This window comes from Dysgonomonas sp. 521 (genome assembly GCF_010501055.1).
Lineage (GTDB): Bacteria > Bacteroidota > Bacteroidia > Bacteroidales > Dysgonomonadaceae > Dysgonomonas.
Genome location: NZ_QVMO01000008.1, coordinates 57,672 through 99,412, shown reverse-complemented (window position 1 = coordinate 99,412; position 41,741 = coordinate 57,672). Strand labels below are relative to the sequence as shown.

Sequence of the window (41,741 nt, the reverse complement as noted above, 5' to 3'; positions counted from 1 at the left end):
CATACCTATATAAAAAAGAAAAGGTTGTCATCGCGACAACCAATCTTCATTGTTAACCTTAAATCTAATACCATGAAAAACACAGTACAAAGATAGTATTTTTTATGTTATAAAACATATTTTCGCCATTTTTCTTTAGATATTTAACATATTTTAACTCAATCGTCACTCTCCGGTAATTCTTTTTGGGCCTTAACTCCCAGTTCTTTTAGCATTTCAGCCTGACGTATCAAATTACCGTTCCCTTCTTTTAGTTGAGAAAACGCTTTATTATAAGCTTTCTGAGAGCGTTCTATATTCTTACCTACATCCTGCAACGTTTCTACAAAGCCCGCGAATTTATCATAAAGAGTCGCACCACGCTTAGCTATCTCAATCGCATTCCGGCTTTGATATTCCCGTTTCCACAAATCAGCAACTACTTTCAGAGAGGCTATCAGGTTTGTAGGGCTTATCAGCAAAATACGCTTACGATAGGCATAGTCCCACAATGAGGAATCCAGCTGCATTGCCAGAATATATGCCGGCTCGTTGGGTACAAACATCATTACAAAATCAAGCGAATCGATAAAGTCCTGATACGATTTTTGGCTTAGCTCGTCCACATGCTGCTTTATTGACGTCACATGTTCTTTTTCAGCAACAGACTTCATATCATCAGTCTCAGCTTCCACATATTTCACATAAGCGCTCAATGAGACTTTAGAGTCGATAATAATCTTACGTCCGCCCGGATAGACCACAACCACATCCGGTTGCATATATTTTTGCTGTTCATTCTGTACACGGACACCGTTCTCATCTGTGATAAATTCCTGTGTAAAATATTCTTCTCCTTTTTTCAATCCCGACTTTTCCAGAATCGATTCCAGGATCATTTCCCCCCAGTTGCCCTGTATCTTGTTATTACCCTTCAGCGCTTTTGTCAGATTGTTGGCATCCTCACTAATCTGATTATTCAGGGCAACTAGGTCCTTTATGCGTTCTTCCAGTGAAAAGCGCTGCTTGGATTCTTTATCATACGTTTCCTCTACCTTTGCCTTAAACTCTACCAGTTTCTCGTTCAGAGGCTTCAAAATGGCTTCCATATTCGCCCTGTTGACGTCTGTAAAACGCAGCGTCTTTTCTTCGAGTATCTGATTGGCCAATACCTGAAAATCCTTATTCAACTGGTTACGGGTATCCAAAAGCTCTTCCTGCTGCATCCGCAATTGCTCTTCTCTGGACTGAAGGAGGGCTTTCGTTTCTGCAATTTCCTTTACATTATCTACTTGCACTTTCTGCAAGGATTCTTTATCTATTGACAAACGGCTGATTTCATTCTTAAGTTCCGATTCCCTCTGCCTGCTACTTCGCTGGATAAAAATGATGACAATGACAGCCAGAACCAGTATTACTCCGGCATAAACTAATTCCATATAGATTTGTTTTAAAAGAGACGGAAAGTTATTCAAAATATCACCTTTAACAAAATTTGCCTGAAAAAACTTGTGAACATCCCTACTCAAAGATACTTTTGTCTGATAAATTTCAGAATGAAGATATTGCATAGTAAACATTTTCCGCCAAAAGATTTTGGAGCAATCAACCTCTTCGGGCTTATTATTGTCCGAAAAGACTATGGCAACCTAAGTGATGCGGAGAAGAATCATGAACTTATACATACACGGCAAATGCTTGAAATGTTGGTCATATTCTTCTATTTGAGCTACTTCGTAGAATGGGTTATCCGCCTGTGCCAGTATCAAAACCGGTTCGAAGCATACATGAATATCTCATACGAAAGAGAGGCATACTGCAATATGCATGATTTATCATATCTAAAAAACAGGAAGCTATTTGCTTTCAGAAAATATTATAAAGAAGGGGCATAAAATGAAGCAGCTGATATATTTTTTATACATCATCGCAATGGGAATATCTTGCGCTCAAAGTCAAAATAAAACAGAACAAGAGAATATGAAGTATAATAAGCTTACTCCCGATGAAGAACGGGTTATAATACATAAAGGCACCGAGGCTCCGTATACTGGTGAATATACGAATAATAAACGAGCCGGCACCTACATTTGCAGAAGATGCGACACTCCGCTTTACCGTTCGTCAGACAAATTTGATTCACATTGTGGATGGCCGTCTTTCGATGATGAAATAAAAGATGCGATAAAACGCGTACCCGATGCAGATGGCAGGCGTACAGAGATAATCTGCTCAAATTGCGGCGCACATCTGGGTCATGTATTCCTTAACGAAGGATTTACCAACAAAGAAACAAGGCATTGTGTTAATTCAATTTCATTAAAATTTATACTGGAAGAAAATAAAATGATTAAAAAAGCTTATTTTGCCTCAGGCTGTTTCTGGGGTACAGAATATTATTTCATGAAAGCCAATGGGGTTGAACATACTGCTGTCGGCTTTATGGGAGGGCATGTAGACCATCCAAGTTACGAACAGGTATGCCAGAAAAACACAGGGCATTTGGAAACCACAGAAGTGGAATACGATACTTCCAAAACATCATATGACGATTTAGTGCGGTTATTCTTCGAAACGCATGATTTTACTCAGACAGACGGTCAAGGCCCTGATATCGGCCCTCAATACCTTTCGTGCATATTCTATGCGGATAATTCGGAAAAGGAAATAGCGGAAAAGTATATTAAAATACTGGAAAATAAAGGGTATAAAGTTGCTACTATGCTAAAGCCTTTATCTACATTCTGGAAAGCCGAAGACTATCATCAACAATATTATAAGCATAAGGGTACAAGTCCCTATTGCCATGTATATAAGAAAATATTCGACTAAGTAAATGTATTTTAATTAATTAAGAAAATAAGCTATAATTTGGATACATTAAATTATTATATTAAATGTATTCATGTTATTTTTGTGCCTTAACTAAAATCAAATAAGTATTTTAAAACCAAATTACAATTTTATGCTTAAAACAGTCTTATCTATTTCCGGAAAGCCCGGACTTTACAAATTAATATCAAACAGCAAAAACATGGTTATTGTAGAGTCTCTAGTAGATAATAAGAAAATTCCGATTCATGCACGCGACAAAGTTGTCTCATTGGGAGATATATCTATATATACCGAAACAGATGATGTACCTCTAAAAGACATCCTCATTTCTATTAAGAACAAAGAAAACGGGAGTAAGGCATCTATTAATCCAAATGCAAAACCTGAGGAACTAAAGAAATATTTTCTGGAGATACTACCAGACTTTGACAAGGATCGCGTATATCCTACAGATATAAAGAAGATAATCAATTGGTACAATACTCTAACTGAGGCCGCCTTCGATTATGAGAAAGAAGATGAAACAGATAAAGAGGCAGAAGAAGCCGATAAAGCAGAGTAAATTTAATAGATAATTAAATAAATCAAGCACAATAAAAAAAGCTGAACTTTCTGGAAGTTCAGCTTTTTTTATTGTGCTTTAAAAATTCAGCTTAATTTATTAATATTAAGAGTGTTTTAAAAAAAGAGTGGAGATGGATCTCCACCCTTATTTTATTTGATTTTGTCGGCTGAATTATTCAGCGAAGAAGATTGCAACACGGTTCCATGCATTTTCTGCATATGGTTGTTCTGTATCACCTTTCCACTCAACTTTAACGCGGTTGCTGTTGATGTTGTATTTGTTGATCAACGCATTAGCAACATTTTTAGCACGTTTTTCAGAAAGTTTCATGTTGATAGAAGCTGTACCAGTTTTCTTATCAGCATAACCTACAATCTTAACATTTTTGCTAGGATTATCTTGTAGATATTTAGCTGTGTTGTAGATGCTAACTTCTTGGTTTTTGTCAATAACTGCACTACCTAAACGGAAGAATACTACGTTAGAAACAAATGTTTTAGAACCTGCATCAACTGGTTGCTTAACTTCTGGACACTTAGGACAATCTGGGCAATTAGCTTTTTCTGGTTGTCTGTTTCTCAAAGCGTCATTTTCCTGACGAAGCTTGTTGATTTGGCCATTCAGATCATCTAGAAGACCTTGATCCATTAACAACGCTTCAGAGAAATCAGTTTTCTTACCAATTTTGAATACCAAGCTAGCAGAAGCACCTACTAAACCATCATAAGAATCAGCACCACCATGATTAAATGCTTCTTTAAGCAACATTGCAGAAAGATCAATATCCAAAGCTATTCTGTCAGTGATTCTAAATTTGTTGATGATACCACCATTGATAGTGAAATTTCTTTGTTTTCCACCTGGATGAGTTGCACCATTCATTTTGTAATCCCAGCCAATAGCTCCACCAATACCTACATACGGAATAAGGCTATATAATCTTGTTTCGCTATATTTTCCTAGATAGTTTGTCACATCCCACATTACATCAGCCTCAACAGCGAAATACTTGTTGTGAAGCATATTGGTTGCATTATTGAAGAAATTGTGCAAGGAACCTCCTTGGAATTTCAAACGACCTCCAATGTAAGGGTTAAACCATTTACCAACCTGAACAGTAGGAGCAACAGTCAAACGATTCAAGAAATCAGCATCGCTGTTGTCATCACCAATAACCATATTAGCACCAGCACCGACACCGATAAACCAGTTATCCCAAAAACCGTTACGCGCAAAAGTTGCATTACGACCTTCCTTTGTGCTAAATCCGCTTGTTTGAGCAAATGTAGAAACAGCCGCAAAAACTAAAACTAAAAGTAAACTTACTTTTTTCATAATCAATCTTTTAAATTATAATTAAACACTCTCTTATATTCAAATTTTATTTATATTCAGTATACCAATTATACATCATCCGCAGGCCATCCTCTATTTCGACTTTATGTCTCCAGCCTAAAGAATTCAGTTTTGATACATCTGATAATTTTCGCATTGTACCATCGGGCTTATCTGTATTGAACCATAAATTACCGGAGAATCCTACTAGTCGTTTTACAAGGTTTGCAACATCTTTTATAGAAATCTCAACCCCCGTACCAATATTAATGTGTGTATTCCTAATCTCTTTATCCTCTATAACACTAGCTAAGTCTAAAAAGTTTACTGATTCCATCACAAAAACTGTTGCATCTCCCATTTCCTGGCTCCACAGAAACTCTCTCATTGGTCTTCCAGATCCCCACAATTCAACCTGGACAGTATTTTCTTCCGTTTTCCTTACTCCGTATTTACCTAGTATATCTAATATCTGGGATTCTGATGATTTACCAGATATACCTTCTATAGGACGAATATCTAAATCCTTTCTGATAATATCCCAAGCATTTTCTTCCAGACATTTTCCTAAATGGATTTTCCGGAGTATAGCCGGCAAGACATGAGATGTCTCCAGATTAAAATTATCATTTGGGCCATATAAATTTGTTGGCATTACTGCTATAAAATTAGTTCCGTACTGGATATTATAGCTTTCGCACATCTTCAATCCTGCTATCTTAGCAATAGCGTATGGCTCATTTGTATATTCCAAAGGACCTGTCAATAAAGCATCTTCGCTCATTGGCTGCGGCGCCTCTTTTGGATAAATACAAGAACTGCCCAAAAATACTAATTTTTTCACTTTATTCACATATGATTGATGAATAACATTATTCTGAATCATCAAATTTTCATATATGAATTGTCCCCGGTATGTATTATTGGCTATTATACCACCTACCTTGGCCGCTGCCAGGAATACGTATTCCGGTTTTTCTTTTGCAAAAAACTCTGCTACTGCTGTCTGATCTACAAGATTCAACTCAGAGTGAGTCCTTAATACAAAATTTGTATAACCTTTATTTTTAAGACATCGAAGAATCGCGGAACCGACCAAACCTCTGTGGCCAGCTACATATATTTTAGCGTTCTTTTCTATCATTAACAAATATCTCCTTACTCAAAATAATTAAAAATCCGATAACCTCCATTTTTGAGGTATTCTTCCTTTTTCATTAACTCAACATCATGGATAACCATGTCCTGACAAAGCCCCTTAAGATCGTATGTAGGCTCCCAGCCTAACTTTGTTCTGGCTTTTGTATTATCGCCAATAAGAATTTCAACTTCTGTCGGGCGATAATAAGCAGGGTCAACTCCCACAACTGACTGCCCTATCCTTTTCTTAAAATCGTCGAGATGCTCAACCCCGACAACACGAGAAAACTCATCGTCATTGACATTTACAATATAGCCTTTCTCTTGTTCATTTTCGCCTTTAAAGTCAACTTCTACTCCGACCTCGGCAAATGACATTTTAATGAACTCCCGGATGGTAGTCGTTACTCCTGTTGAGATAACATAATCATCCGGAGTATCTTGCTGCAAAATAAGGTACATTGCCTTAATATAGTCCTTAGCATGTCCCCAATCCCGCTTACTGGATAAATTACCCATATAAACCTTATCCTGCAATCCTAATACAATACGCGCCACCGCACGTGTTACTTTCCGGGTCACAAAGGTCTCTCCCCTCAATGGAGATTCATGATTAAATAAGATACCATTGCTGGCGTGCATACCATAGGCTTCTCTATAATTCACCGTAATCCAATATGCATATAATTTTGCCACTGCATACGGACTTCTGGGATAAAACGGAGTAGTCTCCTTCTGTGGTATCTCCTGCACCAAGCCATACAGTTCTGAAGTTGACGCTTGATATATTCTTGTTTTATCTGTCAAGTTCAAAAGCCGAACAGCTTCCAATACACGAAGAGTACCTATTCCATCAGCATTGGCTGTATATTCAGGCGTATCGAAACTAACCTTTACATGACTCATAGCCGCAAGGTTATAAATTTCATCGGGCTTTACATCACCTATTATGCGCGTCAGATTCATGCTATCTGTCATATCTCCATAATGAAGTATCATATTCCTGTTTTCATCATGAGGATCTTGATATAAATGATCTATACGGTCTGTATTGAACAACGATGATCTTCTTTTTAAACCATGTACCGTATATCCTTTTTTTATCAAATATTCAGACAGATAAGCTCCATCTTGTCCTGTAACGCCTGTGATGAGTGCTATTTTACTCATAAATTCACTTAATAAAATTCTTTATTAAGACTAATGTTAGTTATTTTTATAATTATACAACTTGATTCATCCCTACCCCAACCGTTTTTACCGATCAGTTCAAAAAGACGAGTTCAAGCCACAAAGATATATTTTTTTTAACTAAAACAAACAAAAAAGTCTTTATTTTAGTATTTATTCCTTCATTTTTCTTCGATGCTATTTATATTAGGCTCTAACTCCGATACTTGTGCAAAACGCTTAACAATATATCCTTCTTTATCAAGCAGAAAAAATACAGGTGTACCCATTATTCCAAAATTTATGAAGTTTTTGCCTGAAAAGCCATTGAAGTCGCAAAGCTTATCTTCCCAAGGATATTCTTTTTGCTCTTGTTCGAAAGCCAACTTATCGCTTCCGCCCGAAATGGAAATTATCCGGACTCCCCTATCTTTTAATTCTGTATACTTTTTTATCAATTGTTTTATTTGAACATGGCAGTTCTCACAGCCAGGATTATAGAAAACAAGTAAATTATATTTGCTGGCACCCTGCTGCAAAGATTTGGCCAGGCCTTCGATCTCCGGCGCTTTTATCCCTTCACGCGCTTTGGCCAGGGCAAATGCCAAATATATTTTGCCCTGGGGCACAGGGATCCTCCCTGAACTTTCTACATAGGGTATTATTATATTGAATGCATCATCCCACCCGTACTGTTCTGTAATTGTAATCAGATTATCCACAAGATGGACAAAGACCTCTTCGGATTTTATATTTTCCAGTATTTGAACCATATTCTCTCCCAGTGCCTGTTGCCCTCCGTACAATCTCAATAAACCATCTACTACCTCGTACCACAAACCACTGGTATAGAGCAATTCCAAATCAAGATTATTTGTAGCATAATTACGAATATTCGTCTTTTCCATCAGGTTAGGTATCATCTGTGAGTTGATTTTCCTCAGCGACTGGCTATACCTTATCATATCTACAAAACGGGAAGCATATAAGGTAGAATCGGGAACAGGCATCACCTGATCCTGTATTATCGAATATAAATATGTATTTTCGGGCGAACCCTTAAATACATATTTATTGCCGTTATCCTGCTCCACGGCAAATGACTCATGGTTTATAATCATATTAAAAGGTGCGGCCCCTCCTGTCTGCAACGAGCCTATACCTGTATAATCCCTATATTTATCCGGTATCAGAATAGTCGTTTGTCCTGTAGCGGAGAATACCCCTTTCTGGATAGTATCCTGCCTGATACCTTTGTTCAGTAGAAACGCATACCCTTCATTTGCCTGTGAAGGCAGCTGTATTTCAATCTTTTGGGCGTTTGTGATATATGGGATAAAAACAATTAGTAATAAAAGATTTTTAATAGAAAAAAAATGTATCTGTTTCATCATAAATAATTATAATAATGGTGAGAATAACCGCATTACGGATTCTTTAAATTTCTCGACACGGGATCTTTTGTCCCAGTCCTCCTGCATCAATAAAGAAGATTGCTCCATATCTTTAAAAAATATTTCCCGGGCTTTCCGGCATGTATCTTCATTATAAATAAAAGCGTCTATTTCGAAATTATGTTCAAAACTACGCATATCCATATTGGCAGAACCGGTAATTGTAAGGGAATTGTCTACCGTCATCAGCTTGGAATGAAGAAAACCGGCCTCAAAGAAATAGACGCTTACCTTCGCCTCCAATACTTCATTCAGAAAAGACATTGACGCGATGTGTACAAATGTGGTATCCGAATCGCGCGGAAGCATCAGGCGTACATCTACACCGCGCATGGCTGCCATCTGTATTACCTGCAACAACGAATCGGTAGGTATAAAGTAGGGGGTCTGTATATATACGCTTTCTTTGGCATTGGATATAGCCTGCAATATGCCCAGATGAATATCCTTGAAACGGCCGACCGGCCCGCTTGTGACCAATTGTATCATATTACACCCCTTATTCTCCAATACCGGGTAGTATGTATCCGAGGCAAGAAACTCTTTCCGTGACGAATACCAGTCTATCAGGAAAGAGGTTTGCAGGCCTGCTACCGCCTTGCCCTCTATCTTGATGTGGCTATCGCGCCATATACCTGTTCCCAGACCATTAATATAGCGGTCGGCGACATTCATGCCTCCTACAAATCCTACTTTGCCGTCTATGATTACAATCTTCCTGTGATTCCGGTAATTAACCCTGCTCGTCAGGAACTTAAACGCTACTTTGAGGAAAGGCTGCACCTCAACCCCCTTAGCCTGCATATCTTGAAAAAAGCTACGCTTGGCTTTCCATGAGCCTACATCATCGTAAATAAGACGTACTTCGACGCCCTCCGCTGCTTTACGCACTAGGATATCCCGGGTCTTGCTGCCGATTTCATCATCCAGAAAGATATAGTATTGGATATGGATATGTTTTTCCGCTTTTTCCAGTTCTTCAAACAACGCTGCGAATTTTTCCGGGCCCGAAGAGTAAAAGGTAACATCGCTTCCGCCATACAAGGGGGTGCCTTTCAATCTGTTCAGCAGGTTTACCAATCCTTTATACTCTACCGGAGGATTTAATGTCTCAAGTAATTCGCGCCTCCCGATCGAACGCCGGTTGAGCTTTTTATACATCTTGTGGGAAATAAGGCGCTGCTTACGGTTGTCTTCCCCAAAGAAATAATAAATAATAAGCCCTACTAATGGTAACAGCAATAGGATCAGCACCCATGAAATCGTTTTCAAAGGATTCCTGTTTTCCGAGATTACAACTACCATCGTACCCAAAGCGGTAACAACATAAAGTATCTGGAAAAGTAGAATAAGATGGTCGGTTGCCTGTGCTGCTGCTTCCATTCAGTAATATATTAGGCCGCAAACCTGTTTGTTATTTAATATAAGTTCAAAATTATAAGTACATGACAAAAAAATAGATTATTATGGCTCAACCCCTCGCCCTGTGGGCACTCCCCTTCTGCGAGGGGAGAGTCGCAAAACGAAGACAGATGCCGTTTGATCCGTCAGGCACTCTTCCCTTTTGATAAAGGGAAGTACCCGAAGGGGGAAGGGTTAGAATGATAGTATATATTTTTTGTCATGTACTTAGCTCAAAGTTATAATAAAATTTAATCCAAATATTTTCCGATTAAAAAATAATCTGGTAAATTAATTTCTACCTAGCGATTCGTTCTTAACCGAAGGATGAAAAAGGCCAAGTTATTTTTACATGTTACTAACCTAATCCAATTTCACTCACCCAGCCTGTGAAGTAAATCTTCCCTTAAAACTACTCTATCCCACGAATAGGTCTTATCGGCATCCTGAATATATTCTACAATCTCAAGGGCTCTGTACAAGTCGCCCCTATCTTTCTGCTCCGAGATATCATACCTGAGCATCAACGCTTTCGCGTATTGCTCCAGCAATTCGCCATCGCTGATCTTTTCTACCAGCATGGGAAGATTTTCTGAACCGGAAACATCAAAGTTTTCAGAAAAGAATACGAAGCATTCTTGCAGCAATGATTGCCTTTCGGCATCGCCCAATTGTGCATCTCCACTGACCACTTGCTGTAATTTCTTAAAGAATTCGTCTATCAGCCGCTGTAAATAATCTTTTTTCCGCTGTTGCAACATTTATATTTTCTCCTTCCTGTTTATCAGGTAACAAATAAACCCTCCTATAGTGTAACAGACGATATCTCCCCAGCTAAACGAAGTGCCTATTATAGTACGCATAAACCTGTTATCCTGCATACCTAGTATTTCTACCAGCCCGAAATACTGCCCTATCTCTATCATATAAGCAAAAAGGACTACTCCTATTGCCAGATATAACGGCTCGACCCGGATAAATGACCTGACAAAATAATATATCAGGATAACGACCAGTATATCCCCGCCATAAGGACGGATGAAAGCGTCATCTACAAATTTAGCAATTAGTACTTCTACAAAAAAAATAATAAGGGAAATAACGAAAGATTTCTTATCAAACCTCCATTTCATACTATTAAATTAAGCACTCCTCCCGGCCTCCCCAAAGGGGGAGCAGCAGGCGAAGCCGTATAGATGTTATTGTTTATTCATATTTAATTGCCCTCTTGTACACTCCTCCCCTTAGTGGAGGCTGGGAGGGGTATCTAACTCACTTCCTGTATTTCTCAGCTATATCTTCGTCCATCATGCTCAGGTAAGACTTGTACCGGCTTTCGCTTATATAATGTTTTTCGACAGCCTCCCTGACTGCGCAGCCCGGCTCGTTTATATGGATGCAGTTATTGAACCGGCAATCCTTAGAGAACCTGAATATATCGGGGAAAAAGTGGAAGATCTCATTTTTTTCCATATCCACTGTCCCGAACCCCTTTATCCCGGGGGTATCGATAATAAATCCTCCTTGCGGCAATTCTATCATTTCCGAGAAAGTCGTCGTATGCATCCCTTTCCCGTGATAATCGGAGATTGCTCCGGTCTTAAGTTCCGCATCAGGTATCAGTGCATTGATCAGGGTAGACTTCCCTACTCCCGAATGGCCTGAGAACAAAGTAATTTTTCCGGTTATTCTTTCTTTTAACGTTTCTAATCCGGAGTTTTGTAAAGCTGAAATTTTGATGCCGGGATACCCTATATGATCGTACAGGGCAATCAGGGCATCCATATATTCCGATTCTTCCTCTGTGTAAATATCCGTCTTATTGAATATCAGGTTTACCGGCACACGGTATGCTTCTGCCGAAGCCAGAAAACGATCTATAAAGACGGTGGACGTTACCGGATGATTAACGGTAACGATAAGGAAACACAAGTCGAGGTTGGCAGCGATAATATGAGACTGCTTCGACAGGTTGGACGATCGGCGGATAATGTAATTCTTACGGTCTTCTATTTCTGCAATCAGGGCTGTGCCTTCATTGTTCACAACGATGGCTACCCTGTCTCCTACCGCAATAGGATTGGTGCTGCGTATGCCTTTGAGGCGAAAGTTACCTTTTACCTTACATTCGATATCTTTGCCCTCATCGGTACGAACCAGATACCAGCTACCTGTATTTTTTATTACGAGACCTGTCATTTGTGAATTAGCATATTAGCAAATTCGGAAATTAGCAGATGTTTTTATTCTACCATTTGCTAATTCCCGAATTCTCAAATCTGCTAATTGGTATTATACTGTCAATATTTCTTTTTCTTTCAATGCAAAAACATCATCTATCTTCTTGATATACTTATCATGAAGTTTCTGCATATCATTTTCGGCATCTTTCGCCACATCTTCCGCTACACCTTCTTTCACCGATTTTTTGAAAGCGTCGATCGCGTCACGGCGTGCATTGCGCACACTCACTTTGGCTTCTTCGGCCTCTTGCTTTGCCTGTTTCACCAGAGCCTTGCGGCGTTCCTCTGTCAATGGAGGTATAGATAAACGGATTACCTCGCCGTTGTTGTCGGGAGTAATACCTACATCAGAGTTCAAAATCGCTTTTTCAACCTCTTTCAGCATCTGTTTTTCCCACGGCTGAACAATAATAGTTCTGGCATCAGGGGTATTAATAGCCGCTACGCCGCTCAGCGGGGTAAGTGTTCCATAGTAATCCAACTTTATACCGTCAAGGATATGCGGATTCGCTTTTCCGGCACGGATACGGGATAAAGTTTCATCTAAAAATTCAACAGAAGACTGCATTTTGACTTCTGCTTTCTGTTCGATTTGTTTTAGGTCTGCTGCCATAGCATTAATATTTAGTTATGAGTATGAATATGAGTTATAACACCCCTCCCTACCTCCCCAAATGGGAGGAGTGGGCAAAGCCCGGTAAAAGTGTGTTTTAGTTATGAATCATGAATTATAAGTTATGAGTTATTAACTGCTAACTGTTGACTGCTAACTGTCTACTTTGTTTCTCGGCAATTGCGTTAAGCCTATAATAAACTGGGCTATACCCGCCAGTATAAGCAGCGATGTAACCACAGTATGCGCCGTAATAGTGATAAAGGCTCCCAGCGCGCAAACCAGGCACCCCAGAAAGATATTCCTTTTGGCTGTCTTCATATTATCCCTGTTTACGGTGTCTATTATATCATTCAGTATGATATAAGCATCCTCTTCGTTCAGGCCTTTCTCTATAAGGAATATCTTGACACTCTCAGGGTTTTCCCTTTTGCGGATCATATACATAGCCTGATTATACAACTGATCCTCAACCATTACATTGTCTGTATTATGCATGTACATAAGTACCTATTTTTTCGCCTTTCATCAATTTCTCCAGGTTACCCGGAGTATCCATATCGAAAACCACGATAGGGAGATTATTTTCTTTACACATGACAGTCGCCGTCATATCCATTACTTTCAGCCCGCGTTTATACACTTCGTCATACGAAATAGAATCGAACTTGGTGGCTGTAGGGTCTTTTTCGGGGTCTGCCGTATAAACGCCGTCGACGCGCGTACCCTTTAGCATCGCATCCGCTTCTATTTCTATACCCCTCAGTGAAGAACCCGTGTCGGTCGTAAAAAACGGATTGCCTGTACCGCAGGATAGTATGACAACCTCTCCGCTTTGCATGGCTTCTATGGCTTTCCATTTACTGTATATCTCGCCTATAGGCTCCATACGGATAGCTGTCAGCACCCGTGCTTTCTGCCTGATAGCTACCAGCGCAGAACTAAGGGCCAGGCTGTTGATTACGGTGGCGAGCATCCCCATCTGGTCGCCCTTCACACGGTCGAAACCTTCCGATGCCCCGCTCAGCCCGCGGAAAATATTTCCTCCTCCTATTACAATACTTATCTGTACTCCCATGTCGGCAACAGCCTTTATCTGGGTGGCATATTCATTCAGGCGGTTGACGTCTATGCCGTATTGCTGCTCTCCCATGAGGGATTCTCCGCTCAGCTTAAGGAGAATTCGATTATATTTTACCATAACTGTTTCAATATTGGTGCAAATCTAGTACAATTTTATGAAATTAGAAAAGCTTGGTTTATATGTTAGATTTTATTAATGAATCACAATAAGATTTTTCTCTTTGATTTCAATGAAGGACAAATGAATAAAATTATCTTATTATGACAGGGTCTTTGACTTGCTGATAAAGATAGTAAAGTAACAATGAAAAGTATCAAAAAGCTGTCACATTTGACTACGCTTCGCTTCGTCGATTTTGACTCCGTCTATTTTCAATTCAATTGTCACTTTTTATATATAAACACCTGATTTAAAACACCTTACAACACAACATCCCTTCACACTTTTACTACAAGTCCCGCTTTGCTAAACTTGCGCCAAGAAATGGTAAGCCCTGCCCGCGCAGACTTGCAGTTTGTGCGTTACGAAGCAATAATTACTCTTCGAGTAAGACACGGACAAAATGTCCGCACCAACAGAGAGGTTTTCGAAATCATGAAAAAAAGTAACATAAAAAACAAAGTGAAAAGCTGTCACTTTTGTCACTTTTTGCTTATAAACAATGCGAATCAGGGGTTTATAAATTTCATTAGTCGTTTTACATACGCTTCGCTCGTGTGAACGTTGTTTGTCGTGACTCGGCATAACATGAATTTTTAATTCAGTTCTGCCCTCGCTACTTAAAACGTTCTTTTATTTTTTGCATAAAGGCTATCCTAGGCTAAATACTTTAGCCGTAGCTCCCTGCTGCCGCGCCCTCCCGGGCTTGCCCCTTCTTTTGGCATTGCCCAAAAGAAGGCAAAAGGCTAGTGCTTTGTCCCTCGGCGACCCACCAACGGCTTGCCGGCTAAACGGGACGAAACTCGCCTGCGGCTCGGACAACATCCCGTTTCACGCCGCCTGCACCGGGTGGGTACCCCGCCTGCGGAACGTATGCACGGANCCTGCGGCTCGGACAACATCCCGTTTCACGCCGCCTGCACCGGGTGGGTACCCCGCCTGCGGAACAGATGCACGGAGTCGCGACGCAATGTCAAGACAGAGGATAGACCCCAATGTCATTAAGTTTAGCTTTTTTTCTCTTTGTCATGCTGAAGGACGAAGCATCCCGTGTAGGCAAAGTGCTTTTAAGAAAAGAGATCCTTCACTATCGTTCAGGATGACAGGGTATAAGATTTCTTTATTGATGACATTGGGATAAATCCTGCTCGTCAGGCGTCAGCCAGCGCCATTAGCAAGCGTACGGGGTACCCACCCGGTGCAGGCGGCGTAGAATGAAGTGCGGGCGCTTTTAAGCATCATCTGCCAATTATTGCAATGATGAATCTTTCATCACTTCATTCAGCCGGCAAGCCGATGGTGGGTCGTACGGCGAAGCGGGGCGCAATGCTTTTTTGCTTACTTTTGGAGCTTTGGCCAAAAGTAAGGCAAGCAATCTGTGATTGCGCGCAGAATAAAAAATAAAAGAACACATAATTTAAACAAAACGAAATACTGATTCACATCATTAGCTAATAACATTTTACCAAAACGACTCTCTTGCTTTTTTATACATAATTGTTACCAAAAAATTAAAAGGTAAAATGCTTTATGGAAAAACGGCTAAGATGACATCTATATATAAAAGTATATACTATGGCACAAAAAGCGACAGTTATAAAACTTGCAATGCTAGCAGCCGTCAGCTCCCTGTTATCATGCGAGACCGGTCAGAGTAAAGAATTTGTCCCTGTAACGGGTTTTGATATTCCGAAGTTAACGTTCCCTGTCAAAGATACCATTCCGCCGAAGCCTACAGTCAAATTCGTACCTCCGGTAATCATCGATGACACTGCATACCCCGAGGAAACCTTGCGCCCCTCCTACCCCATAGAGCCGAAAGGGCCGGAGCAAAAAGAGCCTTATATGGTGGTTGAAGTGATGCCGGAATTTGACGGAGGCACAGAAGCTATGATGAAATATATCCGGGAAAACCTGAAATATCCCCAGACTACAGATGCTCAGGGGCGGGTAGTACTGCGATTTACCGTAACAAAGACAGGCGACATAGAAGACATACGCGTACTCAGGAGTTTAGCTACTGAATTTGACAATGAAGCCATACGGGTAATCCAATCGATGCCCAAATGGATACCGGGAAAGCAAAACGGGGTGAATGTAGATGTATATTACACATTGCCTGTCTCTTTCCGGCTTATGTGACAGAAAGATAAAAATGAAGAAAAAAGTACAGAATTCATTAGAGTTTATATTCAATAAAAGAGTAAGATGCATATTTTTAGGAGTTTTAGTTGCCACGACTTTCAAGTCGTGGATAATAATACAGATAGAAAACGACTTTAGTCAAAACATTTTGGCTAAAGCCATTATCTGATTAGACTATTATCCTCCAGCTAAAGCAGGAGGCAATTAAATCACAGAGAATAAACCATATATAATCTTATTGAATATAAACTCTATTATAAGTAATGATAAATACGTTCCATTACTTACTTGATTTTAAAACAGGGCAATTCGGAAAAATCTCTACGTAACCGGAAATGAAACCGACAGCTTCCAAATCAGGTTTTGACACGATTAAACCGATGATAATGGTAAAGGAATACTATCGCAAGTTCTGAAAAAACACTATCTTTGTCCCATTCGTAAAGGATATAACGATATGAAAAATCTATGGCTTGTTATTCTAATTTTATTATTTACCATGTGTAGCAATAAACCGAAAGAACCGATAGTAGTTATACAAACCAGTTATGGCAACATCAAGGTTAAATTATATAATGAAACGCCGGGACACCGGGACAATTTCCTGAAACTAGCGGAAGAAGGTTTTTATAAGAACCTCACTTTTCACAGGGTGATACAGGACTTTATGATACAGGGAGGCGACCCTAAAACCAGAAATGTCTCCGACACAACTGCACTGGAAGAGGACAAAACGCTGGGAGACACCATTGCCGCCGAAATAAAATTCCCCCAGCTATTTCATAAACGGGGAGCGCTTGCGGCAGCCCGTTGGGGAGACGCGGAAAATCCGACAAAAGCATCGGACGCTTCACAGTTTTATATCGTAACCGGCGAATTATGTTCGGACAATAAACTATCCGAAATAGAGAAACAGCGTTACGAGCGGCTAAAACAGAGGATATATAAAGACATACAATCGACAAACCTCGACACGCTAAAAGCCTTGCTGAAAAGCGGGGACAGCGCTTCGGCATCGGCAATGCGCGCAGATTGGCTGAAGCAGGCTGAGGAGCAGGCTAAAGGCAGAGAATCCGAGATTCTGTATACCGACAAGCAACGCGAATTCTACACCACAAGAGGAGGCACGCCGTTTCTCGACAATGAATATACTGTCTTTGGCGAAGTACTGGAAGGGATGGACGTTGTAGATAAAATACAGCGTGTGAGGACGAACGAAAAGGATAAGCCACTGAAAAGCGTATTTATGAATGTGGTGGTTATGGAAAAATAAAACAGATGAAACAAAGCAATATATTTATACTAAACAACGATATCCCCAAGGAAAATGCCGGAGAAGGTGTTACACGCCGGATGCTGGGATATGACGAAAATATCATGCTGGTAAAGGTCAGCTTCGAATCGGGAGCCATCGGTGCGGTACACCACCACCCGCATGTGCAGGCATCTTATATAGAGAGCGGTAAATTTGAGGTCACAATAGACGGGGAAAAGCAACTGCTGGAAAAAGGAGATGGGTTCTTCGTTCCGTCAAACAGCCCTCACGGCGTGGTTTGCATCGAAGAAGGCGCTATAATAGACACATTTACACCTGCCAGAAAAGATTTTTTATAACTTTTGACAATAATGAATAAAACAGATGATAAGGCGTGGAAAGTATTGAATAGTGAATACCTTTCGCGTGAACCTTGGTTTACCGTACGCAAAGACCATGTACAGTTACCGAATGGCAACCAGATACAAAACTATTATGTATATGAATATCCTGACTGGGTATGCACAATAGCCATTACGAAGGAAAATCAATTTGTGATGGTACGCCAATACAGGCACGGGTTGAAGTGTACAGCTCTGGAACTGTGTGCAGGTGTATGTGAAGCAGAAGACGCGTCGCCCGAAATATCCGCCCGCAGGGAACTGCTCGAAGAAACAGGCTTCGGAAACGGAAAATGGGAACTATTGATGACAACATCCGCTAACCCGGGAACACATACCAATACCACGTATTGCTTTCTGGCAACCGATGTAGAGAAAATATCGGAACAGCATCTGGAGTCGACAGAAGATATTTCTGTGCATTTCCTGTCCATCGATGAACTGAAAGCATTATTATACAATGACGGGATAAGGCAATCGATGCATGCCGCCGCCCTTTGGAAGTATTTGGCAACGAATGATCTTGTCTAGTGATTTATATCTAATTTTAAATAAATATCCAAATTATATCTAATGGGTATCTTGTCTACCCCCCTTCGCTTCGCTCGAGTGTGTGTCGAAAATAAAAAAGAGTAATTGCTATTACTTTTTAGCACGCAACACACTTGCAATCAAATAGATACCACTCTATGATTCTGTATCAAATACGGAGTAGCAATGCAACACCGAGGACTCCGAAAGCGATGATTCTGGTCATGCGTCAGCCAGCGCCATTAGCAAGTGTACGGGGTACCCACCCGGTGCAGGCGGCGTAGAATGAAGTGCGGGCGCGTTTAAGCAAACTCTCCCAACCTGTAGCATGATGAGGCTTTCATCACTTCATTCAGCCGGCAAACCGATGGTGGGTCGTACGGCGAAGCGAGGCGCAATGCCTTTTTGCTTACTTTTGCGGCTTTGGGCAAAAGTAAGGCAAAGAATCGGAGGGCTGGTATAACGCAGTGAAGGCAGACAGACGATTCTGCGCAGAAATATTACAGAAATCTCAGATACAATATACAGCCCGAAGTATTATGAAAGCTTAAAACTCCAGTTTATCCTTATAGTTACGGGAATTAGGATGTGGCACTCCAAATACTTTCGTGGAAATGGAATCTATTTCCACTTTCCATATCCGCACATTGTTAACGGCGGGGTCTGAATAGGTAAAACTCCGGCTGGAATAGTGCTTCATTATGATATCAAGGGCTTTTACCTTCTCCTGAAAATCTTCTTCGAAAACAACCTTGCCTCGACAAATAACGCTGGCTCCCTTCATGCGGTAACTACAGGCCACTTCCTTGTTCTGGTAAGTCAGTGTGGATTCGGTACAGAAGGTAATACATACATTCGGATTGATATTCAGGGCTTCTATACTGCTGCCTTGCTGAGCAGAATGCAGATATATAATGTCGTCCTGATAACCGAAGTTCATGGGGATAACATAAGGTAGGCCTTCTTTGTCGGTCATACCGACATAGCAAATCGTATTTTTGGCGATAATATCCTCTATCAGGTGGCGTTCTTCGATGGTAACTGTTATCATAATGGTTATCTCTATTTCGTTCAGGACAAATATACAATAAAAAAGAACTGCACCCGATTGCGAATGCAGTTCTTTCTATATTTTTTGTACCAAAAGCTACTTGTTTTTCAGCAGGCCATTGTACAACTTTTCGTCCTTGATTATCTCATACGCTTTTTTAAAGATCTCACTGTCTTCGTTAAACACCTTTACCATCGCTTCGGTATCATAGACATCACGTCCGATGTACGCTTTTATCTGGCGCTTGAGGGTTTCTTTCGACTTTTCATAGCCTTTTTCGTCAAATTCGATTTTCTCATCTTTAGCTGCCGCTATCAGCTTATCCATTATCTGGTCCGAAACAGCAAATTTCTTGTAGAAATCATCCGATGTAGGGTATTCTTTCAGGATATCTTCCCGATGGTTGTCAACCTCATTATAAGCTATACGCAAGGTTACATCCTTATTCCATACTTTCTTGTAATACTCCGAGGCAAAGGTCGTATCGGCAGGAACAAAATAGTCCGGCATGATGCCGCCGCCACCATATACGGTACGATGATTGAGCAATGTCGTATATTTCAATGAGTCAGGGAAGTGAATGCTATCGGCATGCATCATCTCGCCCTTATTATACCGTTCTATTACATCCAGATTGTAGGAAGTCAAATCCCCTTTTGTATATGGCTTTTGTATAGAACGTCCGGTCGGCGTATAATAACGCGCTACGGTAAGCCTCATCATCGACTCGTCCGACAAGGGTATCTGCCGTTGAACAAGCCCTTTACCAAAGCTACGGCGTCCGACAATAACCCCTCTGTCCCAGTCCTGTACGGCGCCCGAAAGTATTTCACTGGCCGAAGCCGAACCTTCGTTTATAAGGATTACGAGGCGGCCTTTCTCAAATGAACCTTTCGATGTGGAGACTTCATCCCTCCTCGGCTGACGGAGCCCTTCGGTATATACAATGAGCTTCCCGCTGTCGAGGAAGTCGTCCGAAATATCAATAGCGGGAGTCATATATCCTCCTCCGTTATATTCCAGGTCGAGTATCAGGTTAGCCATCCCCTGCGTTTTCAGTTTATGCAACGCTTTCCTAAACTCATCGGTCGTTGTCGCTCCAAAGCGTATGATACGGATATATCCGGTACTCTTATCCACCATATAACTGGCATCGATACTATAAATAGGAATTTTATCGCGGACGATCTTAAAGTTCAGCAAATCAGGTATTCCTCGACGCTGCACCTTTATATTTACCGCGGTTCCCTTAGGGCCTTTAAGACGAGATGTAATATCTCTTGTCGATTTCTTTACTCCGGCAATGAGCGTATCATTCACATACAGGATCTTATCTCCGGCTCTAAGCCCTACTTTTTCGGAAGGGCCTCCGGGTAACGCCTCAATGACATACAATGTATCTGTCAACAGATTGAAGGATATACCTATACCGTCAAAGTTACCCTCCAAGGGTTCATTCATATCTCTTACTTCATCGGCACTGATATATGTAGAATGGGGGTCGAGTTTTTCCAAAAGGGATTTTACGGCATCTTCTGCCAATTTGGCATCGTCCACATTATCCACATACATGTTTTCTATGATAGCGATAGCTGTCGCAACCTTCTTCGAACCCTCACTCATCTTAAATTGGGCGGAGGCGGTAGCGGCAAGCATAAAAAAACACAGAGTTGATATAATAACTCTTTTCATAATTTATATTTCAAGATTTCAAAATTCCATGATTTCAAGATTCAGAATATTCGAAACCTTAAAATCATCCTTACTCATTAAAGATCGAGGCTCATGCCTTTGGGTATAAACTGGCTGACATCGTGTCCGAAACGTAATAATTCACGGACGATGGTAGAACTGATATGTGTAAGTTCCGGTTCTGTGAATAATATAAAAGTTTCTATACCCGCTATATTCCGGTTCATATCGGCTATTGTCTTTTCATATTCAAAGTCGTTGACCGAACGTATCCCCCTGACAATGAAAGCAGCATCCACTTCTTTGGCGTAGTCTACCGTAAGTTTGTCGTAGGCCTTTACAGAAACACGGTTATCGTCCCTGTATAAAGACTCTATCATCTCAATCCGTTTCTCGAGGGGGAAATAACTCTTCTTGGCATCATTTATCCCAATAGCAATAACGATCTCATCCACTAATTCGAGAGATCGTTTTACTAATGAATAATGTCCTATGGTAAAGGGATCGAATGTCCCCGGAAATATAGCTTTTTTCTTCATTCTCTAGTTTGCCATATCGGAGATGAACTTGATCCGCACCAAACGAATTTCGTCCTCTGAATATTCTCCAAGTTCTTTAATGGCTTCTTCGAGGTCATCCGATTCAGCTTCCTGAAAATATTGGAAAATATCATCCAAATGGTCTTCGTCAATTACTTCGCGAAGGAAATAGTCTATATTGATCTTCGTACCTGAATACACAATTGCTTCTACTTCGTTCAGCAATTCGGTAAAATCAATGCCTTTCGATTCTGCCAGGTCGTCCAACGCTACTTTACGGTCGATGGCCTGTACGATGGCTACTTTCAGTTTAGACTTGTTGGCTACAGTCCTTACCCGTAAATCTTCAGGTCTTTCTATTTCGTTTTCTTCAACGTGTTTCTTTATTATTTCAAGGAATTCGGTACCATACCGCTTAGCTTTACCAGCTCCTACACCCGGAATATTTTGCAATTCCTCCATTGTGATGGGATAAATGGTAGCCATAGCTTCTAACGACGGGTCCTGGAAAATTACATAAGGCGGAACATTATTATTCTTAGCCATCTTCTTACGTAGATCCTTCATGATAGAGAACAGGACAGGATCGACAGCCGAACCGCCACCGCCACCTTTTACTACTACATCATCTATATTATCATCATCGTCCAGATCTTCTTCATCTGCTGTCGTGATTTTAAATGATGACGGCTTCTTCAGGAAGTCTTTTCCTTTTTTGGTAACTTTCAGTAAGCCGTAATTCTCAATATCTTTATCAAAATAGCCGGCAATTAAAGCCTGCCGGATAACAGCATTCCAAGTTTCCTCATCGGAATCGTCGCCAGAACCGAATACATCCAGATCCTGATGCCCGTATGTTTCAATTTCGGAAGTCTCTTTACCTCTCAGAATATTGATAACATAATCTGTTTTAAATTTTTCTTTTAATGCAATTACAGCTTCTATAGCCGTCAATAATAAATCTTTAGCTTCCACTTGTTTTTTAGGATTTACACAATTGTCACAATTCCCACAATTTCTATTTTTATATTCTTCTCCAAAATAATGGAGTAGCACCTTTTTCCTGCACAATGCAGTCTCGGCGTATGCTGCTGTCTCCAAAAGGAGCTGCTTACCTATCTCTTGTTCGGCTACAGGTTTACCCTGCATAAATTTTTCCAGTTTCTGTAAGTCCTTGAAGGAGTAAAACGCGATGCATTTCCCTTCTCCGCCATCGCGGCCGGCACGCCCTGTCTCCTGATAATATCCTTCGAGACTTTTTGGCATATCGTAGTGAATCACATATCGTACGTCAGGCTTGTCTATCCCCATACCAAATGCAATAGTTGCCACTATTACATTTACCTGCTCCATCAGGAAGGCGTCCTGATTCGTGGAGCGTGTACCGGCATCCAGCCCGGCATGGTATGGCAACGCATTTATATTGTTAGTCTGCAATATTTCGGCAAACTCTTCTACTTTTTTCCGGCTCAGACAATATATAATACCGGATTTTGTTCCCTGAGATTTGATGTATTTTATAATATCCCTGTCTACGTTATTCGTCTTTGCTCGAACTTCATAATACAGGTTCTCGCGGTTGAATGACGCCTTGAAGACATCGGCTTCTACCATTCCCAGGTTTTTCTGTATATCCATCTGCACTTTGGGCGTTGCGGTTGCCGTAAGGGCGATGATAGGATGTTTACCTATTTCGCCTACAATAGGGCGTATACGCCTGTATTCAGGGCGGAAGTCGTGCCCCCATTCCGAGATACAGTGTGCTTCGTCTATTGCATAAAACGAAATCTTTATCTGGCGCAGGAATTCAATATTTTCCTCTTTTGTCAGGGATTCGGGAGCGACATACAGCAATTTTGTCTTGCCCGACAGTATATCACTCTTTACCTGTTCTATCGCGGCTTTGTTTAGCGACGAATTTATGAAATGTGCCACACCGTCATCTTCGCTAAAATTACGCATGGCATCCACCTGATTTTTCATCAGGGCAATGAGCGGTGAAATAATAACAGCCGTCCCTTCCATCAACAGTGCCGGAAGCTGATAGCAAAGTGACTTTCCTCCACCTGTCGGCATCAACACAAATGAGTCTCTCCCATCCAGCAGGTTTTGTATAATCGCTTTCTGGTTACCCTTGAAGTTGTCAAAGCCAAAATGCTTCTTCAAAGCACTCGTCAGTATATCTTCTTTCTTTGGCATATAAAAATAGGCTATTAATTATTACGAAGATAAATCCCCTAGTTTAATTCTCCAATATAAAATAGGCTATTTTTTGTCAAAAAAACAAACTTTATTGTGAATTTTTTAGTTTTATCATTTGCGAACTCTCCAGTTGCTCTACGGCATACTCTTTGGTGATGTGGAGTTCGGCTTGTTTGGTTGAAGGAATATTGAACATGGCATCCATCATTATAGTTTCTACGATGGATCTTAATCCTCTTGCTCCCAGCTTATATTCTATTGCTTTATCTACTATATATTCATATACATCCTCGTCAAAGGTAAGGGTTACCCCATCCATTTTGAACAGTTTGACATATTGTTTGATTATCGAGTTTTTCGGTTCGGCCAGGATCCTGCGCAAAGCACTTCTGTCCAGAGCATCCAGATAGGTCAGTATCGGCAGGCGGCCTATTATCTCAGGTATCAATCCATAAGACTTCAAATCCTGAGGGGCTACATATTGTAAGAGGTTTTCCCTGTCTACCCTGGCATTACTTTTAGAAGAGGCATAACCTACGACCATCGTGTTCAGCCGTTGGGCTATCTTACGTTCGATGCCATCAAACGCGCCACCGCATACAAACAGGATGTTTTTCGTATCCACGGCTATCATTTTCTGGTCGGGGTGCTTACGCCCTCCCTGAGGCGGCACATTGACAATGGAGCCTTCGAGCAGTTTCAGCAAGCCCTGCTGTACCCCTTCTCCGCTTACGTCGCGGGTTATAGAAGGATTATCGCTCTTGCGGGCAATCTTATCTATTTCATCTATAAATACAATACCTCTCTCTGCTGCTGCCACGTCATAATCCGAAGCCTGCAACAGGCGGGTCAATATGCTTTCTATATCCTCTCCCACATAGCCGGCTTCTGTCAATACGGTTGCATCAACAATGGCGAAAGGCACATGCAGCAGCTTGGCTATCGTACGGGCTAACAGCGTTTTGCCTGTACCGGTAGGCCCTACCAGAATGATGTTTGATTTTTCTATCTCTATATCATCATCCTTGCCTTGCAGTATGCGTTTGTAATGGTTATATACGGCCACAGCCAGATAACGTTTTGCGTTATCCTGACCTATAATATATCCGTCAAGGTATTCTTTTATTGTCTTAGGATCGGGTAACTGTGTTTTATCAATCCCGAGCGAAGATTTGCTCTTCGCTTCGAGACTTTCTTTTACTATCTGATATGCCTGTTCGGCACAACTATCGCAAATATCAGCCGACATACCGGAGATAAGCATATTTACTTCCTTATCACTCCGTCCGCAAAAACTGCAATAGCTGTTGGTATCTTTTTTCGCCATATATATTATTTCGGAATTTCAATATCCCAGGTTTCATGTTTCAAGATTAAAACAAAGCAATCTTGAGATTTTGAAACCTGAAATCTTAAAACCTCATTTATTTATTCTTCATCAATACATCATCCACCATACCATATTCTTTTGCTTCGGCGGAAGTCATCCAGTAATCACGGTCTGAGTCTTGTGCCACTTTGTCAAAAGGCTGCCCCGAATGGTCGGATATAATCGTGTAAAGTTCTTTTTTTACTTTTCCGATTTCACGGGCTGTGATTTCTATATCGGATGCTTGTCCCTGAGCTCCTCCCAGCGGCTGATGAATCATCACGCGCGAGTGTTTAAGGGCAAAGCGTTTTCCTTTCTCTCCTGCCACAAGCAATACGGCTGCCATAGACGCCGCTATACCTGTACAGATGGTAGATACATTACTGTTTATAAACTGCATGGTATCGTAAATACCATAACCGGCATATACCGACCCGCCGGGAGAGTTTATATATATGGATATATCTTTTCCCGAATCGGCAGAATCGAGATACAGCAATTGCGCCTGAATTACATTGGCTGTATAATCGTCAATCTGGGTTCCCAAGAAGATAATCCTGTCCATCATAAGACGGGAGAAAACATCCATTTGAGCCACGTTCAACTGGCGCTCTTCGATAATGGTAGGGGATATATAGCTGCTGGTTATATCTACATATTTATCCAGCGCCAATCCGTTTAAGCCTAGATGCTTAGTTGCATATTTTTTAAATTCGTTGTTCATAACATTCCTTTTTTTTTAATTCAATAATGTTTCCATTATCATAAAAGCAATTATCATGCCACTTGTACAGGCATAAAAAAGAGGCTAATGAATAAGCCTCTTTTGCCAAACAAAGTTATAAATAAAAAACTGAATAGGCGAAATAATATTTATATAAAAGAAACGGGTAGAAAGATTTTTATTTTTTCTACCCGTATTCATTTGATATATTTTTATTTACGCTTCTTTTTCTGCATCCGCGCCTTCTTCTTTTTCGAAGAATTTACGGAATTCATCCAAAGATATAGTTTTTTCTTCCACTCCCAGTTTTGTTTTCAGAGTGTCGATGATTTTGTTTTCCATCGCACGGTCGAACAGGTTACGCGCATTGTCCTTGTTCTTCAACATGTCATTTGCGTAGTTTTCAACCATCTCGTCAGGGAGGTTCATCATGCCATATTGTGCAAACTGTGCTCTTGCCGCCTGCATGGCAATGGTTTTCATATCATCGTTATCTATCTTGATCTCGTAGTCTTTTGCCAGTTGTTCTTTTATCAAATGGAATTTCAGGTCAGCCAGAATTTTCGGATAATCCTCTTCTACCGATTCTGCTGTGCGTTCTTCACCCGAAGCTACCAGCCATCTTTTAAGGAAAGCGTCGGGAAACTGCAAGTCTCCGGTTTTCTTTTCCAGTAATTCTTTTGCATCAAGCAGGAATTTATAATCGCTATCCGGTGCAAACTGGTCGGCAATAGTTTCTTTTACTTTTGCTTTGAAGTCTGCTTCTGTGGTTACTGTACCCGCGCCAAATATTTTATCGAATAATTCCTGATCTAACGCGGCTTCCTGATAGCGTGTAACTTCTGTTATCGCAAACTGAAACTCAGGAGCAATGGCTTCAACTGCGTTTTTATCGATATGGAGCATAGACGCTATTTCTGTCTCGTTACCGTCATAGGCTTTACCCGGATTGAATACGATTACATCGCCAGCCTTAGAGCCTACAAATTTAGCCTGCTCTGCCTCATCTTTCATATACGATGGCATTAGAATACCGGCTTCGACAAAGATTCCTCCCTCTTTTACTTTACCATCTTCAAGTTCTGAGATTGTACCCCTGATAAGGTCTGTTTCTTTAGCGTCTTCTTCTACCTTCTCATATTTGCCATAGTTGGCTGTGTAAGAAGCTATTTGCTTATCCACCATTTCTTCATCTACGGCGATAGCGTAATACGGCACTTTATCTTTTTTGGTCAATGACAATTTAATTTCCGGGGCTAGTGCCAGATCGAAAAAGAAATCATAATCTCCCTCAACAGAAAAATCGATTGGCTGTTGCTTTTCTTGGTTAGGAAGCGGCTCGCCCAATACGTTTAAATTATTTTCCTGAATATAGTTATATAGATTTTCTCCTACTATTTTGTTTATTTCTTCTGCCAATACAGATTTACCATACATTTTCTTCACCATACCCATAGGTACAGTTCCGGGACGGAATCCGGGGATATTTGCTTTCTTACGGAATGTTTTCAGCGCGTTATCAAGCTTTTCCTGATAGTCTGCTTTAGCTACAGTAATTTGCAGAATTGCATTAACGCTATCTACATTTGTCAGAGATACGTTCATCTTAACGAGTTTATTTAGTTATTGTTACAAATTTCAATCGAAATGCGAAAAGCTAATCACTAGCTCCACTTTTTTAGTGGTGCAAAAATAGTCTTATTATTGTAATATTCAAAGCGAAATAAAAAAGATTATCTGTTTAATTTATTAGAAACTGTTTGGATTATATCGAAAAAAGGCTAAATGAGTTATTTGTATTTCTTTGCCAGCCTCTGTTTGGCTCTTTCAAGCATCTTTTTCTATTGCTTTAGCGGGCTACCTGAGCTGAGTGAAATAAAAAATTAGCCGGAAACAAGCTAAAAATTTGAACGAATAAAATTTAAACAGACTCTAAGATACTTTCGATAATTCAGCAGGGTATGAACTATTTATTTATCTTTGCATGATATTTATTTAATACTCTTTTTTAATGAAAAAAATCACATTATTAGTTTTATTTGCTCTTGCTATTTTACTAGCATCCTGCAATGGTAATTCCTATACGATAGATGGGAAATTCTCGGATAACTCATTCGATGGCAAAACAGTATTTCTTCAAAAAATAGATAGTCTGGATTCTGAAACAATGACCGTCATAGACTCCGTTGCCGTAAAAGATGGTAAATTCATGCTGAAAGGTACTACTGATGAGCCTATCATGGGATTCATATCGGTAGGTAAGCTGGAAGATGCCGAACAGGGGACACCTGTGGGTACACTGATACTGGAACCGGGAAATATAAATATAACTTTCGACAAAACGAACATCACTCTTGGTGGAACTGCCAAAAATGATGAATTCAACAATATACACGCCGTGATGAACAAACTCACAAGCTTAATCTCCGGCATTACTCCGCAAGACGCTAACAATCCGGCCCTGAGAGTGCAGGTAGACAGCCTGCAAAACCAGTTGCAGACAGCGACCTTCAACTTTTCGAAGGAAAATATTACAAATAAAGCCGGAGAGTTCCTATTCTATTCTTCAGCTAAATCGTTCACCAAAGATCAGCTAAAAGAGCTGATTAACTCAAGCGACAGTACTTTCCGCAACAGAAACGAAATACAGGCGTTACTTAAAGAACTGGACAGGGTAAAGCCTGAAATAGGAAACCCATATAGCGACGCTCAGTTAATGAATAAGGAAGGCGCTCCTGTTTCTTTATCGGAATATGTAGGCAAAAACAAACTTGTATTGATCGACTTCTGGGCATCATGGTGCCAACCGTGTATAGCCGAGATGCCAAACCTGACAAAGACTTATGCCCAGTATAAGCCAAAAGGACTGGAAATCATCGGTGTATCAGTTGATGATGATAAAAACAAGTGGCTTGGCGCAGTACAAACTTATAAGATGAGTTGGGTACAGTTGGCTGATGTAACCACTATGGCATCCCAGTTGTATGGGGTACAGTCTATTCCTCATACTGTGCTGGTTGACGCAAATGGTACGGTAATAGCCAAAAACCTCAGAGGAAAAGAGTTGGATGATAAAATAGCCGAAATCTTGAAATAATTTTCTCACGATAAACAATAGGGGTTCATATTTGTTTTAACTTTTAAAGTGTACTTTACTTTAAATGCAATTTATAATTTAATATATTAACTACTATATTTTTACCGAAAATGAAGAAAATTATTTTATTCCTAATGGCAGTAGCGGTACTTGCTACTTCCTGCGGAGAAAAAGACGCTTTTACTATCAATGGTAAATTACCTGATGGCACATACAACGGACAACAGGTATATCTGAAAACATTAGATGAAAACTGGAAAGACTTAGTTGCCATCGACACCGTAAATGTGGTAGACGGCGAATTTGTATTCAAAGGTTTGTCTAAAGAAGGTGCTATCCTGCACTTTATTTCGTTAGACGATGCCCCTGACTATATGAGCAAACCTATACCAGTAGTGGTAGAGCCGGGACATATCGAAGTAAGCCTTGACAGTATTTCTACAGTAAAAGGTACCCCTTCTAACAATGCTTACCAGGCTTTTGCCGGCAAGACAAATGTAATAAACGCTGAAATAAAAGCCATAGCGCAGAAATCGAAACAAGATACAGCGAATGTAGCATTGCAGGCAGACCTGAAAAAACAATATAAGAATAAGAACAACCAGCTGACTAAAGAAACTTTTGACTTTATCAAAGGAAACATACAAAGCCAGATGGGTACGTACTTCCTGACAAAGAATTACTATCGTTTCTCGGCAGAACAACTTAAAGAACTGGTTCCGTCTATCAAACCGGAGTACAAATCAATAGCCAGGATACAGAAGATAGAAGCTGTGGCACAGGCTCTTAACGCTACATCGACAGGCAAAGTATTTATCGACATAAAAGGTAAAACACCTGAAGACAAAGACGCAGCCCTGGCTGATTATGCAGGAAAAGACAAGTATGTATTGGTTGACTTCTGGGCTTCGTGGTGCCCTCCATGCCGCGAGGAAATGCCAAAACTAGTAGAACTATATAAAGAATATAAGGACAAAGGGCTGGAAATTGTAGGTATCTCCCTTGATAAAACAAATGCAGACTGGGTAAACGGTATCAAAATACTGAACATCACATGGCCGCAAATATCAGACCTTAAATTCTGGGATAGCGAAGGCGCTGCCATCTACGGCATTTCTTCCATTCCTCATCTGATGTTGTTAGACAAAGATGGTAAGATTCTGGCTAGAGGTATTGACGCTGACGAAGCTAAAGCCAAAATAGCAGAACTATTGAAATAACGGATATATCCCTCTATAATGGATAGCCTGATTTTTAACAAATCAGGCTATTTTTGTTTATTTGTATTTTATCCAGCCGGAATTATACTTAACTTAGCCTGCCTGAATCTATAGATAGAAACATAAATATGGAAAAAGTAAACTTAACATTCTACACCGTAATCGGAGATTCTTCCCGCATTACAGAAATGCTGAAAGATAGTTTCAGCAATGTAACCAACAACATCATTGCAGATGGGTACAAGACGACCCTGATACTACAAGACGATAGCAAAATAGAACTCAATCTCTCGGACACGAAAGGTAACCCCGGCTTTATAGAAAGTCATATTCAGGGGATGGCCAACTACTTCTCGCAAGTAGAAACTGCCAATGGCGAATTAAAAAAGAATGTAGTAAGGCAGATACAGGTATTTAACTGCGTAATGGGTATTATTCTCGAAGTGGATGATAACAACGAGAGGACAAACTTTATACTTGGATGCTTCTACGATCTGGCCGCGAAACTGAACGGATTCCTGCTTTATCCGAATATGCATATATATAATGGTAAAGGAGAACTGGTATTTTCCATCAAGGGCGAATCGCAACTAGATTCTTTTATTCCGATAGCAAATTCAGACCTTCTCGATGCTGACAGGCCGAAAGACACGGAGGCTGATACAGAACGTAAGCAAAGAAGCATAAACACGCTCAAAGAACAGGATATACCCTATATCGAACATTTGATGGTGGCCGTAACCGAAAGTGAGGCAAAAATAAAAAAGCCCGCAGAAATACTGGAAAGGGCGATCGCATTATTCGCATTAGCGGTATATTCGGAAGTGATGTTGTCCGAAAACAGAGACCGCGAAAAGGCTCTATTCTATGTAGACAAGGTGGATGAACTATATGGGGTGAAGCAATTCTTTTCTCCTGACGAACAAGCTTATCTCGCCGATGAAAACGTAACGGAACATCAATGTGTGCAGTTTGTATGGCGTTACGAAGCCTTGGTTCCTCTGTTATGGTCGTTAGGGTTAATAGAGGAGCTATCGTACCCTTCGCAGATATGTGATGTTCCTGCCATAGCCTCCATATTCTGGAAAGGCATCTCGGCTGACGACCTTATGCAGCAGGCTTCCCCCCGTGCTGACAAAGATATATTGGATCAGGCAGACCTTATCCTGCGCTACGACTGGGCGTGTGTAGATGCCCGTGTAAAACAGCAGGAAATGCCGGGCGGACTGGATTCGGGCATTGTTATGGAACGGCATTACGCTTTTAACTGGCTGGCTGGGGCAAACGGTAATCCGGATTGGGATTACATACAGACTAATACATAAATTTATAAAAAAAGAGGCTGTATAAAAGTAACATCCACTATCCGTGGTGCTATTACTTTTATACAGCCCTTTATATTGTCGGCGAAACTGTTACTTCCGCTTTATATCCTTTATTTCGGCCTCAATCTCATCCCACTTACTGTCGTCTACTTTAGCCCCTAGCCGCTGTATGACATGGGCTGCGAGCAAAGTACCTATCTGCCCGCTGACAGACAACGAACAGTTGTGTATCAACCCATAGATAAATCCTGCAGCATACAAGTCGCCTGCTCCTGTAGTGTCAACACATTGTACCTTATAAGCCGGCACAAATATCTTTTCATCCCCTTGTTGTATCCACGAGCCTTTTTCGCCTACCTTCACTATAGCTATCTCTACTTGCTTAGCCAATACCGATACGGCTTCTTCCGCATCTAAATCCAACAAAGCCTTCGCTTCTTCTTCGTTGGCAAAAACAATACTTGCATACTGAGGGATTATTTCGAGTAGGAATTCACGGTTTTCTTCCACTACATTGTAGCTGGCAAGGTCGAGCATAACCTTTGCTCCCGCTTCTTTAGCCAACTCGATAGCCTTGCGTATCAATGCATGGCTCTGTACCAGGTAGCCTTCAATATAGAAGTACTTATAACCCCTGAAATCCTCCTTTAGTAGTTCTTCTGCTTTCAGCAATGCCGCCGCTCCCAGGAATGTACCAAAAGTACGTTCCCCGTCTTTGGAGATAAAGGCTGATGCAACGCCGGATACCTCATTTACTTCCGTGAGGTGCGATCTTACATTATATTTTTTCAGGTCGTTTTTGAAATATTCACCGAAGGAGTCTTTTCCAATACGCCCGATAAACCCGGCATCGATGCCCAGACGCGTTAAACCTATAATAGTATTCGAAGCTGAGCCGCCCGATACAATGCTTTTATTTAATTTCTCAAATTCTTTCGACAAGGTTTTAAATTTATCCTCATCTATCAATTGCATGCTACCTTTCGGAAGTTCAAGCAGTTCGAGCATCTTATCATCTTCGATTATAGCTAAAACATCCACAAGGGCGTTACCCATTCCCAATACTTTTCCCATTCTTTAATTTATTTTTTTTACAAAGATATTGCATAATTCAGAAATAAGGCCTATTTTTGCGTCACTTTTGAGAGAAATAATACTCTTCCTTAGCTCAGTCGGTTAGAGCATCTGACTGTTAATCAGAGGGTCCTTGGTTCAAGTCCAAGAGGAAGAGCAGATTAAGTTCCAATTTCACTCGAAAGTACATTCTTCCTTAGCTCAGTCGGTTAGAGCATCTGACTGTTAATCAGAGGGTCCTTGGTTCAAGTCCAAGAGGAAGAGCAAAATATCAGGCACTTACAAATAATTGTAGGTGCCTGTTTCTTTTTGGTGCGCACGGATTCCGGCTCAGCGGATTTTTAAAACATACCTTAGCCATATAAAAATAATTGAGTAACTTCGCAGATATAATAAAAGTGTTATGTCTCAAAAAATAAAAAACATTCTTTTCGACATGGGGGGAGTTATTATCACCCTCAACAAACAAGAAGCTTTGGACCGCTTCACGGCAATCGGATTCCCCAATATAGAGGATTATCTCGGTGAATTCCGTCAGAAAGGCATTTTCCTTGAATATGAAGAAGGTAAGATCAGCCCCGAAAATTTCTATAAAGAATTCCGCAGGCTCTCGGGCGATGAAAATATCCCTGCCGAAGCCATAGACAATGGCTGGCTTGGTTTTCTCGCCGATATACCTCCATACAAATTGGAATTGCTGAAAGAACTCCGCAAAAAATATAATGTATACCTGATAAGCAATACAAACCCATCCGTATTTAAATGGGCGTCAAGTAGTGATTTTTCTCCCGAAGGATTACCCATACAGGCCTTTTTCGACAAATGCTACCTGTCGTTCGAAATCGGATACGCCAAACCCGACAAAGAAATATTCGACTTTATCATAGCCGATTCGGGCATGGTTCCTTCCCAGACACTTTTCCTTGACGATGGAAAGGCTAATATAGATATAGCGAACGAATTTGGCTTTGAATCTTATCTGGTCGATCAAACAGAAGACCTGAGAAAAGTGTTTACTGACAGAGGGCTTTTGTAATATGCAAATTAGCTAATGGCCAACGGCGTAAAACGATAAAAGTTTTAAGTAAAGAGTTTCAATCTTGAAACATAAAATCTTGAAATTACAATATTATGCAATTAATTGACAGGGAACATAAGTTAGAACATCTGCCCTTAGTAGCTACTATCGGTTTTTTCGATGGTGTCCACATCGGGCATCGTTACCTGATAGACCAGGTAAAGGAAGAAGCGGCAAAACGGGGATTACCATCTGCTGTCATTACATTCCCTGTGCACCCCAGAAAGGTTTTACAGAAAGACTATCAGCCGGCATTGCTATGTGGCTATGATGAAAAGATAGAACGGCTGGCCTCTACCGGAGTAGATTATTGTGTAAGCCTCGATTTCACGGTGGAAATATCCGAACTGTCCGCACGCAGGTTTATGCAGGATATATTAAAAGACAAGTTTTCGGTTAACACATTGGTTATCGGATACGACCACCGTTTCGGACATAACCGTGAAGACGGTTTTAGCGACTACCACAGATATGGTAAAGAGATAGGCATGGACGTGATCGAAGCTAAGGTTTATCCCGGTTTCGACCATGTGAGCTCGTCCCGCATACGCAGGCTGTTGGGCGAAGGCTATGTCCGCAAAGCCGCCAAACTGTTGTCATATAACTATACCATATCGGGAAAGATTGTCGAAGGATTCAAGGTAGGAAGAACTATAGGTTTCCCTACGGCAAACATACAGGTATGGGAGACATACAAGGTTATTCCCGCGTTTGGCGTATATGCTGTATATGTACATGTGGATGATAAAAAGTATGAAGGTATGCTGTATATAGGAAAACGCCCCACTCTCCATAATGGAGATAATATAAGTGTGGAAGTAAACCTCTTCAACTTTGACGGGGACTTGTATAATAAAAGCCTGACTACCGAATTTCTCGACTTTGTACGGCCTGATGAGAAGTTTTCGGATATCGATACGTTAAAGCGGCAAATCGGAAGCGATAAGGAAACAGTGATGAAAGTAATCAGCAATTATAAAAAGCTGAATCCATAATGCTTATTTTCATTGGCTTTTAGCCATAAAAGCTTAAAATATGGTATGTAACAAAAAAATAACCAGTTAAAATACTAAATAACTGATTTTTATTTTTACATTTGCTGAGCATTAGAGTTCTTAACAGTATAGTTTAAATTTTTCTTCTCAAGTCATTTTCCCTTCTTGGTAACCTTTCTTGTTTAGTTTCTTTTAGCTTTCTTTATTATTTACTTCTTCTGCAAAGTATTTAATTATTAAATTTTTATTTTTTTACAATGAACATTTTTATTGCAGGGTTGAGCTACAGCATCAACGACAATGATTTGAAGGACTTATTCAGCGAATATGGTGAAATTTCCTCAGCAAAAGTTATTATGGACAGAGCTACTGGCCGTTCAAAAGGTTATGGTTTTGTTGAACTTGAAGACAATGCAGCCGGACAAAAAGCTATTGAAGAACTAAATGGAGCTGAATATGACGGAAGAACTATCTCCGTATCAGAAGCTCGTCCTCGTACAGAAGGTGGAGACCGTCCACGTAGAAACTTCGACAACAACAGAGGTGGAAACGGTGGTTTCAGAAGACGCGAATATTAATCGTTTTTTAGATAAATAATAAAAAGGGTTGCCAGATTGGTAACCCTTTTTATTTCCCCCATTGCTTTAAGTATCTGCATACGATACATCTATATAAAACAATAAATAGTGCGAATCAAGGGTTAAATGTGCTATTTTTTGTCCCTTTAGGGACTGAATGTTGGTAGAAAGAAGCTTTAACCGGTTAATTGCGTGCCGTCAGGTACGCAATATCTACAGAACAATTCACATTTTGTACCTGACGGCACAAAAAAACGAATTTCATTCATGTTTCTACCAATATGATGTGCCTAACGGCACATTTAACCCTTGATTAGCATAAATATTATTTATCAGTAAGGCATCCACAATCATAACCCTGAACTTTATTACATTGGATATTCTTTTAATATCTTTGCAACAGAATTTAAATAGAGATGCTAGAGTATAAAGAAACAACAGAAAATGCAAAAATACCGGCCCTGCGCTTCGCTGACCTGATTTTAGATATAGGAACATATCTGCTTGCATCCGGAGCACATTGCGGGCGGCTGAACAGTAATCTGGGGCGGCTGGCGTCAACATGGGAGTTCGATATAAACATGAGCCCTACATTCAAAGGATTACTGGTTACGGTAAAGGATCTCAACGACCCTACCAATTCTGTGACACGCTTCAAGAATTCGCCTGCGCATAACGTTCATCTGGCTGTATTGACAGAAGTATCTCACCTCTCGTGGAAGGTACAGGAAGAAAAGCTATCTATTACCGAGGTTGAAAAGGAATTCAATATCATAAAGTCAAAGCCAAATTATAAAGATATATATGTTGCAATCGCGGTCGGATTCTCATGTGCCGGATTATGCCTCTTCTCTTTTGGCGATACGATGAATGCTGTTGTCGCATTCTTCGCCGCATTTATCGGCTACATGGTACGTGTAGGCCTTGCCAGGAAGAATTTCAACCCGATGATATGTATTTCCATAGCTGCTTTTATTACAACCCTTATTACAGGCTTTGGCAGACTGTACGGAATCGGCTCACACCCCGAAGCCGCGATGGCTACGGGCGTATTATATCTCATACCGGGAGTACCTCTTATAAATTGCGTGATAGACCTTATCGAAGGCTACCTGTCATCAGCTATCAACAGGGCATTATTCGGAGGCTTCATCTTATTATGTATAGCCGCCGGAATGACTTTATGCATCACGTTAATGGGCATCAGTAACTTTTAAAGAGTAACGAGAATGGAAGAATTGACTCTACTAAATATACTTCGCGATTTTGGCATTGCCTTTATAGTCGGGTTTTGCTGGGCGATATTATTCGGTTCGCCTAAACGCCTGTTATGGGTTGCCGGACTACTTGGAGGAATGGGGCATTGTATCCGCTTCATCTTAGTACAGCTCGATTCCGGTCTGATAACAGCCACATTAGCCGGATCGGTATTGATAGGGCTGGTTGGTATCTTCGCGGCTCATAAGGTAGACAGTCCGCCTGTAGTATTTACCATGCCTGCATGTATAACGATGATACCGGGTATGTTTGCCTATAAAACGATGCTTGCCGGAATCAAAGTGACCGACCTTCCTACGGTAGAACAGAATCCGCATATACTAATCGAAATGTCACACAACCTGATGCTGACAATGTCTTTATTATTTACCTTAGCCATAGGTATTTGTATAAGCGCCCTGCTTTTCCGTAAATCCAGTGTAAAGAACATATCGTTCAAAGATATAATAGGAAAAGGCTGATAAATCAGTTAGCAGTTAATAGTTAACAGTTAGCGATTAATAATCAACAACTTATAACCCGTAACTAAAATGTACTTTTCCTGGGCTTTGCCCACTCCTCCCTTTAGGGGTGGTCGGGAGGGGTGTTATAACTCATTTTCCTCTTCTGCCTCATCTTTACTATCCACCTCGCAATAAGGAATACGACTATCTGCGTAAAGATGATAAATACCCCGGAAGGCACATCCAATACTGCAGACAGGAACAATCCTACCACACATCCTAAAAATCCGATAAGGATAGAAAGCAACACCATCTTGGTAAAGTTAGATGTAAACAGATTAGCGGTCATTTGAGGAACGGTAAGTATCGACATCAATAAGACAATACCTACTAAACGGATAGATAATACGATAGTAATGGCTATCCCCATCATCATAGCATACTTAATCAGATTGACAGGAAGATTGCGTGTCTTCGCAAAATCGGGATCGAAAGCTGCAAAAAGTATCTGACGCCCAAAAAGCAGGAAAACCACGATAAGGACTAATGATAAGACAGCCAGATAGGTTATGTCGGGTCTAGTGATAGTCAGTATATTACCAAAGAGATAATCGGACAGATTTGGGGCAAAACCGGGCTTCAGATAAATAAAGATAATGCCTACAGCCATACCCAGCGACCAGAATGAACCGATAGCGGAGTCTTCCCTTACCCCTTGTCGTGACGAAAGCCACTCGATACCAAAAGCCGAAAGGATAGAAAAGACCATAGCGGCAAAAATAGGATTCCAGCCAAAATAAAAACCCATTCCTATCCCTCCTAACGAGGCATGCGTAATTCCCCCGCTGATAAATACTAACCGGCGGATGACCACGTATGAGCCTATTATCCCACAAGCGATGCTCGCAAATAAGCTACCCAGCAGTGCATTCTGAAAGAAAGTATAGGATAAAAGATCAAAAAACTCCATATTATAATAATATCTTCTTTATCTGTTCATTTATATCACTTATTCTCAATACCATTAACGAGTTATCATCCACATCGGTAGGAACGGCTTTAAATGGCGATATCAGATAATCCTTTGTCTTATGGAAATAAGATAAATTGGTGGTCTCCCCCTCATCATTTTTCAGAGTAGGCCAATAATAAGGAACCGGTTTCGGTTCATGCCCTTCTACAATAAGGCTCGCTTCCACCTCCATTTTATCCGTATCGAGTATATAGTAAAGGTTTTCGCCTATTTCTGCAACAGCATATCTATTATCGATAAAGAAACTGCCATAACCTAGCTGGCACTCTTCATCTTCTATCTGTTCCTCATCCAATTCATATTCCCTCAGCAGCTCCAAAGACGGATAAGAGTAACAACTAATACGGTCTAAATTATAAGCAGACACAGAGAGAAACTTAGAATTATCATCAGAGAAACCCATCCCTGCGATATCTTCCAAATCTTCCTTTCGCCTACATATTATTTTACCATCATTATTAGTTAAGAAGTATGTCATCATACCATCCTGTCCGGCGAGAAACATCATACACACCATATCTGGTTGGGGCAAAGCGGAAAACTCAACAGCGCTCTTGAATAATTCATCTTCCAGAATAATACTGTCCGTTTCTATATTATCCACAACAAGGCATATCTTTTTATGTTCATTATCCACATATTTAGCCGTCCATGCTACATTATTGCTCTCTGAGGCATAAGCCGCTTCAACCTTCTCGCTGATAGAACAGACGATTTTACCTGAAAAATCGTATACCCTGAACTCATATTCCCCACCTATACAAAAGACGTCCTCAAATCCGTGGAGAGTAAAGACTTCTATGCTGTCTTCCTTCTTCTTCAAGACTTCCGAGCAGTCGATTACGTTCTTTATATTAAAGTCGGCGTCCATTAATGTTACAATACCATTTCTGGAACAACTGGCATATAAATCGCCCCTTGACCTGAAAAAGTATATACGGTGCGACAACTTTACTGTTTTGTACGGAGAAACCTGAATATCCTTCATAAAAATAATTTTAACTAAAAAGTGACAAAAGTGACAACGATCAGCTATTTTTAATTTATCCTAATCTGTTACTTTTTCTTCCTATCAGCATTTCTACTCTTTACTATATAATAGATAAATTCAAATCTGTTTTATTCACTTTTCGCTATCACTATCTACTGCTTTCATCCATTTGAAACCATAATAGCGGGAACATACCACATTAACCAAATTCTCAGGGTCGTCACTCAAATCCTGAAGACCATATTTTACATGAATCTGGAATCTGTTGGTAAATGTGACTGTATCCACGCCCCTGTTCTTATAATCCTCAATTATTGGTTCCCTCTCTTTCCATGCGGTCGATGCAATGTGTATTGTCTGATATTTCCATGTATAATCTACAGCATAATATAAGAGAAGAACAGTCAGCATTATGATATTCAATACCTTCAAAGGTTTTATGCTAAAGTCCAGATTCGCGTATATCTGGAGTGCGGGAATAATAAACAGTACGATAATCCCAAACATAGCCCGTTTTTCGGACGCTGGAGATGCCATAAGGGCAAAAAGCGCAATAAATGCTGTAGCAAGAAATAACAGGGAAGATTTGATAACCATATCCCTTTCCTTGTTATCCTGCTTCTGACGCTTATAGATAATTAGCCCGGCGATATATGCCATCAAAAGAGGTAAAACAGTCAGCGCGGAGTACTTCAGTAAATTTTTCAGATTAAATAGATATGTACCCAACATTGTCCCCCCCTGTTCAGCTACCATTTGTTCTACCGAGGCAAGCCTCTCATAGTTACCGGGAGCCAATAACATCGCGCCACATCCCAGAATGGCTCCAATCAGTCCGGATATGGCCCATCCGGGCAGTTTCATTTTTTCTCTACGGTATAAGAAAAGGCAGGCTAAAATATAGAAAATCAGGGCAAGGCCAATATTCTCATTTGTCCATCCGGCAATGATACCGATAATAAAAAACAAAATCACTTTCAATACACCATTCGAATATTCCCTATTGCGGAAATATATGTAATACGGATACATAAACAATAAGACAATGAGCATCCCCCATAAATAATTCGCACTACCGGTTTTCCACAGGACAGTCTGGCAAAATGCCAACTGCAAAAACCACACGCATACATGGCATAAGAAAAACACAAAAGGATTTACTTTATTATTTTTATTGGCAATTGAATACATCACATACAGCAGCGCCACATAAGCCGCAGCATTCAACACGCAGATCCAAAAGAAGTCAAGCAACAGTAACGCCTGACAGATAATATGAACCACTGTACGCCCTCCCCACGTAAAATAATGATTATACTGTGATACAAGTATATCGGAAAGAGAACTGACTCTTTCGTTTTCCATAAAAACAAAATTGTAAGTCCAGTCATCGAGAAACAGAGGATAAATATAGTTCAGTATATAAATCATACAGTAAACAAGGGAAACAACAAGAATCATCAGTGCAGATCTCTTGTTTAAGATAGATTTAATTGAAAAATTATTTTGCATAAATAAAGTATATTTTATCTGTTTATGTTTTATGTAGGGGCGTATTGCATACGCCCGCTTTGTTCGGTTTGTTTGTGGGCGTATGCAATACGCCCCTACAGTTGATATGTTGCAATATTATCATTACTCAATCTATACCAAATTTGCTACTAAAAATTTACGAATCAACTCCGCATCCTCACCACGTCTTCCAACATAGCTCTCCAACTGGTCGTCCAGAATATTTCCGATATTGAAATATTTGGATTTAGGATGTGATATGATAATACCGCTTACCGAAGCATTCGGTATCATTACCCCGTTTTCGGTAAGTTCTACACCAATCTCATTTGATTGTAATAAATCATGATTCAGTAAGAAGTTTATCGACTGGTCGGGAATAGACGGATAACCCACAGCCGGACGGATACCCTGATATTTCAGAGTAAACATATCATTAACTGAAATATTTTCGTCCGGAGCAAAGCCCCAATATTCTTTCCTTATCCGGGCATGTAGCCATTCTGTTGTGGCCTCAGCCAGACGGTCTAATACAGATTTCAACAGTAGCACTTTATATTCATCGCCCTGACGTTCGTATTCGCTCATCAGTTCGTTAGCTCCTACTCCGGCCGTTACGGTGAAACCTCCTACATAGTCTTTTTTACCGAAGGACTTAGGCGCCACAAAGTCGCAAAGTGACAGATATTCTCCTTTGTCATTCTTTTTTTGCTGACGGAGCATTGGGAAACGGAGACCATTGATATACAGGCTTTCATTCTCGCTATATGCTTCGAAAACGCCAAATACGGCATTGATATAATCTGCTTTGTCGAACACAAGCTGGTCTAACAGGGCTTTAGCGTCCCTGTATAGTTGCATGCCTTCAGCAGCTTTTTCTCGCTCCTGTTCTGCGAACGAGTTGAGCCATGTAGTACGGCAGGCAGCACAATCATCTATACTCTGCGCAGTAGCGTAGCGGGCGGACAGGTTCCATGAGTGGAAAAAGAATTTCCAGTCGATATACGGAACTATTTCATCCACCGGAATATGCTTCAAGGTTTGACGACCTTTCACTTTTGGTTCGGGAGATGTATAATCTGACCAGTCTATTTTCATACCCTTATCCAATACTTCCGATAAAGGCAACAGGTCTGCTTTTTTATCCCCTGCATTATCCCTCAGCTGCGAATATTCCTGTTTTACCTCGTTTATATAACCGGCTTTTGTATTCGGATTAATTAATTTTCC

The 41,741-nt window shown here is 40.5% G+C and carries 40 protein-coding genes and 2 tRNA genes (1 of these 42 only partly in view); 17 read left to right on the top strand and 25 right to left on the bottom strand.

All coding sequences use genetic code 11. The features are described 5' to 3' along the window. Positions 1–158 precede the first annotated feature (158 nt). The gene (locus D0T84_RS04455; protein ID WP_163306432.1) at positions 159–1,418 is read right to left on the bottom strand and encodes a DNA recombination protein RmuC; all 1,260 of its coding nucleotides are present in this window, start codon (positions 1,416–1,418) and stop codon (positions 159–161) included. A gap of 117 nt (positions 1,419–1,535) precedes the next feature. Here D0T84_RS04455 and D0T84_RS04450 point away from each other — a divergent pair, with 117 nt between their 5' ends. The 3 genes from D0T84_RS04450 (at position 1,536) to D0T84_RS04440 (ending at position 3,376) form a co-directional block, all read left to right on the top strand. Continuing rightward, entirely contained in the window at positions 1,536–1,874 is a 339-nt protein-coding gene (locus D0T84_RS04450; protein WP_163306430.1) for a hypothetical protein, read from the top strand. Position 1,875: 1 nt separating this feature from the next. Continuing rightward, positions 1,876–2,811, top strand: a complete 936-nt coding sequence (locus D0T84_RS04445) for a bifunctional methionine sulfoxide reductase B/A protein (RefSeq protein WP_163306428.1) — start codon at positions 1,876–1,878, stop codon at positions 2,809–2,811. A 133-nt stretch (positions 2,812–2,944) separates the two neighbouring features. Further along, positions 2,945–3,376, top strand: coding sequence for a DUF5606 domain-containing protein (locus tag D0T84_RS04440; RefSeq protein ID WP_163306426.1), 432 nt, complete (start codon positions 2,945–2,947; stop codon positions 3,374–3,376). Positions 3,377–3,550: 174 nt separating this feature from the next. On the opposite strand, the gene D0T84_RS04435 is transcribed toward D0T84_RS04440, so the two are convergent. The 11 genes from D0T84_RS04435 to pyrH form a co-directional block, all read right to left on the bottom strand. Continuing rightward, positions 3,551–4,714, bottom strand: coding sequence for an OmpA family protein (locus tag D0T84_RS04435; RefSeq protein ID WP_163306425.1), 1,164 nt, complete (start codon positions 4,712–4,714; stop codon positions 3,551–3,553). A 46-nt stretch (positions 4,715–4,760) separates the two neighbouring features. Further along, on the bottom strand, positions 4,761–5,855 hold the full coding sequence (locus D0T84_RS04430) for a GDP-L-fucose synthase family protein (protein ID WP_370525426.1): 1,095 nt from the start codon (positions 5,853–5,855) through the stop codon (positions 4,761–4,763). A gap of 17 nt (positions 5,856–5,872) precedes the next feature. Next, positions 5,873–7,024, bottom strand: coding sequence for a GDP-mannose 4,6-dehydratase (gene gmd / locus D0T84_RS04425; protein ID WP_163306421.1), 1,152 nt, complete (start codon positions 7,022–7,024; stop codon positions 5,873–5,875). Positions 7,025–7,206: 182 nt separating this feature from the next. Beyond that, complete coding sequence (locus D0T84_RS04420; protein ID WP_163306419.1) at positions 7,207–8,418, bottom strand: peroxiredoxin; 1,212 nt, start codon at positions 8,416–8,418, stop codon at positions 7,207–7,209. 6 nt (positions 8,419–8,424) lie between these two features. Further along, positions 8,425–9,861 (bottom strand): cardiolipin synthase, encoded by a 1,437-nt coding sequence (gene cls / locus D0T84_RS04415; protein ID WP_163306417.1) that lies wholly within the window; start codon positions 9,859–9,861, stop codon positions 8,425–8,427. Between the two features lie 392 nt (positions 9,862–10,253). Then, positions 10,254–10,640: a hypothetical protein gene (locus D0T84_RS04410; RefSeq protein WP_163306416.1), complete on the bottom strand. Its 387-nt coding sequence runs from the start codon at positions 10,638–10,640 to the stop codon at positions 10,254–10,256. After that, on the bottom strand, positions 10,641–11,012 hold the full coding sequence (locus D0T84_RS04405; protein ID WP_163306415.1) for a DUF2809 domain-containing protein: 372 nt from the start codon (positions 11,010–11,012) through the stop codon (positions 10,641–10,643). It abuts the gene before it with no gap. A 139-nt stretch (positions 11,013–11,151) separates the two neighbouring features. Further along, on the bottom strand, positions 11,152–12,078 hold the full coding sequence (rsgA, locus tag D0T84_RS04400; protein ID WP_163306413.1) for a ribosome small subunit-dependent GTPase A: 927 nt from the start codon (positions 12,076–12,078) through the stop codon (positions 11,152–11,154). A gap of 93 nt (positions 12,079–12,171) precedes the next feature. Next, positions 12,172–12,735, bottom strand: a complete 564-nt coding sequence (gene frr / locus D0T84_RS04395) for a ribosome recycling factor (protein WP_163306411.1) — start codon at positions 12,733–12,735, stop codon at positions 12,172–12,174. A 153-nt stretch (positions 12,736–12,888) separates the two neighbouring features. After that, the gene (locus D0T84_RS04390; RefSeq protein ID WP_163306409.1) at positions 12,889–13,239 is read right to left on the bottom strand and encodes a hypothetical protein; all 351 of its coding nucleotides are present in this window, start codon (positions 13,237–13,239) and stop codon (positions 12,889–12,891) included. After that, positions 13,226–13,936 carry a UMP kinase gene (gene pyrH / locus D0T84_RS04385; protein ID WP_163306407.1) on the bottom strand — a complete coding sequence of 237 codons (711 nt, stop codon included), beginning with the start codon at positions 13,934–13,936 and terminating at the stop codon, positions 13,226–13,228. The genes D0T84_RS04390 and pyrH overlap by 14 nt, the downstream gene beginning before the upstream one ends. Positions 13,937–15,553: 1,617 nt before the next feature. Between pyrH and D0T84_RS04375 the strand changes: the two genes are divergently transcribed. The 4 genes from D0T84_RS04375 (at position 15,554) to D0T84_RS04360 (ending at position 18,310) form a co-directional block, all read left to right on the top strand. Continuing rightward, positions 15,554–16,120 (top strand): energy transducer TonB, encoded by a 567-nt coding sequence (locus tag D0T84_RS04375; protein WP_163306403.1) that lies wholly within the window; start codon positions 15,554–15,556, stop codon positions 16,118–16,120. 460 nt (positions 16,121–16,580) lie between these two features. After that, a complete protein-coding gene (locus tag D0T84_RS04370) occupies positions 16,581–17,396 on the top strand; it encodes a peptidylprolyl isomerase (protein ID WP_255495186.1) in 816 nt (271 codons plus the stop codon). 5 nt (positions 17,397–17,401) lie between these two features. Then, on the top strand, positions 17,402–17,737 hold the full coding sequence (locus tag D0T84_RS04365) for a cupin domain-containing protein (protein WP_163306401.1): 336 nt from the start codon (positions 17,402–17,404) through the stop codon (positions 17,735–17,737). Between the two features lie 12 nt (positions 17,738–17,749). Then, entirely contained in the window at positions 17,750–18,310 is a 561-nt protein-coding gene (locus D0T84_RS04360) for an NUDIX hydrolase (protein ID WP_163306399.1), read from the top strand. 302 nt (positions 18,311–18,612) lie between these two features. Here D0T84_RS04360 and D0T84_RS22810 read toward each other — a convergent pair whose 3' ends face one another. The 8 genes from D0T84_RS22810 to tig all read right to left on the bottom strand — a co-directional run bounded on the left by D0T84_RS22810 (position 18,613) and on the right by tig (position 27,492). After that, complete coding sequence (locus D0T84_RS22810; protein WP_255495184.1) at positions 18,613–18,741, bottom strand: hypothetical protein; 129 nt, start codon at positions 18,739–18,741, stop codon at positions 18,613–18,615. A 116-nt stretch (positions 18,742–18,857) separates the two neighbouring features. Continuing rightward, the gene (locus tag D0T84_RS04355; RefSeq protein WP_163306397.1) at positions 18,858–19,361 is read right to left on the bottom strand and encodes a pyridoxamine 5'-phosphate oxidase family protein; all 504 of its coding nucleotides are present in this window, start codon (positions 19,359–19,361) and stop codon (positions 18,858–18,860) included. Positions 19,362–19,457: 96 nt separating this feature from the next. Further along, the gene (locus D0T84_RS04350; RefSeq protein ID WP_163306395.1) at positions 19,458–21,053 is read right to left on the bottom strand and encodes a S41 family peptidase; all 1,596 of its coding nucleotides are present in this window, start codon (positions 21,051–21,053) and stop codon (positions 19,458–19,460) included. Positions 21,054–21,130: 77 nt separating this feature from the next. After that, the gene (gene coaD, locus D0T84_RS04345) at positions 21,131–21,592 is read right to left on the bottom strand and encodes a pantetheine-phosphate adenylyltransferase (protein WP_163306393.1); all 462 of its coding nucleotides are present in this window, start codon (positions 21,590–21,592) and stop codon (positions 21,131–21,133) included. A 3-nt stretch (positions 21,593–21,595) separates the two neighbouring features. Next, on the bottom strand, positions 21,596–23,791 hold the full coding sequence (gene recQ, locus D0T84_RS04340) for a DNA helicase RecQ (RefSeq protein ID WP_163306391.1): 2,196 nt from the start codon (positions 23,789–23,791) through the stop codon (positions 21,596–21,598). Positions 23,792–23,882: 91 nt separating this feature from the next. After that, complete coding sequence (gene clpX / locus D0T84_RS04335) at positions 23,883–25,121, bottom strand: ATP-dependent Clp protease ATP-binding subunit ClpX (RefSeq protein ID WP_163306389.1); 1,239 nt, start codon at positions 25,119–25,121, stop codon at positions 23,883–23,885. A 97-nt stretch (positions 25,122–25,218) separates the two neighbouring features. Continuing rightward, positions 25,219–25,887, bottom strand: a complete 669-nt coding sequence (gene clpP / locus D0T84_RS04330; protein ID WP_163306387.1) for an ATP-dependent Clp endopeptidase proteolytic subunit ClpP — start codon at positions 25,885–25,887, stop codon at positions 25,219–25,221. Positions 25,888–26,103: 216 nt separating this feature from the next. Further along, on the bottom strand, positions 26,104–27,492 hold the full coding sequence (gene tig, locus D0T84_RS04325; RefSeq protein WP_163306385.1) for a trigger factor: 1,389 nt from the start codon (positions 27,490–27,492) through the stop codon (positions 26,104–26,106). A 406-nt stretch (positions 27,493–27,898) separates the two neighbouring features. Between tig and D0T84_RS04320 the strand changes: the two genes are divergently transcribed. The 3 genes from D0T84_RS04320 to D0T84_RS04310 all read left to right on the top strand — a co-directional run bounded on the left by D0T84_RS04320 (position 27,899) and on the right by D0T84_RS04310 (position 31,529). Further along, positions 27,899–28,984 carry a TlpA disulfide reductase family protein gene (locus tag D0T84_RS04320; RefSeq protein ID WP_163306383.1) on the top strand — a complete coding sequence of 362 codons (1,086 nt, stop codon included), beginning with the start codon at positions 27,899–27,901 and terminating at the stop codon, positions 28,982–28,984. Between the two features lie 110 nt (positions 28,985–29,094). Continuing rightward, positions 29,095–30,204 carry a thioredoxin-like domain-containing protein gene (locus D0T84_RS04315; protein ID WP_163306381.1) on the top strand — a complete coding sequence of 370 codons (1,110 nt, stop codon included), beginning with the start codon at positions 29,095–29,097 and terminating at the stop codon, positions 30,202–30,204. A 128-nt stretch (positions 30,205–30,332) separates the two neighbouring features. Further along, complete coding sequence (locus D0T84_RS04310; RefSeq protein WP_163306379.1) at positions 30,333–31,529, top strand: DUF4272 domain-containing protein; 1,197 nt, start codon at positions 30,333–30,335, stop codon at positions 31,527–31,529. Between the two features lie 90 nt (positions 31,530–31,619). Here the strand turns inward: D0T84_RS04310 and D0T84_RS04305 are convergent, their stop codons facing one another. Continuing rightward, a complete protein-coding gene (locus D0T84_RS04305) occupies positions 31,620–32,603 on the bottom strand; it encodes an adenosine kinase (protein ID WP_163306377.1) in 984 nt (327 codons plus the stop codon). A gap of 83 nt (positions 32,604–32,686) precedes the next feature. On the opposite strand from D0T84_RS04305, the gene D0T84_RS04300 reads away from it, so the two are divergent. From D0T84_RS04300 to D0T84_RS04270, 7 genes are all read left to right on the top strand, one after another. Then, a tRNA-Asn gene (locus D0T84_RS04300) sits at positions 32,687–32,760 on the top strand. A 33-nt stretch (positions 32,761–32,793) separates the two neighbouring features. Beyond that, positions 32,794–32,867 (top strand) — tRNA-Asn (locus tag D0T84_RS04295). Positions 32,868–33,006: 139 nt separating this feature from the next. Next, the gene (locus D0T84_RS04290; protein WP_163306375.1) at positions 33,007–33,639 is read left to right on the top strand and encodes an HAD family phosphatase; all 633 of its coding nucleotides are present in this window, start codon (positions 33,007–33,009) and stop codon (positions 33,637–33,639) included. 95 nt (positions 33,640–33,734) lie between these two features. Next, positions 33,735–34,676, top strand: coding sequence for a riboflavin biosynthesis protein RibF (gene ribF, locus D0T84_RS04285; RefSeq protein WP_163306373.1), 942 nt, complete (start codon positions 33,735–33,737; stop codon positions 34,674–34,676). Positions 34,677–34,933: 257 nt separating this feature from the next. Next, positions 34,934–35,254 (top strand): RNA-binding protein, encoded by a 321-nt coding sequence (locus D0T84_RS04280; protein ID WP_163306371.1) that lies wholly within the window; start codon positions 34,934–34,936, stop codon positions 35,252–35,254. A gap of 416 nt (positions 35,255–35,670) precedes the next feature. Then, entirely contained in the window at positions 35,671–36,471 is an 801-nt protein-coding gene (locus D0T84_RS04275; RefSeq protein ID WP_163306370.1) for a threonine/serine exporter ThrE family protein, read from the top strand. Positions 36,472–36,483: 12 nt separating this feature from the next. After that, positions 36,484–36,993, top strand: a complete 510-nt coding sequence (locus D0T84_RS04270) for a threonine/serine exporter family protein (RefSeq protein WP_163306368.1) — start codon at positions 36,484–36,486, stop codon at positions 36,991–36,993. A 103-nt stretch (positions 36,994–37,096) separates the two neighbouring features. On the opposite strand, the gene D0T84_RS04265 is transcribed toward D0T84_RS04270, so the two are convergent. The 4 genes from D0T84_RS04265 to metH all read right to left on the bottom strand — a co-directional run. Then, positions 37,097–37,945 carry a metal ABC transporter permease gene (locus tag D0T84_RS04265; protein WP_163306366.1) on the bottom strand — a complete coding sequence of 283 codons (849 nt, stop codon included), beginning with the start codon at positions 37,943–37,945 and terminating at the stop codon, positions 37,097–37,099. 1 nt (position 37,946) lies between these two features. Further along, positions 37,947–38,996: a hypothetical protein gene (locus tag D0T84_RS04260; protein ID WP_163306364.1), complete on the bottom strand. Its 1,050-nt coding sequence runs from the start codon at positions 38,994–38,996 to the stop codon at positions 37,947–37,949. A gap of 135 nt (positions 38,997–39,131) precedes the next feature. Beyond that, the gene (locus D0T84_RS04255; protein ID WP_255495193.1) at positions 39,132–40,460 is read right to left on the bottom strand and encodes a DUF6056 family protein; all 1,329 of its coding nucleotides are present in this window, start codon (positions 40,458–40,460) and stop codon (positions 39,132–39,134) included. 183 nt (positions 40,461–40,643) lie between these two features. Continuing rightward, a protein-coding gene (gene metH / locus D0T84_RS04250; protein ID WP_163306360.1) for a methionine synthase crosses the window boundary here: on the bottom strand, positions 40,644–41,741 show its end. 2,595 nt of this gene lie beyond the right edge of the window; 1,098 of the gene's 3,693 nt are visible here — the last part of the coding sequence; the start codon falls outside the window, past its right edge; it ends in the stop codon at positions 40,644–40,646.

What these genes read in the sequence shown, in the direction of transcription:
- D0T84_RS04350 (WP_163306395.1), bottom strand. Translation starts at nt 21,053, where the DNA reads ATGAAAAGAGTTATTATATCAACTCTGTGTTTTTTTATGCTTGCCGCT.
- recQ (WP_163306391.1), bottom strand. Translation starts at nt 23,791, where the DNA reads ATGCCAAAGAAAGAAGATATACTGACGAGTGCTTTGAAGAAGCATTTT.
- D0T84_RS04450 (WP_163306430.1), top strand. Translation starts at nt 1,536, where the DNA reads ATGAAGATATTGCATAGTAAACATTTTCCGCCAAAAGATTTTGGAGCA.
- ribF (WP_163306373.1), top strand. Translation starts at nt 33,735, where the DNA reads ATGCAATTAATTGACAGGGAACATAAGTTAGAACATCTGCCCTTAGTA.
- D0T84_RS04440 (WP_163306426.1), top strand. Translation starts at nt 2,945, where the DNA reads ATGCTTAAAACAGTCTTATCTATTTCCGGAAAGCCCGGACTTTACAAA.
- tig (WP_163306385.1), bottom strand. Translation starts at nt 27,492, where the DNA reads ATGAACGTATCTCTGACAAATGTAGATAGCGTTAATGCAATTCTGCAA.
- D0T84_RS04435 (WP_163306425.1), bottom strand. Translation starts at nt 4,714, where the DNA reads ATGAAAAAAGTAAGTTTACTTTTAGTTTTAGTTTTTGCGGCTGTTTCT.
- rsgA (WP_163306413.1), bottom strand. Translation starts at nt 12,078, where the DNA reads ATGACAGGTCTCGTAATAAAAAATACAGGTAGCTGGTATCTGGTTCGT.
- pyrH (WP_163306407.1), bottom strand. Translation starts at nt 13,936, where the DNA reads ATGGTAAAATATAATCGAATTCTCCTTAAGCTGAGCGGAGAATCCCTC.
- D0T84_RS04370 (WP_255495186.1), top strand. Translation starts at nt 16,581, where the DNA reads ATGAAAAATCTATGGCTTGTTATTCTAATTTTATTATTTACCATGTGT.
- D0T84_RS04305 (WP_163306377.1), bottom strand. Translation starts at nt 32,603, where the DNA reads ATGGGAAAAGTATTGGGAATGGGTAACGCCCTTGTGGATGTTTTAGCT.
- D0T84_RS04365 (WP_163306401.1), top strand. Translation starts at nt 17,402, where the DNA reads ATGAAACAAAGCAATATATTTATACTAAACAACGATATCCCCAAGGAA.
- D0T84_RS04410 (WP_163306416.1), bottom strand. Translation starts at nt 10,640, where the DNA reads ATGTTGCAACAGCGGAAAAAAGATTATTTACAGCGGCTGATAGACGAA.
- D0T84_RS04255 (WP_255495193.1), bottom strand. Translation starts at nt 40,460, where the DNA reads ATGATTCTTGTTGTTTCCCTTGTTTACTGTATGATTTATATACTGAAC.
- cls (WP_163306417.1), bottom strand. Translation starts at nt 9,861, where the DNA reads ATGGAAGCAGCAGCACAGGCAACCGACCATCTTATTCTACTTTTCCAG.
- D0T84_RS04310 (WP_163306379.1), top strand. Translation starts at nt 30,333, where the DNA reads ATGGAAAAAGTAAACTTAACATTCTACACCGTAATCGGAGATTCTTCC.
- D0T84_RS04270 (WP_163306368.1), top strand. Translation starts at nt 36,484, where the DNA reads ATGGAAGAATTGACTCTACTAAATATACTTCGCGATTTTGGCATTGCC.
- gmd (WP_163306421.1), bottom strand. Translation starts at nt 7,024, where the DNA reads ATGAGTAAAATAGCACTCATCACAGGCGTTACAGGACAAGATGGAGCT.
- D0T84_RS04455 (WP_163306432.1), bottom strand. Translation starts at nt 1,418, where the DNA reads ATGGAATTAGTTTATGCCGGAGTAATACTGGTTCTGGCTGTCATTGTC.
- D0T84_RS04260 (WP_163306364.1), bottom strand. Translation starts at nt 38,996, where the DNA reads ATGAAGGATATTCAGGTTTCTCCGTACAAAACAGTAAAGTTGTCGCAC.
- clpX (WP_163306389.1), bottom strand. Translation starts at nt 25,121, where the DNA reads ATGGCGAAAAAAGATACCAACAGCTATTGCAGTTTTTGCGGACGGAGT.
- D0T84_RS04320 (WP_163306383.1), top strand. Translation starts at nt 27,899, where the DNA reads ATGAAAAAAATCACATTATTAGTTTTATTTGCTCTTGCTATTTTACTA.
- D0T84_RS04445 (WP_163306428.1), top strand. Translation starts at nt 1,876, where the DNA reads ATGAAGCAGCTGATATATTTTTTATACATCATCGCAATGGGAATATCT.
- D0T84_RS04420 (WP_163306419.1), bottom strand. Translation starts at nt 8,418, where the DNA reads ATGATGAAACAGATACATTTTTTTTCTATTAAAAATCTTTTATTACTA.
- coaD (WP_163306393.1), bottom strand. Translation starts at nt 21,592, where the DNA reads ATGAAGAAAAAAGCTATATTTCCGGGGACATTCGATCCCTTTACCATA.
- D0T84_RS04290 (WP_163306375.1), top strand. Translation starts at nt 33,007, where the DNA reads ATGTCTCAAAAAATAAAAAACATTCTTTTCGACATGGGGGGAGTTATT.
- D0T84_RS04275 (WP_163306370.1), top strand. Translation starts at nt 35,671, where the DNA reads ATGCTAGAGTATAAAGAAACAACAGAAAATGCAAAAATACCGGCCCTG.
- D0T84_RS04280 (WP_163306371.1), top strand. Translation starts at nt 34,934, where the DNA reads ATGAACATTTTTATTGCAGGGTTGAGCTACAGCATCAACGACAATGAT.
- D0T84_RS04405 (WP_163306415.1), bottom strand. Translation starts at nt 11,012, where the DNA reads ATGAAATGGAGGTTTGATAAGAAATCTTTCGTTATTTCCCTTATTATT.
- D0T84_RS04360 (WP_163306399.1), top strand. Translation starts at nt 17,750, where the DNA reads ATGAATAAAACAGATGATAAGGCGTGGAAAGTATTGAATAGTGAATAC.
- D0T84_RS04390 (WP_163306409.1), bottom strand. Translation starts at nt 13,239, where the DNA reads ATGTACATGCATAATACAGACAATGTAATGGTTGAGGATCAGTTGTAT.
- D0T84_RS04315 (WP_163306381.1), top strand. Translation starts at nt 29,095, where the DNA reads ATGAAGAAAATTATTTTATTCCTAATGGCAGTAGCGGTACTTGCTACT.
- D0T84_RS04355 (WP_163306397.1), bottom strand. Translation starts at nt 19,361, where the DNA reads ATGATAACAGTTACCATCGAAGAACGCCACCTGATAGAGGATATTATC.
- clpP (WP_163306387.1), bottom strand. Translation starts at nt 25,887, where the DNA reads ATGAACAACGAATTTAAAAAATATGCAACTAAGCATCTAGGCTTAAAC.
- frr (WP_163306411.1), bottom strand. Translation starts at nt 12,735, where the DNA reads ATGGCAGCAGACCTAAAACAAATCGAACAGAAAGCAGAAGTCAAAATG.
- D0T84_RS04265 (WP_163306366.1), bottom strand. Translation starts at nt 37,945, where the DNA reads ATGGAGTTTTTTGATCTTTTATCCTATACTTTCTTTCAGAATGCACTG.
- D0T84_RS04375 (WP_163306403.1), top strand. Translation starts at nt 15,554, where the DNA reads ATGGCACAAAAAGCGACAGTTATAAAACTTGCAATGCTAGCAGCCGTC.